The following is a 57,671-nucleotide window of genomic DNA, read 5'->3' on the forward strand; positions in this document are numbered from 1 at the left end:
TACCTCGGAATGAATAGGTTCTAGCTTATAGAGACCTTCTATTATCGCACTTTTCGGCCTGCGAAGGCACAGAAAAAGGCTGTTTTCCAACTCATAAACCCCTTCTTCCAGGCAGGTTTTCCCAGTATCAAAGCAGGCCTTGGGAGGCTCCCGGGTGAAGCAAACCTGCTTCTGCCCGAGAAATAATCTCCCAAGGGTAACTGTTGCTTTGTACTTGCGGTGAAGTACCAGTCTCATCTTAAACCTGCTCTACCCCTACCATCTTGGCAGCATTGTGTGCCCCATTGTTAATGGAGTACTCGCTGCCATTGACCACCTGTACAAATTCCACACTCAGCACAAATGCTCTGTGTGTACCTGGCAATGCAGACTTATCTATCGATAAGTTGATTGCAGCTGCTGGATCAATTACAGGTAGCAGACCTGATACACTGGTCTGCACTGATCTTCCTCCCGTTGCGAAATCCAACCCCACTCCCGTAGCGGTAATTCTCAGGTGGGATGCTCCCCTTGGAAGCGCAACAAAGTCCTTTGGCACAAATGCCGGGATGCTTACTCCCCATGCAGTTGGAGAATCTGTGTAGGTAATCTCCAGAAAGAGAGTACTTCCCAGAGAGCTTGCAGCATTCAGCTCCATGTCCTTCAGCAGACTCCAGTCCCCTGCTCTTACCATTCGTTCACCACGGTTATTGACCAGATCCGACTGCAGGACTTTCATCATCACCTGGGTAATTCTCAGGTTCAATCTTCTGTCTCCAATCTTGGCGATAACCGGTCTTAGGGCATCCCTAAAAAGCTTTGCCGAGGTAGCATTGTCGGCGAACTCCTTCAGATTCTCCCGGGTTCGGGCAAAGCGAGCATCGTTCATGATACGGCTCTTGCTTACTCCTCCTTTTTCACGGGCGAGGTACCCGTCTTTGGTTTTGTAGAAAGAGAGTCTTCCTACTTTTCCGTTTAGTGTAATTACTCCTGCTTGTTTTGCCATATGTATATGGGTTTTAAGTGTAACATGCAGGAAAATTCAGCTTTATCACATTGGTTATCAATTGAATGTGCGGTCTGTTCGCAAGTTTGAGAAGAACTTTCTTAGGTGCGCTTTTTTCGGTTTGTGGTGATAATTCAAACCAAATCCTGTTGCTAAATATTACTATTGAACGAAAAAAAAGAGCGAATGATGATTCGCCCTTACCTAAATGGAAATCAACTTTTACTTAAGATTATAGCGTAAATTCATCCTAACTAAACTAAAAAAGGTCATTACTCCTCTTACTTCACTAACCAGAATTTACTTTCATTGACCAGGTAATAATCCAAATAATGAAGAGCATAAATTCTTAAACTTTACCTAGACAAATAGAATCCGAAAACTCACGGACAAAGCCCTCCTGAGAATAAAAGGCAGCATAAATATAAACAAGTCCAATTTCATATTCGCTCCATGGTAGCTCAAGTAACTGCGTTCCGGCCTTTCTATAATTACCCTCATATAAAGTATGGACTCTCTTTGATCCGGGTGCGTATGCTATGACAAACAACCTATCTTCATCTCTTCCTGATCCTTGCCAAGCATTTGGACGCCAAGAAATTCTTATAGAATCTCCCTCCCGAACTGCAATCCCCTCTTCCAATCCCACCAGCCATCCTTTAGATATTTTTACGCGTTCGGGCCAAAGAACCGGTATTTTTTCCTCAGGGAGGATAGCATTTTTAATAACCCAGCTTAACGTCCGGGTCGTACCTGACTCAAAACTTGTGCCCTTATTATTCATGGTAAAATTCAATGCATGCCTAAGAGGAGTAACGAATTTTTGGCCTATGCTAAAAGCCTTTTGCTGGTAGAGCTGCCTTTCAGTAGAAGGCTTTTTTCTTGGGCCTGGCTTTTGTCTGACAACCGTTTTCCCGTTCAACTGGTAAAAGACCAAATTGCCCATAGAGCCACTTATTCTTCCTAACATGCTACTGTGTATTATTCCCATGATTTTTGATTTTTAAAATGAACACCTCATTACTTGGTTACTATTTTGGAAGATTATAGGATGTAAATTCAGATTTGACTTTACTCACTATTTCCCCTCAACTTTGACCCTATCTGCTTCTACTTCACTAAGACCAAGGCGGAAGCAATGTGGAAGAAGACTGGGAGGAACCCTGACTGAATATTTACTCAGGATTTACTACAGCTATAGTTAAAATTGTATTTCATCTATGTTTACCCTGTCTTTTCTAATACAGATATTCGCTGACATCTTCGGGAGGAATACCTGAGAAATCCGAAAATTCATGCACCGTGACATATTGATGAGGCTTTTTATTATGGTAAACCCTGATTTTCTGAAGTAGCTGCTGTCCGTAGCGCTCACTCCTTCCTGTGATGATCTGAACATCTTTAGGATAGACTATGCATCTTTTCTTTGTCATGATATAATGTTGATAATGGTAGGTGAGGAAATAACTTACTGTTAGGGTTGCTATCTCCCATCCTACCTGTGGAAAAATGTTTTAAGTCCCCTAATCTTATCTTTTAGTTATTCTGATCCCAATACCCCTTGGATTCTGTGGATTTTGTGGATTCTTTGTGAAACACTGTATTCTATGAACTAATAAATGACTTATACTGCGTATTAAATTAGCAGCTTAGTCTCTAAACATTTTGCTTAATTAGATTTGTGAACCCAAAGTCATCCCCACCAAAAAAGCATTGATTTCGTCAATGCTCCCTCTGTGTAAGTGTATATCCCAGAGTTGAGACTTTTCATCCGGTTTTTATGAATTAGGAAGGTAAAAAGCCATGGATTTTTTATACAGAATGCACTTAGTGAACTTCGATCCTAAAGACAAGAGAGAAATTCGTAAAAATTGGAATTGGATTAAAAAGGCTATAAGACTTTCCTCGGATTCCTTATATCAGAAAATAGAGAAAAAGGAGTTCGATACGCTTTGCTACTCAACGCAATCAAAAATTCATAAGTACCTTTTGAGAGGCAGATACCGATCCACCCCATTTGGGTTATGGGCTGGTGTTGGTACCGGTATTTGGGGAGAAAACAACCAAGCAGGTAAACTAGCATATCGGGAAATTGAAAACCATTGCTTTAAGAAATTTGGAGGTAAACCCCTGATCTCTATTAAATACAAAACCGCACCTGGATTAAAGATGTATGCTGAACAGGTACAATTCTGGACTTACTGCAACCAAGAAGAGGGATGGAGGATTAGCTACCTTGATAAAAACCCACTTATACTTATACTTCTGGACTATTTTGAGCAATCAAAACAGCTTGATTTCTCTGCCTTTCAACAATTTTTCAAGTCTAAAAACAAAAATCAAGTAACAGACATCTGGAAAATGCTGCTAGAATCCGGATTTATTATTCCTGAAAATTTCCCTGAATTTAAACCTCATTCCGAAAGCCAAGGAAGAGATATAAGAATAATTTCCGGAATTAAAGTAAATCGCATTGTCCAGAAAAAAATAGAGAATCTGATTTCCGAAATCGGTAATCTTTTTACTCCTGTAGAGAGTGAATTCTTAAGGGATTTCAAGTCTTGGTTTAGCTATACATTCGATGATCGTTTTGTACCTCTTTCGCTTCTAGCTCATAGACAGGATTTCATCAGACACTCCGATAGTGAAGCTATGACATATGAAAGGGATGATTATCGATCTGGTGATATTCTTTCTAGGTTATGGGGGAATGCAGAAGAATTTGACCTAAGTAATTGTTATAAATCTAAAAACACAGATCTGCACAACCTACAAATAGCCTTCAAACTGCTGGGAGAAACAAACCTTTATGTGGAAAATATTGTATGCAATCGCCCTTTTGCCTATTCAGGCCGTTTTAGTTTTGATCCGGAGATCAAAAAATTGGTTGTAAGCAAAGTGGAAGGATTGTCAGAACCAGCCATATATGCTGACATAATTCTATTCGAAACTTTAAAATCAAACCAAATTTGCAGTCATGAAAATGCCTTTCTATATAGCATATATCCCTTTGGAAATGGCGTTCAGGAAAACTATTTGGGAGTGGATGACCTGCTCATAGGAATCAGCGGGAATCGCTTGAAACTCTATAGCCAAAAACTTGACAAGGAAGTTCTACCGGTGGCACAACACCCCCTTAATCCTACCCAAATTTCCCATACGCTTTCCAGGCTATTCTGGGAAATCGGCAATCAGGACCAGCAGCGGTTTATTCCGTACCACAATCCTTCTTTCCTGAACAGCAATTACACCCCAAGATTAACTTGGAAAGGGATTATTCTTCAGGGAAGAAAGTGGATTTTGCACTCAAAAAATTTTGCTGACAAACGTAAACTTTATCAATTTCTTACAGAGTCCAAAATCCCCTGTCCTTTACTCGCAGGCTATCTGGATCGGGAACTGATTCTTAACTGGGATTATCCTCCTGAAATCGATATACTATGGGAAGAACTAAATAAGTTAAAGGAAGTCTCGGTATTTGAATGTCCTTGGAAGGATCTTTCGCCTTTTAAAAATAAATCAGGAGAGCCCCTTTACCCACAATTAATTTTTTCCTGGAAAGGGAAGGATCGTATAGTTCAGAAAGTTAATTCTCTGAATCGCATCAGTGGTATCGATGATAATTGGATTTATTTACGCATCAGTATAAAGCAAGAGGGTGTACTGCCGCTATTGCTCAAGCCATTTCCATCTATACTAAAAAGCTTTAAACAACAACACCATATCCAGAAATGGTACTTTTTATGTTACAACACACCAAAAACTGAAATCAGGCTTCGATTACTGCCCACAAATGAAGCAAATAAACAGGCCTTAACTGCAGAATTAAATTATAGCCTGATGGAAACTGGATGGGTAACTACGGTTGACTCAGTACCATATTATCCTGAGTATGAAAAATACAACCTATCCCAGAAAGGTATTATCACTTCTGAAACAGTTTTTCATCTGGAATCCGAATTGGGACTTCTGGGCAATGAACAAAAGAAAATTCCCCCAATGCTAACTTGGGATTTACCTGCACGCCAAAATTGGGTATGTGGGTCTTACTATCAACTCATTGAAATGACCGGAAGAAAAGAAATGTTTTTTCACTATTTCCAAAGGCTGATTAAGGAAATCCCAGTAGCAGACCGAAAGGAATTAAATAAAGCTGACTATTCTTCTACCGAATATGTGACTACTTACGCTATTGAAATTTTCTTACCGGAGTTCTCAAAAATCTCAACAGAACAAGATGAAGAATTGATGCGTCTTATCCCAAACCATCTTCACATGTGCTGTAATCGAATGTTTATAAGAGATACAAATGAGTATGAACGGAAAGTAATCTATGGTTTGTACAAAAGGTTAGGTAAAGCAATTTACGGTCGGTTAAATAGTTTGTAAGCATTCAAAAGTTGGTCTTTATAAGAATCGCCTAATGGAATAACTATTCCATTATCCAAAATAATCTCTTTGTGTAGAATTTTTTCGAGTTTGGTAATATTGACCAGAAAGGATTTCTGTACTCTCACAAAAGTCAGTTCAGGAAGCATGATCTCTACGGACTGCAGGGTTGAGCGCTGTTTGTATATATTAGGAGGAGCATGAAAAAGCGAATAGTTTTGTTTCTGTTCCACATAATAAAGGCTGGAAAAAGCAACTTTAGTGTAGCCAAAGCTAGCATAGTCCTCCACCAGAAAGTAGTCCTTGGACTTTTCATGAGGAGTTTCTTTTAAGAGGTTTTGTTTTCTGGATACTTTTTCCAGTAGTTTTTTCAGCTTTAAGAAATTCACCGGCTTTACTAAATATCCTGCCACAGATAGATCGATGCCTGGAATTGCAAATTCCTCGTGCGCCGTACATAGGATCACAGGAACTCCCAGTTCTTCCATTTGCTCGGAAATCAGGAGACCATTCAGTTTTTCCATCTGTACATCAGTGATCAAAATATCACATATTTTCTGACTTGCCAATCGAAGTCCATCCAAGGGATTAGTCTCTGCAAATTCAACATGATATCCCGGTATACCGGATATAAAATAATTGAGTCTATCTAGAGCCAGGGATTCATCATCTATTAGGCCAAGTTTGATTTGGTTTTTCATAGGGAATGGTAAGGTTAAGAGAATAAATATTTTGACTCATATTTGTCCTGAGGGAAGCATTTTCAAAATAATAATCCAAGAGATTGCGGACTGTTTCGATGCCAAATTCACTCTTGGCGAGCTTTAATCCTTTGTTGGATTTATTTTGTGTTGAAAAATGAAAAACAGAAATACCATTATGAGCCACCATCATCTTAGCTTCAATTGATACAGGATAGTCAGGATCCTGAAAAACGCCATGTTTGAATACATTTTCGATGAGCGTGATCAAAAGCAACTTTGGCATATAGATGCCATCTAAGTGTAGCAAATCCTTATCGATATTGTCCTGAATACAAATAGTATCCTTAAATCTTAATTTTTGTCCATGGAGGTATGAAAGTATTGCTTCTACTTCGGCGGAAAGGGGATTGAATTTTTCTGTATCAATGTATGCGTAGCGAAGGATGGTGATGAAGTGATTGATATCATCAAAGAGTTCAGGTGAATATTTTAGTGATTTGGCGGAAATATCGCCAATAAGATTAAGTGTGAAATGCGGACTTAGCTGCCCTTTGTTATGGACAATTTTTAGTTTGTCAAAGCTGATTTCGGTTCTTTGTTTTTCCTGAAGTGCCCTAATCAGTGCATAAAAGCCCCACACGGTAAAGGTTATTACTAAAAACACCCATTGTCTCATCAGCTCATACACTGCAAAATCTAACGGCGGATGGGCTTCTACCCCAACAAGGAGGAGCAAAAAATACCTTAGAAAAGATAACAAGCAAACTCCGCATAGAGAGAACACTATACCATTCAGTGGTTTTTTTGAATATAAAAGAGATGGAAAAAGCCAAAAGAAATACAGGCAGGAACTTAAAAAACCAATGACTGCAGTGATGATGGCAAAAAACACACCTGGGGTTGGTAATTTAAAAAGATATGTGGTAAATCCATCAAGTAATGCATAGAAACCCCATAAGCCCACTATTATTAGAATAGGATTTTTTAAAAATGGCTTCATTTTATCGTTGATCCACTTTATCCGGGCGTTAGTCCCAGAAAACTGAATTTCAGGCGGACTGAATATACTTTTCATGTGTATATAATATTTTAATCAGACCTATAAAATCCGGCATGGTCAAACAATACTCTCACATTATGGAGATATCCGTCAGGCTCGATTTTATTAAAATCCAATTTATGATCAAAGAAAAAGAAATGAGTCAGCTTGACTTGCGGGCAGGCCACACTCAGGTAAACAGACCATCATCAAGAGGTCCACAGAAAAATCGTGTCACAGGAAGTATTTTCCGTGAATGCATCACGACAATAACGCGGATCTAATTTTCAGGAAGAATTGTAACAGCAATCGGTACAGGCTTATTGCAAGTAGCCTGGTTTAAAAACATGTCTATTTTATTTCAGCATTTTATGCATTTACCGGATCGTCATTCCGGTGGGACAATCCCAATCTAAGCGGGTTTCATCAAAGATGGAACCCGTTTTTAATTGATTTTATTCCTTAAGATCAGAGAAAACCCCAGATCACTGACGGGGATACCATGAAAGTCAGCAAACTCCTGAAAAGTAATCAGTTGATGCTTCAATTTTCCGTAATGCTCCCTCACTCTTTTCATACAATAATATGCGTACGATCTACTCCTTCCGGTCAAAACCATGATATCCTGAGCATAGATGATTCTTCTTTCTGTAAGTATCATTGAATGTTCAGCAAATAGATAACAATGGCATGGCAAAATCATCGTTGCCAACACCCACCTAAGCACTCCCGGGATAAACTAAAAAAGGCCTTAATAAAACTAAATTAGAAATAATTTCTAATAAAAAAATATTTAGTCAGTTTTTTATTTCTTAATATTCAATTGACCATGCTACCAAGCTTAAAAATAAGCACAAAGCAAAACTTCCTTTGGAAGATGTGTTATGAAGAGGTTAAACAGAGATTTCTCTTACGGCTAATAAACGAACCCCCGTTTGAAGTTTTTACATGAATTAATAAACCCTTAGTTAGGGTTTAATTCCTAACCTATGGATAGTTTTCTCCTTTTTAAAAGTGACATTTTTCGACCCAAAGTCTATAAATATTTGCGATTCGTCCCAGAATCGGAAAAAACGCAAAAAAGCTTATGAATATGTTAAGAAATTATCGGCCATGAAAAGACTAGTCAGCTATACTCCACAATTGGTTCTTGTATTAATTTGGACCTACACGGGATTTGATAAGCTGATCCGATTTGGAGCTAGTAGAAACGCGTTCCATAACCAAACATTCCCTGCGGAGCTGGCAGAAATCCTGGCATTTGCAATTCCGATCACTGAGTTGCTACTCGCCCTGCTCCTGCTCTTTTCGGTAACGCGTTGGTGGGGATATATGGGAAGCATTCTACTGCTTACTGTATTTCTCACTTATGTGGGACTGATCTGGGTGGGGGCTTTCCCGAGGGTTCCCTGTAATTGTGCGGGGATTTTAGAGAGTCTGGGATGGGCGGAGCATTTTATTATTAATGTAGTGTGTATTGGTGTGGCGGTGTGGGGGTTGAAGAATTTAAAATTTGAGAATTAGAAATTTAAAATGAATGGGAGGTTGGAAGTTGGGAAGCAGGGAAGTTGGGAGGGAATTTAGAATTTAAAATGAATGAATTTAAAATTTAAAATTGGGTGAGAAGATGCCCGGTGTTGGGTGTGCCCCCCTACCCCTGAAGGGGAGAATGGTGTTTGGATGTCGAGAAGTTCGAATGATGAATATCGAATGATGAATGATGAAGTTAGGGGCAGTCAGGAGAAAGCTATCAGATGGCGGTGGGCGGTGGGCGGTTGGATAGTGTGAAAACCCCAGAGGGGTGACAACTTTGTAGCGCCGGATTTTAACCCGGTGTTTAAGGATGTAATTGTTAACCAGCGCTGGCCCAAGAGCATCATTCGGAAACGAAGATTAAGTGCCAGCAAGATAGAGATGGATAGTTAGTTGGAGGCAGGAAGTTGGGAAGCAGGGAAGTTGGGAGGGAATTTAGAATTTAAAATGAATGAATTTAAAATTTAAAATTGGGTGAGAAGATGCCCGGTGTTGGGTGTGCCCCCCTACCCCTGAAGGGGAGAATGGTGTTTGGATGTCGAGAAGTTCGAATGATGAATATCGAATGATGAATGATGAAGTTAGGGGCAGTCAGGAGAAAGCTATCAGATGGCGGTGGGCGGTGGGCGGTTGGATAGTGTGAAAACCCCAGAGGGGTGACAACTTTGTAGCGCCGGATTTTAACCCGGTGTTTAAGGATGTAATTGTTAACCAGCGCTGGCCCAAGAGCATCATTCGGAAACGAAGATTAAGTGCCAGCAAGATAGAGATGGATAGTTAGTTGGAGGCAGGAAGTTGGGAAGCAGGGAAGTTGGGAGGGAATTTAGAATTTAAAATGAATGAATTTAAAATTTAAAATTGGGTGAGAAGATGCCCGGTGTTGGGTGTGACCCCCTACCCCTGAAGGGGAGAATAGTGTCATGTAATTGATCTATAGATAAAGCCTGCCGTAGGTAGGCAATATGGATAGCCCAGGGTTTTAAACCTGGGTTTAAATGATATAATCGTTAAACAGCGCTGGCCCGAGAGCATTATTCGGAGACGAAAGCCTGACGCCAGCAAGATGGAAAGGAGAAATTATTTAGTCTACGTTCTCTGAAAATAATTAGAATAAACTTCGGATTGGAAATCCTACGGTAATGGTTCGGGATTACAAATCCCGAACAGCAGGTGTCCAGCTTCTGGACAAGCAGGACAACAGGAGATTGGGAAAGTCACAGTAGACAGTGGCAGTGGGAAGGGCAGTCAGGAGACTGCAGCATTCAAAGCACAAGTCTGAAGACTTGCGCTAAATGGGTCTGTGTGGACACAGACCATGGAGTGAGGACAAAGACCATGGTGCAGAGGTTGTGCCCCCCGACCCCTGAAGGGGAGAATAGTGTCATGTAATTGATCTATAGATAAAGCCTGCCGTAGGTAGGCAATATGGATAGCCCAGGGTTTTAAACCTGGGTTTAAATGATATAATCGTTAAACAGCGCTGGCCCGAGAGCATTATTCGGAGACGAAAGCCTGACGCCAGCAAGATGGAAAGGAGAAATTATTTAGTCTACGTTCTCTGAAAATAATTAGAATAAACTTCGGATTGGAAATCCTACGGTAATGGTTCGGGATTACAAATCCCGAACAGCAGGTGTCCAGCTTCTGGACAAGCAGGACAACAGGAGATTGGGAAAGTCACAGTAGACAGTGGCAGTGGGAAGGGCAGTCAGGAGACTGCAGCATTCAAAGCACAAGTCTGAAGACTTGCGCTAGATGGGGCGAAGAATATGAAATTGTCTGTGAGGACAAAGACCATGGTGGAGACATAGACCATGGTGAAGGCGCGCCTTTAGAACGAAACCTGCGAGGTCTTGAAGACCTCAAAGGTTAAAAAAAGGGGCGGCTGCTGAAGACCGCCCCGCAGCCCGAAACTTTGCAAGAATGGGCTGCAAAAAATAAGAATGGGAATCCATCCCTCGAAGAGGCCAGAGCTCGAGGCTGGTCTGCGCTGATGAATTCCTGAAAGGGAGATGCCGAAAACCCTTTTCAGAGTAGGCAAACAACCAAAAACGGTTTCCCTGTTTTTGATCTGTTAAAAAACAGGCATTGTTATGAATAGTTTAACTAAAAGATTACCGCTGTTTGCCTTTATGCTGGCAGCGTTTGCAGCGTTTGCATTTACTTCTCCAGAAGACGTTCAAACAGATGTCTATGGATTTGACGGAGAACATTGGTATCTGGTAAATCAACCTCCCGGACCGGGCACCTACAACTGTGTAATGGACACTGCGCCTGGATGTCTTTATGAAGAGATAGATGGTGATCCAATTGATCCAAATACCAACCGAAAATTCCAAAACAACGGACTAACTCCGATTGAGAATTAGTAGATCAAACTTCGAACGAGTGAGAGCCTTGAACCTGTGGTCCAAGGCTCTTTTTTGTACTTAGCGGTTTCCCAATTCTATTTCATACGGAGGAAGCTCCAAAGTATATTGATCGGCAGATGACAAACTATATACTGTTCCGTTTATCTCTCTGGTAGCCTCTAAACCAGATTCTAGCTCCTTTAGCCTTTTCATATCATACCATCGAAGTCCCCTGAACACCAACTCTTTTCTCCTCTCCTCCAAGACTAATTCCAATGCCTTTTCTTCCTCCAGCTCAATCCACTCCTCGAAATCGCTATATCGTTTTGCACCCAATGCATTTATATAAGCAAGTCCATTATCAACCTCACCCAGTCGAATGGCCGATTCTGCTGCCACCAAGTAAGCTTCTGCCATACTGATTCCTGTAAACAGGTTAAAGTCTCCTGTATATGAACCTTTAAACAAGGGTAATCCAGACTGATCGAGAGTAAAGAATAGTGACTTTCTCAAGTCAGACTCTCCATACATGCTGTACAAATCAGGATGGATGAAAGTGGCGGCGCTGGCGGTCACAGGGAAACTGCTGGTCATGCTATAGAATAGTGTTTCTGTATTAAATAGGCTGAAAGGATAAGAAGAGGCACTATCCAAGGTACTATAGTCCATTAATTCTCCTTTTTGCTGCACTACATAAGTTGCAGAATTGTAAGCCTCCTGCCATTCCCCTTCATACAGGTAGATTCGCGCGAGAAAGGACTTTGCTACTGACTTATCCGCTCGGGTTTTGTACTGCGCCTGATCCGGCAGCCTGGTAAATGCCTCTTTCAAATCTGCTTTTGCCAATTCCAGTACTTCGTAAACATTCAACATTTCCAGAGTGGCATTGATGTCAGATTTCAAATTGACTGGAATACGTGTTTCGTTCGCAAGTGCAGAATTGGGGGAAGGCAAAAACAACTGAGCCAATTCAAACATGGCTCTAGCCCTTAAAGCTAACGCTTCTCCGATCAGGACACTGTTTCCGGAATCTGAGGTATCATCAATTTTCTCCAGAATATCCAAGCTCACATTCCCGTAAAACACCCTGCCATGAAGACTTTGGTAATCCCCGGACCGTTCATTGGGTTCGAAGACTGACTTCTTCCATAAGTAGGCATTCTGTTCCCAAGGATTCAAGGTTTCCCAGTTTTGGGATGTAGTCACCCAATCATCTGCGAGAATAAAGGATATCAGCGAATTTGCATTCAGAAAACTATATGAGTCCAATAAAGCCCGCACATCATCCACCGTAGCAGGTACTACCAGAGATTTCTGAGGCTTTTCATCCAAATAATCCTGACAGGAATAGCTGATGAGAACACTGATGCAGCATAGTATATTAATACAGTATTTTTTCATGTGTTTATAATTTGATTTTTAAAGGCCATATCCCAGCCCGTATTCTTATTTATTGATCACCTAAAAGTCAATCCTCATCCCAAGCGCAAATGATCGTAAGGGCCGGGAGGTCTGAAAGTCAGGATCAAGTGCATCATCGGAAGCCTTCCACAGGATACCGAGATTGCTGGCGTAGGAGTACAACTCAGCCGAGTGAAAGGGAAGCCTAGGCTTACTTGCACTGCTTAGCGTATATGAAAATCGCACATCATTCAATCGAATATGGTCGCCTTTCTCAACCAAGGCTCCGGAATTCATATAGAAGTTGTTTCTTCTAGTATCAGATGAAGCTGGGAGTGATGGCACCTGAGTCCATTCCTCATCTCCGGGTTGCTGCCACCTGCGGTCGTAATCCCCATGCCCAATGGTTCCACGCAGCAGTGTGTAATAATTGATAGATTCCCGGGAATAGTAGTATCCAAAGCGATAGGAAATATTCACCGATAATGCAAAACCTTTGTACCCAAAATCATTTCTGAATGCCCCAAAACTGGTAGGCCGTGCCGGCCCATGGTATTGCAGGTTTTCTATAGTTGCTTCCCTGGAAATCGCCAGGTAATCATTGCTAGCTTCTCCGTCCACGAATCCTCGGGGATCACCCGTATCAGGATCCAATCCCGCCCATTTGTAACTGTAAATACCATACAGCGGACGACCTGCATACGGATAAGGCATACTGGTATTTGCCATTGCCAAGAAATTGCTAACCGTGGGTAGTTTTTCAAAGTCCGTCACTTTTTCATTTACTCCGCTGTAGAACAAATTACTGGTCCATTGAAAATCATTTCTAAACCATCTGACTGCCAATGAAAGGTCCGCGCCATTGATCCGGCTTGCAGCGAAATTCCCGGTAAAGTTGGTGTTTCCCGTAGCAGCTTCCACCGAATAGTCCCCCAGCAGATCGCGAGAATCCTTGATGTAGTATTCTATGGAACCTGCGAGAAAACCATTTTGGGTTTCCACATCCAATGCAAGATTTGTGGTCTGAATCTTTTCCCAGCTTAATCCTGGATTGGGAGGATTTACTATCCCTGAAGCGGTCAACTGGGGCAAAATATCCCAGGGAAGAAATGTAATGTACCTGGCTGTAACAGCTGATGAAAGACTTTTATCGACATTTCCACTCACTCCATAAGTGGCTCTTAATTTTAGAAAAGGCATCTTTGGAAAGTCCGCAAATTTCTCATCGGATAAAATCCAGCCAGCACCCATTGACCAAAGCGGAACCCCTCTTTTATTGGACTCTACCCCGAATATATTGGCCTGGTCCTTTCTGGCACTTAGGGTAAGAAAATACCTGTGCTTCAAGTCATAGCCCACATTGGCGTAATAGGAAATAAAACGGTCCACTCTCCCACCATGTGAATCTTCTGAGGGAATGCTCGCCTGCTGGCCTGGATTATAAAACAATGGAAAACGACTCACCAAATCCACAGGTAAACTGATGCCAGTATCGTCACGATAGCCATAATATGCAGTTGAGCTGTTCAGTCCCTGAAGATCACGGATCTCCATTCCAGCAATTGCATTGAGAAAGTGTGTGCCTTCCCAGTCCTTTACAAAGCTCAGTTGGGGGCGGAAGGTATGGGAATAGGTATCTGATTGCCCCAGGTTCAACACTTCCCCTTGGGGCAGCGGATAGGTGTAATTTCCATCGTCACCGATCTGGGTATATTTGTTGATTAAATCCCGTGTGGCAAAAAGCGAAAGTGGATCCCGGTCCCTGGTAGTATTAATGTTCTTCCAGTATTGGTAGAATACCCCCAGTTTCAGTTCAGAGGTAATAGAATACTGAATGGAAGGACTCACCCGGATATCATAGGCTTGCGTACGGTGATCCAACTGTCCTATCTCATTTAAGGGCCGGAATTCCCAATCCAGCAAGCCCAACTCAGAGACTGAATTTATAAATCTGGTACTGTAAAACTTGGCAATAGGGAGTGGGTTGTCCTGCTCGTCAGCAAGCCTGTCGTAGGCGTATCCGCCCGGAATTTCAGTACCTACCAAAGAATTCTGATTTGAAATATTCAATGAAATACCCACCTTCAATTTATCCGAAAGAGTTTGCCATTCATCACCCATAGCCAAGGTCCAACGGTTGTTACTGTTACCTACAATGCCTGACCGAATCTGATCGTATCCAAGTGATACCTGGTAAGTATGGGAATCACTTCCTCCTGATAATGAAAGCGAATACTGCTGGCTGATTCCAGACTGCAAGTAATACTCATTTACATCATTTCGGAGATCGGATTGCCTGTAAAGTTCAAGCAGTTGATCTGCCTGCTCCCCTGTGAGCAGCCCGTCGCGTTCTGCAATCAGGGTTTCTACCGTTGGAGAAAGACTGGGTTTATTCGAGTTTCTTTCCAGACTACGGTAGAAGTTGCTGGAAAACAGCTGCTCCTCAATTCCAATAAATTCGGGTATGGACATTTGAGGTACATAATAGAGGTCCCGTGGTTCGGTCAGGGTGACATTGGTATTGAAGCTGACTTTTAAGGGCTGACCTTTTGCTCCTTTCACTGTTGTAATTACGATCACCCCATTTCCTGCCCTCGCTCCCCAGATAGAGGCAGCCGCCGCATCCTTCAACACCGTAATGGAGGCCACATCATTGGGGTTTATATTTTCCAAAGGTCCGTCATAGGGGAAATTATCGACAATAATCAATGGTGAGGTATCAGAAAATATCGTGCTGCGGCCCCGGATGGTAACCGGTTCATTGACAGCCTGTTTCCCTCGGTTAAAAATGAGTCCCGGTGTCACATCTTCCAGGCGGTCCAGCACCGAGGTACTCACCCTTCGCTGGACGAGCTGGCTGTCCAAATATGAAAAAGAACCTGTCGCACGCTCCTTGGGCAAGGATTGATACCCCGTGGAGACAATTTCTACCGTATTGAGCTCTGTCTCGGACGAAGTCAAGCGTATAAGCAAGGGCTCAGATAACGGAAGTGTAATTTCCATTTCCATGGTTTTCATCCCTATGTAGGATACTACCAAGGTATAGTTAACCTCAGCAACCTCAAGCTCAAATTCCCCTTCCTCATTGGTAATCGTCCGGTACTGGGTATCCTGTAAATAGATCAGTGCACCGGGAAGGGAAAGTCCATCCCTGTCGGTCACTGTACCGCGGAGCGTAGCTAGTGTTTGTTGGTAGGCCTGACTTTTTCCTATGGAAATAGCCAAGACCAGTAAAATCATACTAATGTATTTCATGGCTGTGTGTGATGTAAAGTGATAGATTGATTGGCGTATCCAGCTTGTATGCTGTCCAGCATCTCATGAAGCTGCCGGGGTGCCAGGCGATGCAGGCTCTGAAAGCGGACCTTGGAATCCGGACCTACAATCATTTTTTGTGGGATTTCCATGGTTTTCATCCCTATGTAGGATACAACCAAGGTATAGTCAACCCCAGCAACCTCTAGCTCAAATTCCCCTTCCTCATTGGTAATGGTCCGGTACTGTGTATCCCGTAAATAGATCAGTGCCCCGGGAAGGGGAAGTCCATCCCTGTCGGTCACTGTACCGCGGAGCGTAGCTAGTGTTTGTTGGTAGGCCTGACTTTTTCCTATGGAAATAGCCAAGACCAGTAAAATCATACTAATGTATTTCATGGCTGTGTGTGATGTAAAGTGATAGATTGATTGGCGTATCCAGCTTGTATGCTGTCCAGCATCTCATGAAGCTGCCGGGGTGCCAGGCGATGCAGGCTCTGAAAGCGGACCTTGGAATCCGGACCTACAATCATTTTTTGTGGGAATGCCTCTATCCCATAGCGGGAAAGCACCTCACTGTCAGCTACTGCCTTCAGGTTTAAAAACTGATCGGATGTGTATTTGCCAGTGCGAAGGCTATTGCGCCAGCTGTCCTCCCCGGAATCGGCATTTATGGTGACCAGTATAATGTCGGAGGCTTCCGAAAAACCTGACTCCTCAGCTAGCAGCCCTTTCAGGGGAGTCAAAACAGTCTGATAGTCATCGACACAAAATTTGCATCCGGAAATCCAGTAATGGATCAGCAAGGTCTTACCGCTATAATCAATAAGGTCTACTGATTTTCCCTGCTCGTCGTATAGCCCCCCTGAAAGAAAACCGCCCAACTGAACTTCCTTAAGCGAGATCAACTGCTCCTTGATCCAGGATGTCTCAACAAAAGCGATGCTTCTATCGAGTGTTGTGGACAGGTTATCACCAAACTTATTGTAATTGCCTAGCACGTAGTTACCTATCATCGGGTCCTTCAAACGTGCTGGATAAGTATCCACCACCCCGAAAAAGTCCTCCTTTTTCATTTTAGCTTCAACCAGTGCCAGACCTACCGCCCCTTCAATCAATAAGGGATGTGAAGCCCCCAAGCTCTCCATATGTAGATCTGCAGCCCAACCCAGAAGTTCAGCTTGCTTTGCCGGTGATTCCTTTAAATGATCCAATGCGAATTCAGCCCGGTTTACTCCCTGCTTCAACATCGTCCCAACTACTCTGGCTTCCAGAAGCTGGTATTCAGTAGCCGTAAGAACATCCTTAAAACGCTGTACAACCTTCCAAGCTGGATTTTGGGTAACAGGAATACTTAGATATTCCTTGAGGTATTCCCAACCTGTTTCAGCAGGAACCAACACCTTAAGCTTGACATACAGGTCGTCAGGTTTCTGCAAGGCACGTCTATAACGCTCGCCTGAACTGGAATTCTCAAATAATCCTTCGCTTGTACCTGCAAGCAGGAGGGGATCAGAATTAAACTTGGATTCGGCAACTGCCTGATCCAAATAATACTGGGTGCGGTAGAAGTCAGCCTGGGGACCTCCGAAAAGCAGCATTCCTGAGCTCTGATCAAACCGGATCCTTACCCTGTCCAAGCCCTTAAAATTCCAGTTCCGGATCAAATCTACCTTCCCGGCAGATAGGGAAAAGTACCCCTGATCTACTTCTTCTGGAAGATAGCAGGTGAAAACTGTCATATTCCCACTTCCTTCAAAAAAGGTCCCCTTGTGTCCTACCAAGGGAATGGTATGTCCGGGAGAAATGGCGGGCGAGCTGCTAAGCATTTTTTCCCAATACGTCAATACCAGGGTATCGATCCCGCTGGCAGCAGGTATTTCCAGATAGAGCATCCCTTCCAAGCAAGCAGAAGAGCTTGCGCCCTCCTGCCCTGGGATGCCGGAGTAATCAACCAAATCAGTCTCCGGAGGTGAATCAGCAACCTGTGCTGTGGTGGTGCTTGTGGGAAGACATAGGTATCCCAGTAAGCAGATGAGTAGTGTTTTTTTCATGAGCTTTTTGTTTGTATTGCTGGATGTCCGGTGACCGATGACCAATGTTCGAAGACGGAAGTGAGTCCACAGTCGACAGACCACGGTCAACAGCAGTCAGTGGTCAGTGAGCAGTGAGCAGTCGCAGTAGGCAGAAGACCAAAGTGTGTCAGGCTGAGCGAAGTCGAAGCCCATTTTCTCCAATTTCCAATCTCTGACTTTTGCTACTTGATACTTGCTACTTGATTCTTTGTACTTGGTACTTTGTACTTGGTACTCAAATACAGACAAAGCAATCCCACCTCGCTCCCACCGAGCAACCAGCAATAGTTTTAACTAAGAAATAAATGTGTAAGTAGTAACCGATCTGCTCAGGGCTGTGCACCTCCCCTTTCACGGTCATGGCCGGAACCCTTAAATCGGATTCTTGGGCTTCAGGGGATACAGGCGATCTACCGCGGTGATGCCGAGTTCCACTGGTAATAGATAATGTGTAATAGGTAGAGAACTAACTGACCCGCTTACCAACCAAGCATAACCTCCCACCCTGTGAATCCTACAGGCTACTGTCTGCAACAGAAAAGGAAGAAAATCAATCATGCTCGTTTTCATTAGTAATGAAAAATGGTAAAACGAGTCTTTATCACGATAAAAATGGAGCACCATAGCTTGGGCACCTACTTCTACCGTATCACAAGGTTCCGACACCTTAGGGGCAGTATCGATAGGGCCCAAGAGCTATAGTGCATACGAAAGTACGCAAAATAATCCCTTGAGCATTAACCTACCGTCTCCCCCCTTTTCAAATTTGTCGGAATTTGTGATGGAGACTCTTTTGATTAATACCAAGAAAATTCTGAAATGTGTATTTACTAATTCAGAATAATCAAATATATCGATTTTAAGTACAATACAAAACTTTACTGATATAAAATGTACTAGAAATTATTCATCGATTTGCTCACTATGAGCGAATTAGATAAAAAAAGAGCAGATACACTCTCTGATAATGTGGAAATCTTAATGGAGATATCCGACTTAACTATCGAGGGAATAGCAGAATTTGCAGATATCTCAAGAATTACAGTAAATAGAGCTATTCTTAAGATGTCCAATATTTCTCCTGCAATTGTGCTTAAAATAGCAAATGCTTTTAACCTAACATCAAATGAATTAACGAATTCACATTTAACTAGGACAGAACATATTGCTGAATTGAAGAGCTTGTTAATATTCAAACAGAAAAATTTGCAGAACTTCAATATTCTCACATCTGAATCAAAAAAACATAATGCTCACTTATTCGTGAAAAATGAACTTCAAAAGGATGACTTCTACTTGAAGGAACGAAAAATGAAGGAAATAACTGAAAGGCTAAAAAAAAGTGAAAACTTCCAAAAAGAATTTACTAAAGCAGCCTTAGAGCAAAGTGTAAAAAGAATCTTTGCTGAAGAAGAGTTTTTAAAAGTTCCTAGGAAAAGTAAGAATGGAAAGGTATTCTACTATAAAGTTGAGAAATAGATTAGAATTTATCTTTTGATAATAGTGAATGTTAGCTGCTTTTAATAAAGTCAAAATAAGGATGATTTACTGATTGTGTTGATCCATCTTTAGTTTCAATTTTGAGTATCGGATACGGAGAATATCCATTGAAGAATTCAGATAAATCTGAAAGAGTAATTGCCCAAAAGTTGCCCACAAACATATAAAAGGTTGGTGTATTTATCAGAAAAATACCTTGAACGGAATAATCTTTAAGCTCAATTGAATGATCATTACAATTAAAGTGATCCTCTATCCGCAGTAGATTATCCTTCGCCCAGTTTTTCTTTCTCTCCAGTTTAGGTTCATAATCTCGTGTGAAGTTTGAAAAGTCGTTTCTGTAACCAATTCCTTCATATCTGGCTCTATTATACTTTACCTCAGCAACGAACACAGTTTTTAATTTTTTAGAGATTATAAGAAAATCAATTTCACCACACTCTTGAGTATCAATTCTAATATTTTGACCACTCTTTGTCTTAAGAGATTTTAAATTCCGATGATAAATGAGTTCATTATCGGATAAGATTTTTTCGATTTTATCTTCAAGTATGCGATCATGCTCATCGGCTTTTTTGCTCATGAAACGTTGTATGCACTTGTTTGATTTCCAATCAGAAAGCATGGCATTCCAGTGAAGAGCATTCGTGGATAAAACAAGCATGCTCTCAGCAAACTTCTCCTTGCCAATTAATGCTCTTTCCTCGCCATCGATATTGTAAACTAATATAGGTCTGAATAAATATCGGTCGGTTGAGTATGGTTTAAGAATTGCATCAAAAATGCTTAATTTATTAGTTCGTTTTAATGATAATCCATCGTAGAATTGATTTGCCAAAAGAATATCTAACTTAAAAATCGACACAAGATTCAGTGGAAGGACATAAGGTTCTATTGTTTGAAGATCTGGATCTTCTGGGTTATGATGTTTTTTAATTTCAAATATTAAACCAACTGCAGTTTTATAGTCAATTCCAAAACTCTTGCTTACTTGGTCAACAAGTTCTTGTGTCGCTTTGTCATCATAAGTACCTCCAGAATAGTTTTGACCGAGCCTTGGGAAAAGAAAATTATAAGCTGCACCGTAATGTTTTTGCCAATCAATTTCTATTAAGCTTTCTTCATCAAAAGATATCACATGGCAGTTGTTAATCATTTTTTGAAAGGCAATCATATCCGCAAAGCCGTAAATCCAAGTACCTATATAAATTAGATCTTGAATGATATTATTCATTTCGAATAACTCACCTTGTGTTGGGAATTTGCTAGATTCCAAATCAATTTCGCATCCTTGTTCTAAAATTAGCTTTAAAATTCTCCGATAAATTGAAAAGTCATTTTCGGTTATATTCTCACTATTTATCTTAAAACCCTTTAAGGTTTCGTAGTATATTTTGATTGACTCCTCATGAAGCAAAAAAACATATCGGAAAAATATGAACTTGGTTTGCTTCTGAACCAGTGAATTGAATTCAGACGCCAAGAAATCAAAACAGTCTAAAAGTATATTCTCTACAACTTTGTGCTCAGTAAAAGAATTATTACCATACCTCTCAATAATATAACCTGATAAGGTTCCCCAATATTTGGCTCTAGATCCGTATTCATAACTTAATACTGAATGTCCATTGATATACTCTCTTGCCATTACTAGTAGTTTGTTCGTTATCTGATTTTAATTTCTTTCATTTTCTTATTCCCTTTTCCTCCTGATTATCCATTTGAGGAGGCAAGAAAAAATATGATTTGAAATAGCAAGAGTGCAATAAAACCTAGTTGCTGTGTCTAGCTATTCATTATTCATTTAAGTCAATGAGCTCGCAAATATTCTGATAATTTAATCCTGAGTACGATAACCTAGTATTCAGCTTTTTGCTCTTAAATTCAAGTTTTTTAAACCAACTTGGTTCTTCTGAGCTATAATGTTTCCTTTTTGTTGAAGTGTAAAAGCTATTTTCAATGTAAAATTGCATTTTCTCGATTTCTCCTTCTCTAATTCGCTTTCTCACATTTTCGTCTATTTCAAACGCCTCAATAAAGGGAACAGAAATACTGCTAATAAAAAAGTGATTTTCTGGAGTCTTTCCATTAGTCAAGTTCGTTTCGTCAACATAGTTAGCACCTTGGGTCAGAATTGCATAAGAACTTATTTCAGTATCATTTTTTATTTGAGTCATTAACTGATAAACAGTTTTTATTAACTTTTCAGGCTGATATTTTGAGAGGTTAGAATTCAAAGTCCAACCTGATTTTATTATAATGTTGTCGGCACATGTAAGAAATGTTAGATCTTTATTCTGATCGGAAAATTTATCTACAATTGATTTTATAGAATTTAATTTTGCTGAAGGAAATTCACCGTTTTCATTCAGCAAACTTCTTATTCCAACGAAATCAATTAGGACATAAGCAGAGTAAATGCTGCTTCTAAGGTTCCTAAACCACTTCTGGTCTACTACAATATAAGGTCTTTTCTCGGAGGGAAATACTTTGAAAGCTGTCTTGAAGAACTTTGTAGGTAGTGATTTTGAGATTGTATGGAAGCGTGAACTTCTGTCAAGCAGAATGGTAATATTTAAATGTGTTTCGGTAACTGATGAAATACTGCAGGGGATATAATCCATAAGTCCGTTTGGATGTACCCATTTTTCGTAATCGCAATCAGATGCAAGAAATTCAACCCATTGATTTTCTATTTTCTCCAAATTGTCATCACTTACTAAAAAGCTGTCTTTGTATAACGGAACATCTGTTATTTCATAAAATTCGATATGATCAGTGTGTGATTTTAAACTATCTAACATGTTGATCTGTCAGTCATTTATTTGTATTCATCTTTCATTTCTTGAGCTTTCTCACTCGTCATGATATCCAAGCTCTTTGTTTTTATCTCTTAGCAGGCTATACAGCTCAAAGTAATTTCTACTTTCGAAAGCCCATTTGGTAATCAGGTTCATGATCTCCTCCATATCCTGTATATACCCCATTCTGCTGTCGGCATGACGGATTCCTTTTTTATCCAGCTTCTTACCACGGGTCAAGAAGATTTTCTTCTCTTCCCGGATGACTTCTCTCGCAGATTTGTATTTGTCTCCCTCGGGCAAGAATTTCTTTAAGAGCTTCTCAACTCCTTTATAATACACATCGTACTTTTGTTCTGGATCATCAGGGATATGTCCCAAAACAAATTCCTTCAGTTCATTTTGCGATTTTAGGCCACCAAGTTCATCGAGGACCAGTTGTTCCCCGGTTTTGGCATTTGCTTCAGAGAGGATTTCTTCAATCTCTCTTTGCCTTTTTTCTTTTTCTAGCCTCTTTTGCTCCTCTGACTTTTTCTGCTGTTCCTTATCGTTGCTTTCTTCACTCATATTAAACCAGTTCTAAATTATTTTTGATCTCCAATACTATTTCACTTACCGTCTCTTTATTAAATGGCATCGCATTTATCTTGCTTACTGATTCATCCAGTCCCGGGTCATATTTGTGAAATGCCGGCCAATAGGAAGGGTTGTCATAGCAGTAAAAATTGTATATCAAGCAGGGATGGATATCCCATTCTTTCGCATATTTCTGTACCACAAAATGGTTGGAAATGGTGGGAATGATGAATTTATATCTCTCTTCAGGCAAAAAATACCTTCTGGCGAAATCATCTGCCTCTTCTTCATTGTCAAGCCATAAATCAGCTTCGCCTGTCAGATGGAAGGATCGGGTTTTTATCTCCTCCAAGTGGTATAGTGCATGAAACAATTCGTGCATTAGCGAGAACCAAATAGTCCCATACCTTTTAAACAGGTCTGTAATGATAATGCATGGTTTGTTATTCACCACGAAGGTGGCTCCCCTTACTTGAGTTTGAGGAATATGCCTTTGAAAAATCACCGTAACCCCTGCATGGTACAATGCTTTACATACTGTAAAGAAACCATCCCTCTCGTTTCGGGTAAAAGGCTTTATTCGGCTGATTAGCTGTTTTAATCTTTCCCGGTCAAACTCATGAGGATTATTGATATCCTCAAACTGTGCATAGGCAACCTTAATCCAAAACGCTCTTTGCTTTTCACTAGCGGATATCTTTGATTTACTGAAAGCAACCCTAGTAAGGATTTCATCCTTGTATGCAAAGATGTTTTTAAGGCCAAAAAAAGCAACAATCCGTTCCTCGATTTCCGCCATATTCTTTATATCATTAATAAACCCAAGCTTTTTAAGGCCAGCTAAGTCGAAATTCTCAAAAATGAACTTTGCTTTTCTTGTCCTGTTTAATTCTTTGGTTTTTTCAGCCGTATTCTGATTTAGATAGAGCTGAATTGTTTTCTCGACATCAAGATCAAGGAACTCACCGATTTTGAGAAGCTTTATAGTATCGACTTGCTTGGCATCATTGTCCAAAATCGGCTCAATGGATTTTTTGTCCATTTCCAATGCATCGTAAGCCTGGGATTTGGTTATATTCAGCTGTTTGATTCTTTGTTCGAATAATTCTCTTAAAGAAGGTAGTTCTTCACTTCTGAATATATTTTCTAATAATTTATCAATATCGCTTTTCATGAGGTAATTTTACCTTTAATACTTGATTAAAATCAATAGGGTTAAAACAAATATAGGAAAATTTTCCCATAAAAAATTATCAGATAAAATTTTGTCAATCAGAATTCATCGGCGTGTGAGAGCTGTAAATTCAATTGACTTTAAAAAATATCAAGATATCAATTTATCGAATTGTCCGGACTGGCCTTAAAAACCTCATTGCACCTATTATTCAACCTCTCCATATTTATCGCAAAGGTGAAGTATCAATTGATTTTTGGATCTTATCGTTAATAGCTGGTATTCAAGTGTTCATCTGCTTTGAAGGAATGGAAATTATGCTTAGTCATAAAGTAAGGATAGAAAAAAAGCCCTTCTCCAACTTATCAAATTCCCTCTTCCCTTACGTATGCGGCCCAGGCTCTACAGGAGAGTGCCTGGCCCAATATTCAAATCCCAGGTATGAGGTGATTCGGGAGCAACTCTATAAAGAAAGCTAGGGTGATGAAGGTTATAGGTAGTTCAGAAGTAATAACTCAACCCCTAGAATTCTATGAATACTTTCAATAGACTAGACCAGGAAAAAGACGCCCAAAACTTACTGCAATACCAGTAATGATCCTGTTTTCCTTTCCTCGATTCCATAAGGGGGGTTACGAAGAATAACTACAAAAGCATAATTTCCTACTGGAACATACTGGCCGTTGAATTTGCCATCCCATATAAAAACCGGAGCTTCTATGGGTACATTATTGGTAGAGACATGGTGAATAAGTTCCCCCTGCCGGTTTAATATAAACAACTCAGCGTCCGTAATATCTTCACTTATAATAACCCTGAAATTCTTTTGTGGGTTTCCCAGAATCATGGCATTGGGAAAGACCACCTTGAAATCGCAGACATCATGAGTGCTAAAGTTTTCCAGCAGAATACAGCCTTCCGCTGTTGTTACCCTCAACTGATATTTACCAATTTTATATGGTTTAAAGAGTCGCTGATTAGATACCAATTGATCACCAAAATACCACTCATATTCGTCATATTCACCTGGATCTATAGGAGGAATACTGTTGTTTTTTGAACAGACAGGGTAAAGGAGATCTAGATCCGGTGCCGGGTAAGGTTCGGAAACCTCAACTTGGATTAGATTCCTACCAACTTCACAACCTAGTTTGGTATAAGCTACCGCTTCATACGTTCCACTCTTATAGACATGTATATCAAAAAGCTCATTCAACGAGTCTAGTTCTGCACGTGCGCCTGATTCATCATAAAATATCCACTCAGTACGTAAATCAATTTCCGGATTAGTAGTCAAAGATATGAAGACCGCTTCCCTATCGTCACAGCTTTTACTTAACTCCAGGTCCATGGGAACTTGCGTGATGGGAGCTTTAACCTCAAATTCCGAAGGTACAGTAGTACAGAATCCACTTGAAATAGGCTCTACCGAAAGAGAGAATCCCCCTTCAGAAGGAGGGTAAAACTCCATGCTTCTACCTAAAATAGTCCCTTCAGAATCGAACCAGCGTATACTTACTTCACTAGCTCTGATCCCTTCCAATTCTGCCCGGTACCTTATTGGATCAAAGCACTTTTCCTCTATCAACACCGGAGTAAATGAAAACGGAGAAAGTAAGTTTGCTGTGAATTCCACTCTTTTGGGACAAAGAGTGGAATTCCCATCCGAAGGCTCCGCTAACAGGGTATAATTACCCGCTTCAGTTAAAGTAAACCCTTCTCCGGTTTTTAAAGAATGCAGTTCCCCATTAGGAAAAGTTAAAGTAAATAGCAGTTCATCGCTTGTTTCGGGAATAAACAGGTACGATTCACAAATGTTTATGGTTGAAGGAACGCTTACTACTACCTGAGGCTGATCAAGTATAGTAAAAGATTCTATGGGGTAGGTGCAGTTGCCGATTGTAATTTCAAGCAGGTAATTTCCGGCATTCAGATCTATGTCGAATTTTCCATCCACAGGAATTGCTCCAGATGCAACTACTCCCTCTTCTGAGGAGAGTATGCGAAACATTCCATCTTCTATTGGCCCGGCTAGTGCTACACTAAGATTGCCAGGTATTATTTCCTCTATAGCGCAGGTTTCATCTATTTGGCTTAAAACAAGATCTGGCCCAGTTTGAGGAGTACTGGACCAATCCTGTGATTTCAGCTGTACCAGTTTATTGGTGGCGCAGCCATTTTGCAACAGTTGTACCAGGTAAACTCTTGGTTTAAGATTGTCAAATGTAAATACCTCCCCTGCCGCTATATCCTGTTTATAAAAATCCAGTTCTGGAATGGAAATCGATTCTAAATTCGACATTACCAATACCTGCATGCTACCGTTAGGATTATCACATTGCTCAGGTTCATCTAGAAGTCTGATTTCAACCTGGGGAGCTTGTATTATTTCAAATTCAGTTTTTCTTTCTGAAGGGCAATCAGGAAAATCAAGGCTTGGGACACTAAAGCTTACTTCATAAATTCCTGGGCCGGACAGATCAGAAGATAAAAGTTCAAGCTCATAAGCATTTCCCAAGCTGATTTTATTTGATTCTGATTTTTTACGGATAAACCATTCCCCAGACAAGGGAATATCTGTGGTAAATAGAACACTTCCACCTTCACAGATTTTCGCCTTAGATTTAAGAATCTGAAAATCTATAGCAGGACCTACATACGTAGTCCCATTTACCGTGCAGGTCTTACTATTGTTATCATTATTAAGATATAATTCCACCAAATAAATACCCGGAGAATTAACGATTAATACATTGCCTGTTCCTAATACATTTTTATCTATATCCCTCCAGATTATGGAGTAATTCCCTAGGTTGGGCGTAGCTGGGTCCAGTGCAGTTAGAATTACCGGATTGTCACCGCACAGCAAATAATCCGATTGCAATGCAATTTTATCCGGGCCTTTTTGAATGGTAACATTCATACGGCTCTGATAAAAATCAGAATTTGTCCCACGCCGAATTTTTATGGATACGACATAGTCCCCAGCATCATTAAACACCACTTGGATAGTTTCAAATTGCTGTCCTCCGCTATTACTAAAAATTTCCTCTCCAGCTGAATCGGTTACAGTCCATTCATAAACGTCATCAGTACTTCCTCCCGCACTATAAGTACCAATTGTCCTTCCGAGTACCAAGCACAGGTTAGCATCACCGACTAACTCTGGTGTGTTATGCTTGGCATATGTTATGCCTATTGTATTGGCTTTATTGCCCTGGGATGACAATTCTAAAGGTAAGAGTATACCAACCAGTATGAATAGATATAGGGCAGCAATCTTCCCAAAGGGAAATTGTTCTTTTCGTTTCAACTTGAAATGGCGAGGGTGATCTGCAAAGATACCGCCAATCCCCTAAACCATTGTCATTTAGATATATACAGCATTTAACACCCTATATAAACCAAAAAATATAAGATTATTTGCTATTTATATTTTCAAACTAAATTACGTAACAAAGAATCTCATTATACCTAATGATGCCAGTAATTAAAGACTGTTTGTAGAAAGCAACAGATAATCGTTCACTGACGAGAGTTCCCTGTCCACAGCACGTTGAAAGCTTCCAATGTTAGAAATTCATAAAACGGGAACTATGGGATATGCAGCTAAAGAACAAATGGTAGTCTGAAGATTGCATTATCCTAGGTCTAAGTCATGAGACTTAGACCAGAGGGGGATTTAGACCAGATGGGAGCTTTTTCCTCTTGTTCTTTTGGCTTAGCCCAAAACCAAAAGACCAAGACCCCAGCAAAGCAACTCCTGCAAGCCAGCCACCTGGCTCGCTGCTACATCCTTCCGGCGGACCCTCACAAGAAGCCAAGTTTCTAACTAATGACGTTCCTTCCAGTTGGTATTAAATAATGAAACAGCGTGATGCAGAATGACCCAGTGACCACAAAGTGGTCTAACCTTTCTATAGCCCTAGGTAAGGAGGTACGACGCAACCTGGGGTTTTAAGGATGTATTCGTTCACCAGCGCTGGACCAAGATCATTTTTCGGAGACGAAGATTCAGTTCCAGCAAGATGAAAACGGAATTAGCAGGTAGCAGTTGCCAGTCTGAAAACTGCAATACTTTGGATCCAAGTCTCACGACTTGGACCAGATGCAAGCTTAAACCACAGATGGGGTTGAAACAAGAAAAGGGAAGCAGCAGCTTCCCTTTTCTTGTTTTACAGGTTATTGTAAACTTAAAAAATCATATGATCAATGATTAGCGGTTTATACCCTTTAGTAACTTCTCCTCAAAGCTACCCAGTACCGCATCTTTTGCAAGAAAATTTTGAGCGTACTCCCGTGCATTTTGTTTGATTTTTTCAGAGTCCCCATTATCTAGACAAGCAACAATTCCTTGGTATAAGTCTTCTATGGATCCAGGATCTATCAGTACTCCCATATTGTATTGGTGCACCACATCGTATAAGCTGGTACCTTCCACCGCTGTTATCAAAGCGAGTCCGCCCGCAGCCAGAATTCCTGTCAACTTGGAGGGCATGACTAAATCCGAAGCCTCTTTCTTTTGCAAAACCAGATGCACATCGGCAATAGCAAGTAATCTGGAAAGGTCTTCGTAAGGCTGAAGAGGAAAGAAACGAACATTATCCAGTTCCATCTCAGCAGCAGCTTCTTCCAGACGCTTCTTTGCTCCACCTGTTCCTACTATGACAAATTGAAGGTCTTGCTGTCCCTTGAATCTCAATGCCGCATCCAGGATATATTCCAACCCCTGCTTCTCCCCCATATTCCCGGAATAGAGTATCACCTTATCTGTTAGGTTCAATCCGAATTTTTGTCTCAAGGACTCTTCCTTGGAAAGTGGGGTAATAAAATCCGAATCGACCCAGTTAGGAAACAGCCATTGTTTGGATCGAGCGATTCCCTTTGCGGCAATTTTCCGCTCCATACCTAGGCTGATGGTACTGACAACATCACTTTGCTGAAAGTAAAACTTCTCAAAGGCAAACATCAGGTTGATTAGGGATTTATTTTTGATAAGTCCTAAATCATTGACCACATCCACCTGTAGATCCTGCACATGGCTGATCAACTTACTTCCTCTAAGCCACTTCACCAATAGCGGATAGATAGTCAGGTGAAAAGGAGGATTCAGGCAGATCACATAATCGTATTTCTTTTTAAAAATCTCTTTCAGCCAAACTGGAAATATTCCTGCCAGAAAAGAGATTTCATGAAGGATCTTTTTCTTGGCTGAGGGATCCTCGGGAATGTAAAGCGGGCAGCGTTCTACCCTCACGCCACCGATAATTTCAGTTTTCCATGAATATTTGGGATAACCATCTGCCAATTTCCACTGTGGATAATACGGGTGGGCTGTGACCACGGTCAGCTGATGACCTTGCTTAGCCAAATAAGAACACATTTCTCCAGTGTATTTGCCTATACCTGTGAGATCTGGGGAATAATTGATTCCGAAAACTAGTACTCGCATGAATTAAGTTAAAAGCGCAGTTTGGTCAACCTGAGCGAAGTCGAGGGTAAGGAGTTAAAAGTTGAAAGTCGTTAAGCGTTAAAATGTTAAAGGTTAAAAATGTTCAGCGTTAACGTTTTAACATTTCAACAAAATATTTTACTTGAATAAATAAATCAGATTCACCTGTGTACTGGTGGAGAAAAGGTTATTTTGAGTCGGGAAATCGACGTCACGCTGACTCCCCAACTCCTGGGACCAGTAGTAGTTGGAAGCATAGGTAAAAAGCATCCTTCCTGAGAAAATCAGATTCTTCCACTGATGGTCAAATACCGGACCTGCTGTGAAATCCACCCAAGGTTTATAACCATTTTTGGCAAGGTCAGCGGTATCGTAGAAGTCAGCAAATGGCGCTCTTCTTTCAAAGTACATTCCAATTTTATTGAGATTTTCAACTAAAGATAATTCTATCATCTGCACATTTGCTCCCATACCTGCACCTACGCCCATTGCCTGATCCCAATTGGTAAATCCACCTATGGTCCCATTTGTGCCCCAAGGAGTAGTACTATTGGCTCGTACCACCCAATTCACTGATTGGGCTTGCTGAGTCATTTCAGATCGAACCTGGATTAACTTCTCTCCGGGAAGATTGAACACCTTATTCAAGCCAAGAATATAGGCTCTAGAATGAGCCGGGCTTAAGGTCAAATCTCTTAGGTTTAGTGCATGATCCCTTCTTCCAAACTCGCCATAAAACTCCAATCCAGCTTTAGGAATTACCTGTCTAAAGAAAACCGTGATCTGTTGATCTCTTCCCCTATCTGATTCTCCAACTAAATCAGATCCCACTTGCTGCTTACTCACACCCCAGAATACAGGAAAAACATCAATAAATTTCTTAGTACTAACAGAATCGGTGAATGTCTGAACAGTTCGTGTGGCTCCAAAGGAAAAGCCTTTTATCCACTTTGGTTGTATGGAAAAAGTGAGCGCATTGAGATACCTTGGTCTATTTCTAAATTGGTTTACTCGACTATTTAAATCATCTTCTTGAAATGGTTCAAATTTTTTAGATTTTGGAAGACCTGAAATCAATTGAAATTCAAAGCTGCCAAAAAAAGTTTTAGCAGGTCGGTGCGTACCGGCAGTCACATGAAAGAATCCAGGTGCATTATTAGAGAAAGTTAAAGCATTCCATTGCCCTGGTCCCCACCAAAGATTTCGTGTTGATACTCCAGCTTCAAAAGCACCCAGTTTACCAACAACTTTAGATTGACCTAATCCAATTCTAGAATAGCTACCATCGCCAAAAGTTTCAGGCTGATCTCCACGTGCCAAAGCCTGAAAAAAGTAAAAATCAACGTTAGGTCCAGTTAGAGTCTGATAACCTTCATAAAAAGAATTTTGAGCAGCATTAATTTCAGGCTGAATATCAATTTCAAAAAACTTATGGGAAGCGAATACACCACCGGATGCATAAACCTGTAGACCTTTTCCAGGGATCATTCCCTGAGGACTATACCAGTAAGGTCTGGAAGAATTTAGAAAAGTAGATAATCTTATTGGTACTACGCCCAACTTGATGGAAGTTAGATCCTTCTCGAAGGAAGCATTAGGAAACTTTATACCAGGCTGCTGCAGAAAGGAATGGTTTAAAGAATCTGACTTACTTGGAATTAGCTGTCCCCTACGAATAGCTTCTTCATAAACTGGATAGCCTGAAGGTATCGATTGTGCAAACAAATTCCCAAATGAAATAAAAAGAATAAAGAAAAATAAAAGATGTCTCAACATTAACAATAAGTTAGAAATTATTTCCATCGTAAACCTACATTAACTGCAGGATTACCTCTAAAAATACTGTTTTCTGGTATAGATTTGGTAATTATTGAACCTGCCGCAATAACACTATCCATACCAATTACCACATCAGGACCAACAAAAACAGAGGCTCCAACCCAGCAGCCATTATCAAGAGTAATTGGTCCATTTCTATATTTCATAGCAGGATCTCTGTAATCATGGTTTCCACCACAGAGGAAAGCCCGTTGACTAAGACAAACATTGTTGCCAATTGTTAAAAGTTCAAAGTTTAATAGAAAAGCTTCTTCTCCTATCCAAACATTATCTCCTACTACCAATTTCCACGGAAAATGAATATTTACACGTGGTTTAATGACCAATCCAAACCCAATTTTTGCTCCAAATAAACGTAAAATTTGAACTTTTAAAGATGAAGGAAAGGGGAATGCAGAAAGAAAAATAATCCATTTAAAAATATACCAAACAGTCTCTTTAAACTTGCTTGCTCCACGATCAAGACCCAAAGATGATTCAAATAAATCTAATCTAACTTTTGAATTCATTGGATCCCTAATTGCTTAATAAACTGCAATGCAGCTTTTTCAATAGTGAAATATTTCATATAAGTATTCTCAGCAGTACTTCTGTAATTAATTTTTGAGCTATTATTTAATTGCAACCATTGTTCCAAAAGGTTTTTTACACCAATTTTTGTATCTGATTTAACTATTCCTCCCTCACCCTCTACGATTTCTTTCCAAATATTAATTTTATCAGAAATTAAAACCGGAGCACTGCAAGCTAATGCTTCTACTACAGCAATTCCAAAATTCTCTTGATGACTGGGTAAAACAAAGGCTTCGCTCAAATATAAAGCACCCCATTTAGCATTTCCTTGAAGCATACCTGTAAAAATAATATCATCACGATCAGAAACTGAATCTTTCATAGATTGTGCATATTTACTAGATAAAGGACCGGCTATTACGAGTTTAGGAATGGTTTCAAACTTGTTTTCTTTAACAATAGAAGTGTAACTATCAAGAAGTAGATCAATACCTTTCTTTTCATGAATACGACTCAAAAAAATAAAATAAGGAGTATTTTCCTTTAAGCCTGAAATTTCAAGAAACTCATTTTTCATTTCATTAATGTAAGGTGGAGGTTGTTGAATTCCATAACCCACATTAATTTCATTTTTAGGATGGTAATCTTTGAATGATTTACAAGCCAGTTCTTTTTCCCTCTGGCACGTAAACAGAACCCCATCAACTCCGTTTACAACTTTTTTTTCGAATAGATGCCAGAACACAGAATTTCTAAAAGATTTAAATTTTCTATCAGGGGCTTTCTGAAAATAAGGATCAAGCATACCATGAGGCATCACATACAATTCTGGGTAAACTGAATTTCTTTTTTTGAACATGTTCCACGTACGAAATGTACCATAACTAGTATGTAACCATAAGCCATGAATTAGAACAATATCAAATCTTGCTAAATTGGATAATAACCACTCACTTAATTTTGAATTATATGCATAAGGACTAACACTTGCCCCTATTTTATGAATTACAAAATCATCCGTCAAACCATAGTCAATAGAGGACTTATCAAAACAAAGTACTTCATTTTTAATACCTAACTTTTTTAATGCTGGAATACTATTTCTTATTCCTTGACATGGGCCACCATAAGAGGGATTCATAGTGACTATTATTCTAAGTATCATCATTTAATTAAAATCAACATGATTAATAATGATTTCACAAAACCTTTTCCACGAATTGTCATTTATAAACTTTTCAAAATCGATTTTTGACAATTTAGGGAACTTATTAACAATATGATTAATATCCTCATAGGTATCGTAAACAGAACATAAATTGAGCATAGATAGATCTAAAAACGCACCCTTGTTAGGTCCGATAATGGAACCATGAAATGAAATAGTGTCCATTAAAGCTCCTGAACTTGAAACTGAAGATGATAAATAAGGAAATAAAACAAACTTCGACCTATTAATATATATTCGTAACTCTTCAAAGGAAATAATCCTATTTTCAAAAGTAACTTTTTTATCCACAAACCTATTTATAGAATCTTCATAAAAGGGGTCTTTGCACCTACCTACAATTTTTATAGTCCAACTATTGTAAGACAAATTAGAATTATAATATTTTAAAAAATCCAAGACACCTTTGTACGGATCAATTGAACCCCATATCAATAAATCAAAATCTTTATTTGCGGAATCTTCATTATTAATAACAGTAGAATGTTTTATCGGATGATTAATGAATAAAACATTCTCAGGTAAAGATGCTCTTAACTGAGCATAGCTTTTAGCTTCTTTTGAATGTGTAACAATTAAAGATGAGTGTCGAAATAAAAGGTTTTTGACAAAAGATGAAATATAAGTCTCACCAGTATGTGGATGAATATTATGCATTATCCATACTATTTTAACTTTTCTAATTTTAAGAACTAAAAAAGATAATAAAAACAAAATAAATTGAAAATATCCAAATTTTCTATTTCCAATATTTTCCAGCCAATTAAATATGACAACATCAAATTTAAACAAATGCTTGATAAAATCTAAAATTGAAATATGAGCAAATGAATTCTTATTTACAACATCTACTAATGTAGAATCAAATCCATTAATTAGATTTTCAATATAAGGATTGTTTACAATATTCCGACCAGCACTAACCTTGGGGGGGTACACATATAGTTTCATTCAAGCACTAATTAGATTTAATTTGCTTAACTCTTTCTATAACTGAATAGACTATCTCAGCAAATGAAATATTGAACTCCTTACGACTATTAAACCAAAATTGAATATTCTTAATAAATCCTGTTTGATATGAATTTGTTATAGTCCTGATTTTCTTCTTCCTAACGTATTTATTTATTTCCTCTTTCAAAACAGTATTTAAAAAATAGGAATTATCTAAATTAACGTCTAAGTTATCAAGAAAATTTTCAAGCCAAAATTTTTCTTTAAAAAGTGCTTCCATTTTCAATTGACTATTGCCACCAGAAGAAATAGTTTGACTATTTCTTCTATAAAGAAAATTAGGTTTATTAAGATGAGCTATTCCTTTTTCACCAATTGCCCTGTAAACAGATATATCATCTGAAGCCCAGGCTAAAGGTAATTTATAAAAACCATCATTTTCTTTAAGGTTGTCTGTCCTAAACAAAAAATCAGAAATAAATTGTTGCCTCAGAGACTTAATTCGATGCCAAATATTATCTAAAACATTTTCATATTCAGGCCAAGAAGGAGTAAGATCAATAGGCATTGAATCCTCATTTATGATGATTGATCTACAATGATAAACATCCAAGGCTGGATACCGGCTAATTAAATCATTAAAATCCTCTAAGTATGAAGGAGCTAATTTGTCATCATCACCCATCAATACAAAAAAATCTCCAGTAGCATGAACCAGACACTTATTCCAATTGTCGACAACATTTTCAGCGCCACAATTAACTTCATTCCTAAAATATCTAATTCGGGAATCACTAAATGAAAACACTATCTCTTCAACATTTTGAGGAGAACAATCATTAACAATAATTAACTCGAAATCCTTATAACTCTGAGAAAGAATACTACTTATACATTCTATTAAATAAGCCTCTTTGTAAGCAGGAATTCCTATAGAAAATTTCATTTATATTGATAAGTTTTAGACGTACACTCTAATACATATAAAGATATACTAAACATTATAACACTATATGTGACAGATGATGATAATAAATTTGTTAAGATTAAGAAAATAAGATATAATTTAGCATATTTATATTTGATAGGAACATTTTGATTAATAATTCTATAAAATATAAATAAATAAATAAAAAGCCCGAATAACCCAAATCTAATAAAAATCTCAGCATAGCCAACATCACTCAAATAAAATTCATATTCTTCATTAATTCTACTCTCATATTTACCAAAAGAAGATTCTGAATGAGAAACTCCATTACCAAATAAAATCCCAAGAGGATTGTTATCGTATTCAGTAAAAAAAAATCTATATTCTTGAATTCTAGTATTCTCTTCTCCACTATTTTGATCATTAGCTTGCTGCTCTGAAAGAGTAATTAATTTGCCAAATACAGAATCAGAATCTACATTAAAATTAAACCCAACTAACAGAAAGACTAAAGATAAAACTATACCTATCCATAAATATCTTGTATTAAATAATATATAAATAATAGCAACTGAAAACGAAAAGAAAATATACTGTCTAATTACATGAAGAAAAATCACAATAAACAAAAGACTAAATATATATAACCACTTGATTTTTCTAGTTTCAACATACCTACTTACAGCAAGAAAAAAACTAAGATGTACAATACCACTTCCCGGAATAGACAATCTAAAAATCCCACGTGAATCAGTCAATTTATCCTCATCCAAACCAAAAACTAACTCAGGTGCCTTAAATAAACCATAAAGCCAAAAGCATATATAGATTATACAAAAAAACCATATTAAATTTTCAACAAACTTAATGTTAGGTGAGAATTTTAATAATAAGAAAAAATAGATAATTGCTAAGTAGGGTGCAGTACTTCTAAATCCTAATAATAGACCTTGACCCCAAAATAAAAAAGATATTATAATAGTAACAATCATTAATATTATTAAATCTAAGATTAAGTTTCCATATAGATACTCCTTTTTGAGAAATAAAGGGAAAACAACCAACAAAGAAATGATAACGAAACCAAAATAAATAGCTTTTGCTACCTGAATATTAAACCCAACGTAATAATACAGTGAAAATGAGAAAACAGGAAAAATAATTAGAAACAGATGACTAATATTGTTTACCTTAAAAATAGAACTTCTTGGAATCATAAAAATAAATCTAATTTAAATCGACTAAAAAAAATATTTGATCCGTTATACAGCATACTAAAATTAAAAATTTGATTATTTATTAATAATATTGCCAATCTCAGCTTTAATAACTTTATCATCAAGTATTTTAAACATAAACAAGAATACTAAGAAGCCGAACAACCAAGCAAATTCTTTAACTAATAAAGCAAGATAAATATCACTAAAATCAAAATCTATCGAGAAAACAATAAGAGTCATAAATATACCAACAGACACAGGTTTGATGAAGGAAGTAAATACTCTTATTGAGCTGATATCCAAAACTTTATTGTTGAAATAAAAATAATAAAAAGACATTTGAATCACAATGTAGACACCATATCCAATGATGGCTGAACCAACCTCATAGTACGGAATTAAGATAACATTAATCAATAATGATAGCACGCATGCAATAGCTGAACTAACAACCAACATCTTGGTTTTTCCACTCGCCAAAATCAATGTGGCTACAGGAGTATTATGTAAATAAAACAATATGGTCATAACCCAAATCACTAACCATGGATACAAATCCGCATACTCTTTGCCTACATATATTAATAAAATCTCTCTACCACCTACTACAAATGGAAAGCATAAGATAGAACATGCAACGGAAGTAAATAAAGTAGTCTTATATGCAAATTTAGAAATAGAATTTTTATCATTATCCAAAAGCAATTTTGATGTCATTGGCAGTAATATGTTAATAAACATACCACCAATTGATATAATAAAAATTGTTATAGTTTCCATAATTCTAAATTCAGCTAAAACATCACTTGCATTGCTAGAATAAATACCTAGTAAGATAGGTCTTAATTTGGTAGCTGACATTTGAAAAATACCCATGGCAATAATAGCCAGACTATACTTAAAAATAACATTAAAGTTATGCCAGTCTCCTCTTGGCATAAACCCAAAAATAAGTCCTGATTTTTTACATTCTAAGTAGTATGGAAAAATCATAAAACAATTAGCTACACAAAATAAGAAAAAATATAATTCTAAATTTAAATCAAACTTTAAGGTAATAATTATAATTAATAAATTAAGAAAAGACCTTAGAATGTTTATTTTTTGTATAAACTTTATATTATGATTAGCTATAATTAATTGATTAAACACACTAGTAGACCAATTAATTACTGTAAATCCTGCTAGAATGAGAAATAAATTTTTTAATGCTAAAGCCTGCTGAATATCTATAGAAAAAATAGTCATTCCATAGAATGAAACCCAGATAAGTACAACAGTATTTAAAATACCAATAATAGCATAAAATGAAATGCTAGTTCTAGCAGCAGAGTCTAAAAGATTAAACTTTTTTTGAGAAATCCACTCTGAAAAAAATTTAATTGCTCCTGTATTCACTCCCATATCTAACAACTGCAAATAGGCATTTACAGATATGGCTAGAGAAATTAGACCGAAATTTGATTTTCCAAAAAAGTCTAAGAGTAAAGGTACAGATATAAACTTAACTAATGCGTCAAACAACTTGGCACTAGTACTCCAAGCAAAAGAACTAATTACGTATTTACTACTCATCTACTAATGGAAATTCTGAGGATTTACTTTTGATCTGTACGAATAATATTTTTCAAATAATCAACCTGATTGAGTAATTCATCTTTAGAAAAATTCCACCATTGAGTTTGTTCAAGAGAAGATACTATTTTTGTGTTGAATCGACTTCCAATAACCTTCGCAGGGTTACCAGCTACAATCTGATAAGGATCAACATCTTTTGTTACTACACTACCAGCTCCCACAATTGCTCCATTTCCAATATTTTTCACACCTGGTAAAATTATAGCCAACTCTCCAATCCACACATCGTGACCAACAATAAGACTAGGTCGATCTAACATATCTTTTTTAACAAAACCAGCAATAGGGTTATAAAGGAACGGGTGCGAGGTGAAATTTTCTTTTGGATGATTTGCCCTAAAAATTCTAATTTCAGGAGCGATGGAACAGTAGTTTCCAAATGTTACCCCACTAGGTATATTTTTTTTAGAAAAACATCCACCATATGATCCATATCCAATTGTAACGTTCCTTTCCTTACTATAAATAGTTCTAATAGTATTAGAATACATATAACCACCTTCCCTTGACAGTATAAATTTGGTTAAAGTATTTCTAAATAATTTCGGTAAAACAAAATACAAATTTACTAGAATATTGCTCGACATTTCTAAAATTATTATTAGACCTATTTACTTTTATAAATAAAATTATCAACAATTAATCAACAAGACACAAGATATAATTTATCGGAAAAATAAAGACGATTATTTTAATATACCGAATTAGCATTTTACAAATTCACTCAGAGAAAATAGTAATTATAAAAGCGAATGAAATTAATATAACAGTCCCCATAAAAGACAAATCATGAAATTATAACATTCATATATAAACAATACAACTTCATTTTGCGACAATTTAAGAGTATTCCAAAGATCCAGTCAAATTTAACTTAGAAATTATCAAATGGATAAGGACCTAGCAGGGGAAAGACGCCTAATTTCTTAGTGCTTAAGAAACTCCCTAAAATATAACACAGGTAGCACCCTTTAGAAGGATCTAATATGGAAACAAATTATGAAGTATTGTATTTTATATATGAGAAAAACCTTAAAAATTACTAAGTAGTATTAATTAATATGTTTAATTGAAATGTATTTATAACTAAATTAAATAAAAGTAATATTAAAATAGTTTAAGTACTTTAAACATAAATTATAGACTAAATCCTCCTATAAGTTCCAGCAAATTCTCTAAGCGCTACCAAAAAAGGGACTTTTCTTAAGTTGATTGCTATTCCTAGATTTTTAAAATTCAGCTTTTTCCTCTTTGAAATTAAAAATGCAGAGATTCTTGCTCCAATCTTCAATCTTCTATTATATTGATAAGGTTGCATCAATTGAATCTTATTTATAGAAAGAGGTTCTAATACAATTTTAATATCTTTTTCAGCATTCTTAAGAACTAAATCACCTTGCGATGAACGAGAAATAATCAAACTATGACCATCCTTTTCAGTAAAGTCAGGATATCCATCCTTTGTCTCCCAAGCATCCCCAACAGCTATGTCTGCTTGAATTCCAATACCATCAGGGCAAAGTTTACATCTTAGGTTCAAGTGTTTATTTAGCACTGTACCCCATGATTCATTATATGTTTTTCTGTAGACTGTACTTGTATTATCTCGAAAAGAAAAATAACCTGGCCAACCATTGCCCCTATAAACCAAATCTTTAATAGGCCTTTTTGCATTGAAAGCATCGACTATATCTGAAGTTCCTTGAAAAGACGGCATACCTGCACACATAATCGAAACAGTCAATTTAAATCTATCTTTATATATTGGAAATTCCTCAAGAAAATTCTTTAATGCAGATATATCGCATGGTTTTCCAACAAACATGTAATTCTGCGAATCTTTATCTAGGATATCGAAGATCTCGTTAAATATGTGAGCAGGAGCATACCGAGATGAAGCACATTCTAATACTTCTTCACGTGTAGTAGATATTCTAAGTGTATTTCTTTCATAATCTGCACTATCACCCCCTACCTGCATTACTCCATCCACCACTCCACTATCTAAAGCATAAATCGCTAACCCACTTATAATTCCACCAGAAGAACCTTTTGTCCTAATTTCAGTATCTAAAGAAAAACCTGACCACAAGCTCTCAATGTGCCCCCATATACTTTCATTGGGGCCAAAATTAATGTCATTAATTACATTTATTCCAGGACAAATTCTTTCGATAATTGCCTCTTTTTCAGGTAAAATTTTTTTCACATTAGGATGAATAAAGCCATCACTTCTTAGCTCCATCTCTACTGCATCCTTACCACATATACTTTGGCATAACCCGCATCCTAAACAAACTCCTAATTTATCAATATTTACAATTTTGGATGATTTCTCTAGCATAAGTTTATTTTTATGTGATAATTCAAAATGATACCAGTAGCGATAGTCATTTTTTTTCAAAGAAAATTATAACCCTATTAAGGTTGGATGACCGAAAATGCCCATATAGCTATAGCGAAGAAAAGCTGACCTAAAACTTAAAGTTAACCTTATTCTTAACTGCTTTTTGATCTTTACTCTCAAAAAAGTGAAAGTAAATGTTATTTTATTAATGATTCGTAAAGTATCTCCTTTAGACGATTTAACCTTGGCTTAATAATTTCCTTTTCACTTTTTGCAATATCCTCCGCTAGAGTAGCTCTATTTTCATAACCGTGTATAATTTCGCGTAATACATCCTCCTCACTAGAGTTTACACAATCACCCATCCACTTATACTGTAATGTATCTTTAAAGAGTCCATTAAATTTCCTACTATAGGCCATTGGTACTACTGGAACGCCTGAAGAAAATGCCGCTATGCAGGAATGCATCCTACCTCCTGTGAAAAAATCTAATCCGCTAATATAGCTCTTGGCCTCAATAGGGTTTACAAATTTTGATGGAACTACTACATTGGGATACAACTCTTTTATCTCTAATGAAACTGCATAGTCGTCTTCAACAGACATATTTGCAGGAACTACATGAGGAATTAAATGTACTTTTACTCCATTTAATTTACTAAAGTATTCAATAGTTTTAGTAACCAAAACCTTATAATCAGTCATCATCTTAAATTGATTATTCTTGGTATACCCACCATTCCATAAAAGTCCAGAAACATTTATACCAATATTAATATTCTTACCATCAAATTCCTTTCGCTCAAAAGGCATATAAAATGCAACATCTATTGACTCCAATATTTTGCTTTCAGGAAGGTGCTTTTTACTATAATTATAACTCTGTAGATCCCTTCCAATCACCTTATGAACTTTACCCATTGCATTGAATGCTAACTTTTCATTTTTTGGGCTACTAAAAGGACCAATTGTTTGAGGTAACATTACTTGTTTTATTCCTAAACGGCTAAAAAGCATTTTAGAATTTAAAATTCTTTTAAAACGTACATCACCATATATGTCAGAAAAACTGTCTCCCTCCGCAATATCGAAAACACAATCAAAAGAAAACATACGAATAGTTCCAAATCTAATAGGTTTTAGCAACATCTTAATCCAAGACTTAGGATTACCATAATCTAAACCAACTATATTATGAAATTCAATCCTTTTAGAATTAATTGAGACAAAATCCTCACCTTCTTTAGAACTACCCCAAAAAGATATCTTTCCTTTAAGATCATGCTCATCTAAAGTATCATGTATTAAAGAAAGAGCTGAATATGCTAATGCTCCAACTCCTAAATTACCGCTGTAAGGGTTGGCCCACACAATTGCTATATTTATTTCACTATTTGGTTTCATAGACAATGAGTTGATAAAATTTACCTCTTATTTATTTGATATATATATTCTAATGATATTGATGAGAAGCACGATTGGTAATTACACTTTACTATAAAATAATCTATTCACCTTAAAACAGTAAATATCTAAAAGCAAAGATCAAAATATCTCTCTCGACAATATTAAATGCTTTTTTTCATCTACAGTTCATTGCTTGAAAACGAGGGTAATTGCCAATCTTTTTCCGAAACAATAAGAGAATCTTTGGGCAATTTCCAATCAATAGACAAATCTTTGTCATTAAAAATAATTCCAGCCTCGGATGCCTTATTGTAAAAGTTATCGCACTTATAGAAAAATTCTGCTGTATCACTCAACACCACAAAACCATGTGCAAAGCCCCTTGGGACAAATAGCTGTTTCTTATTTTTATCACTTAATTCCACAGCTACATACTCCCCGTAGGTCCCAGATTCTTTTCTCATATCCACTGCCACATCAAGCACAGCCCCTGAAACTACCCTAACTAATTTAGCCTGGGCCCATTCACCAGTTTGGTAATGAAGGCCTCTTAATACTCCCTTGCTCGAAAAGGACTGATTATCCTGAACAAAAATAGTTTGGGTTTCAGTAAGCTTATTAAAAAGTTCTTCATTGTAACTTTCAAAAAAGTATCCTCGCTCATCTTCGAAAACCTTGGGTTCAAGGATAAAGCAACCCTTTAGGCGTGTTTCTTTGGTAATCATTTTTTGGTATCTAAAAGTGATAAAAGATTTTTTCCATATCCGCTTTTTAAAAGTGGCTGACAAAGAGCTTTGAATTGCTCTTGGTCTATATATCCCATCTCATAAGCAACACCTTCTATAGCTCCTATTTTCAACCCTTGGCGCTCTTCAATGACCTCTACAAATTGTGATGCTTGCATAAGAGAGGCAAATGTTCCTGTATCCAACCAAGCTGTACCTCTATTTAAAATACTTACTCCTAGCTTACCTCGTAGAAGATACTCCTTATTCACATCTGTAATTTCAAGTTCCCCCCTTTTGCTAGGCTTAATATTTTTTGCAATTTTAATTACTTCATTGTCGTAAAAATAAATACCGGGAACAGCATAATTGGATTTTGGTTCAAGAGGTTTCTCTTCAATAGAAACTGCCCGACCCTCTTTATCAAATTCCACTACCCCGTAGCGCTCCGGATCATGCACATGATAGGCATAAATTATTCCTCCATTAGGATCATTATTAGCCTGAAGAAGCTTACCGAGACCTGTACCATAAAAAATATTATCTCCCAGAATTAGTGCCACTTTATCATTTCCTACAAACTGCTCACCTATAATAAATGCCTCAGCTAAACCATTTGGATGCTCTTGAACTGCATACTCAAACCTGCATCCTAGTTTAACACCATCTCCTAACAAATCCATAAATAAAGGAAGGTCTTTAGGTGTTGAAATAATAAGTATTTCTCGAATACCTGCCAGCATCAATACAGAAAGTGGATAGTAAATCATCGGTTTATCATAGACAGGCATTAGCTGCTTGCTTATTGATAGCGTAAGCGGATGCAGCCTTGTTCCGGAACCTCCTGCTAGTATAATTCCTTTCATTTATACTTACTTTTAATTTTGGCTAAACAATTTTTCAGACTATCCTTATACGGTGGTATATTAATAGAATACGTTAACTTAATTTTCGATTTATCCAATAAGGAATAATTTGGCCTTTTAGCAGGCGTAGGATATTGATTTGAAGTTACTCCATTAATAGTGCAATCAGAGTCCATTAGCTCTTTAATATCCACAGCAAATTGATACCATGAGATTTCACCTTTATTAGAATAATGATATATACCTGAGACCCAATCCTTAGATGAAACAATACTCATGATGGCAGTTGCCAAATCTAAGGCGTAGGTGGGTGAGCCGATTTGATCGTTCACAACATTTAATTCACTACGCTCATTCATCAATTTGATCATCGTTTTAACGAAATTCTTCCCGTATGATGAATAAACCCAAGCTGTGCGGATAATTACACAATCTGGACAATTTTCCATACATCTCAACTCCCCATCCCTCTTGGTGGCACCGTATACGTTTATGGGATTGGTGGGTTCTGCCTCTGTAAGAGGTAAGCGTGAGGTACCGTCAAACACATAATCCGTTGATATGTGGATTAAGCGAGTAGAATTCTCAGCACACCATTTTGCTATAACTTCAACAGCTTTGTGATTAATTTCATCCGCCAGTTCAACCTCAACTTCTGCAGAATCTACCGCAGTATATGCTGCACAATTAATAATAAAAGATGGTTGTAAGGTGTTCAGATTAGTAGTGATAGCTGATCGATCTGTAAAAGAAAAATCGCTTTGATCTACAAAATCAAATTCCAAATCAGGATAATCTGATGCTAAATCCCTTAGCTCACTCCCCAACTGCCCGTTGGATCCTGTAACCAATATTCTTTTTGCCTGAGAATTATTCATCTATATATTGCGTTGTATAATAATCCTGATAAGCTCCAGAAGTAACATTATTAAGCCATTCGGTATTATTCAAGTACCAATCAATAGTCAAATCTAAGCCTTGCTCGAAAGTTACCGATGGCTCCCATCCCAATTCTTCGTTAATTTTAGATGCATCAATGGCATAACGTAAATCATGTCCCGGACGATCTTTAACATATGTTATTAACTTTTCAGAAGTACCAGGGACATTCTTAAGTTTTACATCAATGAGCTTACAAAGTAACTTGACCAGATCAATGTTTTTCCATTCATTAAATCCTCCTATATTATAGGTTTCTCCATTAGAACCTTCATGAAAAACTTTATCAATTGCTAAGGCATGATCAATGACATAGAGCCAGTCTCTTGTATAATTCCCATCTCCATATACCGGTAAAGACTTAGAATTTAAAACATTATTAATAAATAATGGGATTAACTTTTCAGGGAAGTGATTTGGCCCATAGTTATTTGAACAATTGGAAATAACTATAGGAATTCCATATGTTTCATGAAAGGCACGTACAAAATGGTCTGAGCTTGCTTTAGAAGCTGAATATGGGGAATTCGGGGCATAAGAAGTTTTTTCAGTGAATAATCCTTCACTACCTAAAGAGCCATACACTTCATCTGTACTAACATGATAGAATCTTTTGCCTTCATAATTATCTTTCCAAATTTCTTTAGCAGAATTGAGCAAGTTCATGGTTCCAATTACATTAGTTTTGACAAATGCAATTGGATCTGTAATAGAGCGATCCACATGAGATTCAGCAGCCAGATGTATTACTCCATCAAACTCATACTTTCTGAATATTTTCTGCAAATATTCATTATCCACTATATCTCCTTTAAGAAAAGTATAATTAGACTCTTTTTCTATATCTGAAATATTTTCAAGGTTACCTGCATAAGTTAATGCATCTAGATTATAGATATGATAAGAAGGATAATTCTGTACTAACCTCCTAACTACATGCGAACCTATAAATCCCGCTCCTCCAGTCACTAGAATTCTTTTCATAATATCTTCTTATTCTGATTGTCTATAAACCTCATGTCCACCTTCTGCCAAATGCAAATCCTTTTGCATAAGCCTGATATCAGAGATCATCATATCTTCTACCAAACCAGCTAAATCGTATTCGGGCTTCCAGCCTAATTGGGTTTTGGATTTGGTAGGGTCGCCGAGGAGCAAGTCGACTTCGGTTGGGCGGAAGTAGGTTGGATCGACTTTAACAAGAATAGTACCTATGAGTTTTGAGCCTTCGTACTTATCGACTCCCGTCGATAAGGTGCTCAGGCTGACACCAGTTGCTACTTTATACTTATCGTTATCAATAGAGTCCAATATTCCTACTTCATTGACACCTTCTCCCTCCCAGCGGATTTTGAATCCTACATGTTCAAAGGACATTTGGACGAAATCACGCACCTTGGTAGTCACACCTGTAGCTATTACAAAATCCTCTGGTTTCTCTTGTTGAAGAATTAACCACATGGCGCGTACATAATCTTTCGCATGTCCCCAATCTCGAAGTGCTTCCATATTACCTAGATAAAGGCAATCCTGCAACCCCATTGCTATCGCTGCGGTGGCCATGGTTATTTTTCTGGTCACAAAGGTCTCTCCTCTTCGTGGAGATTCATGGTTAAAGAGTATTCCATTGCAGGCGAACATATTATAGGCTTCTCTGTAGTTCTTGGTAATCCAGAAACCATAGATTTTTGCCGCTCCATAAGGTGAACGGGGATAGAAAGGAGAGTTCTCGTCATAAAATCCAGCAGCATTTTTATTCTCCGGCATACCTCCATACAACTCAGAAGTAGAAGCTTGGTAAATCCTTGTTTTTTTTTCCAGACCTAAAATTCGAACTGCTTCCAATATTCTTAATGTGCCTAGCCCATCCACATTAGCTACATACTCTGGGGAATCGAAGGAAACTTTCACATGGGACATAGCGCCGAGGTTGTAAATCTCATCTGGTTGTACCTCTTGGATGATTCGAATGATATTCATGGAATCTGTCAAGTCACCGTAATGCAATTTGAAATTCACCTGATTCTCATGCTGATCCTGATATAGGTGATCTATTCTTTGGGTATTAAAGGAGGAGGCTCTACGTTTGATCCCATGGACCATATATCCCTTTTCTAAAAGTAGTTCAGCAAGGTAAGAGCCGTCTTGTCCGGTGATGCCGGTGATAAGTGCTGTTTTCATGTTGTATTGTTAAATGTTAATTGTTAATCGTTAACTGTTAAGCGATATCGTCTTAACTTTTAACATCCTAACTTTTAACTATAATTTCACTTCTTTAAAGTTCTCCTGATTCTCCAGGAACCATTCGTAGGTTCTCTTGATTCCTTCTTCCAATCCTACCTTGGCCTTCCAGCCTGCATCAGTCATTTTGGATACATCCATCAACTTTCTTGGAGTACCATCAGGCTTGTTGGAGTCCCAGATGATTTCTCCGGTATGGCCTACGGTTCTTTGGATCAACTCCGCTAATTCTTTTATAGTCAAATCCACTCCAGTTCCTACGTTATAGAGGTTGTCCTGAAACTTATTTTCCAAGGCAAAAACTACTGCGTCTGCTAGGTCTTCTACGAAAAGGAATTCGCGCATAGGTGTTCCACTTCCCCACAGTGTTACTGATAAGTGCTCCTTATCTGCTTCGACTTCGCTCAGCATAGACAATTGTGGTTGTTTCGCCTCATGAAATTTTCTGATCATAGCAGGAAGCACATGGGAAGTAGTTAAATCAAAATTATCATGGGTTCCATATAAGTTGGTAGGCATTAGGGAAATGTAATCCTTGCCAAATTGCTTTCGGATTGCTTCGCAGGCTTTTACTCCTGTAATTTTAGCAATAGCATACCACTCGTTAGTTGGCTCCAAAGGACCAGTCAATAAATACTCCTCCTTTAAAGGTTGAGGGGCTAATTTAGGGTAGATGCAGGAAGAACCTAAAAAGATAAACTTTGCTACATCAGCTTTTAAAGATGAATCAATCAGGTTATTTTGAATTTGCATATTTTCCATCAAGAACTGATAGGGATAGTTGTTATTAGCTAATATCCCACCTACTCGTGCTGCAGCATCGATCACCACTTCCGGTTTTTCGCATTCAAAGAAATCAGCTACTTCAGGTTGACTTCTAAGATCCAATTCCTTTGAGGTTTTGCCAATAAGGTGTGTATACCCTTTAGCTTCCAAAGCTCTCCATATTGCTGAGCCTACCATGCCGCGGTGGCCAGCGATGTATATCTTTGTGGTTTTGTTCACTCTATTGATTTAAATAATAATTAGGTTAAGGACAAATTGTTAAGCGTTAAAATGTTAAAGGTTAAAATGTGGATTGGGTTAACATTTAACTTTTAACACCAAGAAGGAAAGCATGGTCTAAGGGTTAAAATGTTAATTGATAAAGCTTCACAACTTCTATCTATCATTTGTATCCTTTCCCTCCACTATTTTTAAGAACTTGTATTAATGCTTGAATTTTGAATTTTAAAATATCGGTTAATCTTAAAATCTCGCTTTGCTCAGAGTCATCAACAAAACCAGCATCCAGAGCTCTGAATGATTGGGATCTTACCTCTCCATTCGAACCCTTTGCGATGTATAAAAAATTAATAAATTCTTTATTTCCATCTCTTTCAAATCCTTCAGCAATGTTATCCATGATGGATCCTGCAGCTGAATTAAATTGTCCACAGAAGCGAAAATCTCTTGAGAATTGTTCCTTTCGAGTTAATAACCGAACCTGTAAACAAAGCTCACGAGCCAATTTCCAGATCTCCAACTCTTCAAAAGATTTTACACTTGACACGGTTAACCTTTAACTAATTAACATTTAACTTTAAGAAACTAACTCCGGCTTCTCCTTCTCCAATCTCTCAAAAACCTTCTTCACATCTTGGGCATTGTCTTTTTTGAGTACGAGAATGGCGTCGGATGTTTGTATAAGCAGGGTGTTTTTTAGGCCTAAAAACTCTGTATGGAGATTCGTTCCTATAACCATATTTCCTTTGGAATCGACAGGATGACCTTGTTTTTTGAAGTGATCGTAAATGGATTCAAAAGAGCCCATGTCGGACCAGGCAAAGGTTGAAGGCACAACCTTAATTTTATCTGTCTTCTCCATCACCGCATAATCGACGGATATGGAAGGGATATTCATAGAAAGATCAAAATCAAGTTTACCTTCCTCAGCTTTTTCAAAAGCAGTTTTTGATGTTGCATACACCTCTGGTTCAAAGGACTTCAACTCATCCAGATAAACTCCAGCCTGAAAGCAAAACATACCGGAGTTCCAAAAGAAATTTCCGCTTTTGAGAAATGCCTCTGCAGTTTCCTGGTTTGGTTTTTCGCGAAAACCTTTTACCTCTTCACCTTCTGCCTCTATATATCCAAAACCAGTTTCAGGTCTAGTAGGTTTTAATCCAAAAGTAACAATATAGCCTTCTTGGGCAAGTTGGATAGCTCTCTCCACTGCGGTGTTATAGGCAAGCTTAGAGGTAATCAAGTGATCTGAGGGGGTAACAAACAGAATGTCTTCTGGCTTTGCAGCAAAGGCAGCAAATGCAATTGCAGCAGCTGTGTTGCGTGGGCAGGCCTCAATGATTTCCACGAATCCTTCCGTTCCGGCAGAGTTTAAGTCTTTCCGGGAAAGCTCAAAATTGTCACAGTTTCCTACCACCATTGTCTGATCGCAAAATTCCGCATTTCTTTTAACTGTACTTTGAAACAGCGTTTCTCCATCAAAAATGGGCAAGTATTGCTTAGGCTGGGATTTACGGGAGAGTGGCCAAAGTCTAGAGCCTACTCCTCCGGAAAGGATGACGTTAATTGTTTTCAATGAAAAATTGGTTTTTGGTTGGAAGCTTAAGGGTTAAAGGTTAAAATGTTGAAGGTTAAAAGTTAAAGGTTAAAAGGATATTCGTTAACTCTTAACTACTTAACTTTTAACAAATGATCTGTATTAGTGTATGGTTTGAGATCTCACCTCCACAACTACGGATCGAGAGAACTATATCGAGGATTAACTTCCGATTCCGAAAGATTCGAACCCTAAAGTCTTCAGATATTTTCTATCATATATATTTCTACCGTCGAAGATCACCTTGTTTTTCAATAGCTTTCCTACTACATCCCAGCTTGGAATTCTGAATTCGGACCATTCGGTAACCAACAGCAAAGCGTCTGCATCTACCAAGGCATCGTAGGCGTCTTTGCAATAGGTCACCTTATCGAAGATGTAATGTTCTCTGGCCTCCTCCATGGCTATAGGATCGTAGGCTTTCACCGTAGCTCCCGCAGCTCTCAATTCATCGATAATCACTCCAGCAGGAGCTTCACGCATATCGTCGGTGTTTGGTTTGAAGCTCAATCCCCACATCGCAAAAGTCATCCCTGTCAAGTCCTCACCGAAGTGAGCTTTTACTTTCTTAGATAGCACATATTTCTGATCATCATTCACATCCTCCACAGCCTGAAGAACTCTCAGGTCATAACCATATTGCTTAGCTGTTTTAATGATTGCTTTTACGTCTTTTGGGAAACATGACCCCCCGTATCCTACTCCTGGGTAGATAAACTTATTCCCTATTCTTGGATCAGAGCCGATTCCCTTTCTTACCATGTTGGCATCCGCTCCTACCAATTCACATAAGTTGGCCACGTCATTCATGAATGAGATCTTGGTAGCAAGCATGGCGTTCGCAGCATACTTGGTCATCTCTGCAGATGGAATATCCATATAGATGATTCGCTCCCCACTGAGTTGGAATGGCTTATACAGACGCTTCATGATCTCCTCAGCACGTTCGTCATCCACACCGATCACAATTCTGTCCGGCTTTAGGAAATCCTCCACTGCTGCTCCCTCTTTCAGGAATTCAGGGTTTGATGCTACCGCAAACGGTAAGTCAGAACCGCGCTTGTCCAAAGCTCCTTTGATTGCTCCACGCACTTTCTCGCCCGTAGTAACGGGCACTGTACTCTTGGTTGCCACCACAATGTAATCAGTCATTTTTGTACCGATTTCATCTGCCACAGCCAGTACATATTTCAGATCCGCGGATCCATCTTCACCTGGAGGTGTTCCTACCGCTATGAAAGCGACTGATGCGCCCTGTATGGCTTCACCCAAATCAGTGCTAAATTTCAGTCTACCACTTTTGAAATTTCTGACAACAACCTCTTCCAGACCTGGCTCATAAATAGGCATAATACCTTTTTTGAGGTTATCAATTTTTTTCTGATCGATGTCAACACAAGTTACTTCGATTCCTACGTCAGCAAAACATGCTCCGGACACCAGACCTACATAGCCTGTACCTACTACCGCGATTTTCATTGTCGATAAATATGTTAGATTTAAAAAAGGTTTAGACACTGTCTGGACGCAGCTTCGCCCCTTCAGCCCCATTCTGTAGTCAAAAAAGCAAGGTAATATTCTTCCCTGAAAATAGGTAGCTACCTATTTTCACCGGATAATATATCTTAACTTATAAGATTGCAGATGGACTTAGCTGGTACTAGCTGCTTGGTGAAAAACTGAAACGGATCAAAACCAGGTTTTTTGGGTAGAAAGGCATAAAAAGTGCCTATGTATTGCTTATGAGGCTTATTCACCCGTTTCATGCTGTAAAGATAAGAAAGTGAGTAATTTTTGTACTCATTTTTTACCCTTATTTTCTAATTAAATTTTATAGTCTCATACTTGGATTTTCTGATTGTAAGCATTTCTGAGATGTGAGAAATTATGTATTTCCTGATTATAAGCTTGATGTCTGTAATAGGAATTTATTTTTTCATTCTGTCCTGCTGATGCTAATCGGCAGACAAATTCCCCCGCCAGATAGCAGGCAGGGATTACCAAAGTTGACTATACTCTACGAGGAACAGGGTCTATTGCTGCAGAGTCAGCTATTGGTCTTTAGTTGATTAGTTCATACTAGAATTATTAGGTTCAACATATTTTAACAAGTGACAAACCTCTGTAATCGAACAAAAAAGACGCTTGGATACTGGTTTAGGAATTTGCATGAGAGTCTGACTAAAGCTAGTGAATCTGCTTTTGTGCACTGGAAGTATTTTTAGCTAGTATGATTTTCTGTAATATATCACTCATATGATTAGGCGCTACTATTAACCACAATTGAGAGTCTACCATTCCCTCCAAGAGGCCCCACTGTCCATCAGACATAACTTTTATCAGGCGCTGATTGCTTGGAGCCGTAGCTTCGAAATTCCTGAGAAATTTTGCAGAGAGCTTATCAAAAGATTGGCCATAATCGTAGGTGCGTTGGTAAACCGCCATCATTTGGTCGGCACAATAGAAAATATACCTGCTACATCGAGGATTTTCGACCCGCTTGATAGAACGGATTACTTTATACCTTAACCCATCTAGCTGAAAGGAAGCTATTACCAAAGCCGGTAAATGCTGATCTATATCCAGTTCATGGTGAGCAAAATCCAGATAATCCTTATCCATATCTAAATTTAAGCATCCTAGGGACTGAGATAAGAATTGGAGCTCACGGAGCATGGCAATAGGATCAAAGGGCACAGGCTTTCCGTAAAATTTAAACTTCACATTTATTCCTGAAATCTTAAGGGATCTGGAATGGTAACCTGTTGCCAACTTACTCAGATAGTTCAAAATGTCCATGGTCAAATTGTAGCCAAACAATGGTTTAAATTTAAAAGAATATGCAAAAGAGGTTTCTGCATTGACTAGATTATTGGGTTATGCTGGGCTTATCCACTTTTCTACTATAAATTGAAATTAGTGATATAAGTGAGAGGGAGTACTTTGTAAATCCCATTCTATCTTGATTTTGTAGAGAATTGTAAATAAAAGGAAGAGAGGGGAGCAAGGGTTAATGGTTAATGGTTAAAGGTTAATGGTTTATAGGTTAATGATTAATGGTTAATGGTTAATGGTTAAAGGTTAAAGGTCATTTCCTTCTCAAAGCTCTTTTCCACCATGGCAATTGTACTTCTTCGTGGTATCCATAGGAATTATTGCCATAGCCGTAACCATATCCGTAACCATAACCATAGCCATAACCCTTGTCTATGTGTACATCATTAAGAATAGCATAAATTTTGGATACCCCTCCTTTTTCCACCAGGTTATTTAGGATCTGGGAATTGGCTTTCATGGAATATCCTTGTCGGAAAACAAAGAAGCTTATATCCGCATAAGGAAACAGCTCTTTTGTTTCTGAAACCAATCCAACAGGAGGACAGTCAAAAATCACTACATCATAGACCTGCTTGACTTCCTTAATAATCTGGGCAAATTTACCCTGAAGCAATAATTCTGCGGGATTGGGTGGAATAGGCCCAGAGAGGATTACATCCATGTCTTTGTGGCCAGTAGGTTTCACCACCTCCTGCCAGGGAATATCAGAACTTAAGCAAGTACTCATTCCTTTGTCATTTTCCAAACCAAAATCCTCAGCAATCTTTGGTTTACGAAGGTCAAGGCCAATCAAGAGCGTACGCTTTCCCATAAGCGCGTAAACTGAGGCTAGGTTGATAGAAACGAAAGTTTTGCCTTCTCCAGAAATAGAGGATGTAAGAAGAATGGCCAGGTTGTTTCTGACCGGACTCAGATAAGACATATCTGCTCTCATGGATCTAAATGATTCTGTAACAGAAGAACGGGGGTTATTTAAAACAGGAATCTTATCTTCGGATACACTACGCCCAATCATACCAATAAGGGGTACTTTGATGTCTTTTTCCAATTCTTTTGGATCATCAATTTTAGTATTGAGAAAATCCTTGACAGTGATAAATCCTATAGGAATAATAAAGCCAAGTATCATCCCAATGAGCAAATTCAGCGACTTCTTGGGTGCCACCGGTAATTGCCCCGCTTTTGCAAAGTCCAGTACGTTGTTTTTGGGCATATTGGAAGCTTTTGTGATTTCTGCTTCTGCCTTTTTTTCCAGTAGATACACATAGATATTTTCATTGATGGAGAACTGCCGCTGTATTCCCAGTAGATTACGCTCGGTTTCGGGAAGGGAATTTACGTCGATATCCAACATCCGAACCTGATCATCCAGGTCTTTGATAAGGTTTTGTGTATTGATTACGGCAGAATTTACATTTTCCTGTAGCTGTTTTTTTATATTCTGGATCTTAGTGGAATTCTCCCTAACTGCGGGACTTTTATCTGTAAAATTAGAGGAAAGTGTATTTTGATCAGCCTGAAGCTCACTATACGCCTGAACCAGTGAATTGAGTAAGGGATCAGTGACTCCCATCACAGCAGGAGCAACCATATCCCCTGTCTGGTTAGTATTGAGGTAGTCCCGCAAAACCTCGTAGTAGTTTAACTTAATCTCCGTCAATCCCCTTTCTACTTCCAGTTCTTGTATTCTTTGAAAAATGACAGACCCCTCTTCCGAAAGATTAAAGATTTTATTTTTGGTTCTGTATTCCTGAAGTCTGTTTTCAGAAAACCTAAGAGAATCCGATATACCGGAAAGCTGTCCATTAATAAATTTAACTGTATTTTCAGAGGCCTTATTCTTTTCCTTCAGTTCCTTGGCAAGGTACATCTCCATCAGTTTGTTGATGTATTCCTCTCCCAGCCTTCTCACCGGTGTCTCCAAACTTAGCGAAAGAATGGAAGCCTCTTTATTGAGGGGTGATACTGAGAGTTCCTCCCGATATCTGAGAGCTAATGTAGGAGTATCTACGAAATTAAAGAGAAGTACATCACCAGGTAAAGCTGATATCTGATTGACTACAAAAGAGAAGCCATCCCCTGCTATCTCCTCACCGAAAGAATATTTCTCTCTTTCTAATAAAGCAGGTTGCTCACGCTTGACTTTATAATAAGAATCTGCGGGATTGTGGATCATAAAATCATCATTCTGCACTGTCAGCTCAAAGGAATCCCTATCAATCACCTCAAGTCTAAATCTTCCACCAACCAACTGAAGTTTGTTCCAGTCCACTGACACCATTACGGGGAGACTGCCATAGATTTGAGATGTGGAAAAAAAATCTTCTATGAAATACTGCACATTAAGATCCATACCTGAGATGGCTGCTTCTGCTAGGGAAAAGGATTTGAGAATTCCAATTTCGTTCTCGATGTTGCTTTTGCCTTGCAGCATCCCCAGGCCGGAAGATTCAAAAAGATCCATTCCAAGTGTAGGTTCTTCATCTTTCACTAAAATACTGGATTCTACTTTGTAAATATTAGTAGAATACCGGTTGAATAGAAAAGCGGAGGAAAATCCTCCCAGGATAAACAAGAGTATAACAGGCCAGTACTGCAGGTAGTTAAAAAGAAGCACCTTGAGATCTAATTCACCATCTTTTTGCAAAGTAAAATCATTCTGCGCGATGGAAGGATTGGACGGGATATGGGAATACATGCGGAATTAATTGATTAAATTGAGAATAAGCGCAACAGCAGAAATTCCAGAAAATAACAAAGCCAAAGTCTGGGCAGTATTCTCTCCGGTTCCTGACTCCCTTACCTTCATAGGCTCTACATACAATTGGTCATTGGGCTGTATGAAATAAAAGGGAGAGGCAACAATCTGCCTATCCAGTAAATCGATCCGATGAAGTCGTGTTCCCTCTGGGTATTGTCTAATCAGCAATACCTCACTCCTCTTAGCTACAGTGGTAAGATCCCCTGCATTGGCAATAGCCTCAAAGATGGTCATCCGGTCCTGAAGTACTACGTACTTGCCTGGTTTCCTAAATTCTCCTAAAGCAGAATACCGCACCCCTCCTAATTTAACTTTGACATATAGCTCGGATTTAACATACTCCCGTAGTTTCTTCTCAATATCCATTCTAGCTTCTTCCAGGGATTTATCACGAACATAGATTTCTCCTACAATAGGAAGGCGGATATTGCCCTTCTCATCCACTGAATATCCAGTCATATAATAGATATCACCCCCGCTTTGTGCCGAAACATTTCCCATTTGGGAGTTCATCTGAGGAGGCATATTATTAAAGCCAAACTGCGTCATATCCTCCACGGTCTGGATATTTACATCAATGATATCGTTGTACTGGAGTTTATATTCTGGAATTTTATAAGTGATTAGTTCATCGTCTGATATTGGATTTTTATCCTCCAGATTCTGCAGATAAATGATTTTCTCATTCGAGATGCAGCCAAAGACAAGAAAAGAGAGCATAAAATACAAAAGGCATTTACTAATATTCATCATAAAGGATCTGGCATAGCCAATCAAAAGTTAAGAATAGTACATCAGGCTATGGGTTTAATGTGGGGTGGGTCACCTTGGTACTAGAGCAAAACGAATACAATGCTCCTAAAAACTGTTAGAACAGGGAGTCTAGTAAAACCCCATGATAACGCTACTGAGAAATAAATTGTAAATTCAAGGATTGCTAGGTGTTTAAGAGTTAAGGGCTAAAGGTTAAAGGTTATTGTCAGTTATTATTTGTTTGTATATACAAATAGAAATTCATCATCCTGAGATCTTAAAAATTGGTTTGTGCATTTATTTGCAAATAAATTATTCGAGATTTTAAAGCCACTATTATTTAGCAGTAAATAAGAAATTCCCATCACATAGTTCAGGGAATTAATAGCGTTTAAAGAACGACGATTGAGCAACTAGTCGAAGGTTAGTAAATAATATCAATAATAGCCTGCCAATTTTTTATTAGCCAAATCTGAATTGTATCACCATTCTCTATAAGGCAGGTCTCCCCCATATGGTTCTGCACCAGAATTCTCTCTTGAGAACGTGGAAGGCGGAGCTCAGAGAGATAAGCCAAATGTTGTACACACCTTTCATAGGATAGCGCATCGTTACTAAACCTAAAATGTTCGAAAAGAAGATTTCCATCTCTTAGGTAATTCACCTGTTCGAAGGGAGTGAATACCGTCTGCCCAATAAACATATGTGAATCATATTTTATTTCTCTCTGAGAGAAGCTGGCAATGCACTGGATTTTGGCATTTGAAGTAAAGAAATAATCCTTAAACCTGGGAATAACATCAAGGGGAAATGGCTTTAATAAACGTTCCTTAATTCTCAGACTATAAAAAGAGGTAATAAAATCCTCCACCACTAAGAAGGGGCTAAATCTACATATTTCACCAGCATGGATAAATTCCACCTCTATACCCTCTATGTTTTCCACAGCAGAAAAAGGGCGTACGAATACATTATTTTCCATGACTCAATATTATGAATTAGTTAACAAGAACCGAATAAATGCATTAGATTGTAAATGAATTGCTAAATATATAAGAGATCTCATTTCTGAATTAATTAATCAAGCGGAGAGAGCAATTAAAAAAGCAGAGGCTTATATCAAATAGCAGCCTCGAATGATTCACCCAACATGAAATATGTGAAACTGATAATAAAGATGCATAAAAAGATAATGCTATTGGGTAGTTCAATTAAAAACTGTGTTTTCTAAATTTTATGTCAAAATATAGCTCAATTTAATACAAGCCAACTAACAAATAATTAAAGTAGCGTAAATTAAACAAATCCATGCTTGACAAATATCTCTAGGAGCAAATCATATTCTAGGGGCTTAACCATAAAATCCTTAATTCTAGGTGAATTTATAGCTCTATTTCTATCTTCCGGGTCAATGGAACTAGTCCTTATTATAACATCATACGAAGATTTTATTTCATCACTTAATTTATCGAACTCAGCCAAAAACCCCCAGCCATCCAAAACAGGCATATGAAGATCCAACAAGATAAGACGTGGGAATGAGCTTGGTGGATCCAATGGGCGTGATCTAAGAAAGTCTAATCCCTCCTTTCCATTTTTAAAGAAGCGAATTGGCTTAAGAAACCTCATTTTTCTTAAAATTTTGCTTTCCACAAACTTAATAGCGTCATCGTCATCAATGATTAAGATTTCAGACAGTTTAAACTCCATATTAGTTAAAATCAATAGAAAAATATTAACGCCCAAGGGGCAAAACAATTACAATTTTAAATCTAAAGGCATTGATAACATGCCAATAATATAACTAACTAATTCTAAAAAGATTAATAGAAATGATCAGCAAATACCTATTCTAGATAATAAAGCCAAATATTCAAATGAGGAGCAGAATCACCATAATCTTTTATTTCAGTCAACGCTTGCTCCAGCTGTACATATCTATCCAAAGCGACCAAAAATTTATTTTGGTTAGATGAGGGTGGGAGCACAAATACCTCTTGGGTGAAATTACCTCTAAGGTAATTGGCCCATGCATAAGCAGCTTCCAAATCCGAAAAACCATTCGTAACCAGATAATAAAACGGAGATACTTCTGTATCCCCAATTGAAGACTTTGTCAAATGTAAAGAATCTTTCAACGAGGGGATCACAGAATTATCTAATGAATCCACGGAAGAGATGGTAGACTTGGTTTCCAGCAATGTCACCTTAGACCCAGTATGTACTACAGCCTGCATCTCGATATCAAAATCCGGGTATTTATATGGTTGATAGTGAAATTCCCCTTTAAAAAACACAACTTCCGTCCTACTATTTTCGGTTAATTGCTTTTTTGTGCAATTCAGCGTGCATCGTACTAAAGGATAGGAGTCGCCATATGAAACGGAATAGATTCTATTAGGGTCTAATCCCTTATTGATTAGATAGGAAACAATTAGTTTGGCTTTTTTTTCAGAGATACGTTGATTATAATAGTGTCCATGCTTAGAATCAGCATGATTTTTTAAATCAACCCGAACATCAGGATTTTGATGAAGAAGTTGGATTAGGTTGTCAAGTGAGCGGTAATCAGATTCTGTTAAGGTTTTTCCATTCTCAGTAGCCCCGAGCCTAGCCAAAACTAAGTTTTCATT

At 38.1% G+C, this 57,671-nt stretch carries 48 protein-coding genes (2 of these 48 cut by a window edge); 5 read left to right on the top strand and 43 right to left on the bottom strand.

Annotated features, from left to right (window positions below):
• The 4 genes from AACZ87_RS05990 to AACZ87_RS06005 form a co-directional block, all read right to left on the bottom strand.
• Nucleotides 1-237, bottom strand: partial view of a hypothetical protein gene (locus AACZ87_RS05990; protein WP_339865786.1) — the 5' end (the start) only. 258 nt of this gene lie to the left of the window's left edge; the window shows 237 of its 495 coding nt (coding positions 1-237); its start codon is at nt 235-237; its stop codon lies off the left edge, out of view.
• Nucleotide 238: 1 nt separating this feature from the next.
• Nucleotides 239-985: a hypothetical protein gene (locus AACZ87_RS05995; protein WP_339865787.1), complete on the bottom strand. Its 747-nt coding sequence runs from the start codon at nt 983-985 to the stop codon at nt 239-241.
• A gap of 349 nt (nt 986-1,334) precedes the next feature.
• The gene (locus tag AACZ87_RS06000; RefSeq protein ID WP_339865788.1) at nt 1,335-1,976 is read right to left on the bottom strand and encodes a DUF6266 family protein; all 642 of its coding nucleotides are present in this window, start codon (nt 1,974-1,976) and stop codon (nt 1,335-1,337) included.
• A 247-nt stretch (nt 1,977-2,223) separates the two neighbouring features.
• Nucleotides 2,224-2,418, bottom strand: coding sequence for a hypothetical protein (locus tag AACZ87_RS06005; RefSeq protein ID WP_339865789.1), 195 nt, complete (start codon nt 2,416-2,418; stop codon nt 2,224-2,226).
• Nucleotides 2,419-2,788: 370 nt separating this feature from the next.
• On the opposite strand from AACZ87_RS06005, the gene AACZ87_RS06010 reads away from it, so the two are divergent.
• Complete coding sequence (locus tag AACZ87_RS06010; protein WP_339865790.1) at nt 2,789-5,374, top strand: thiopeptide-type bacteriocin biosynthesis protein; 2,586 nt, start codon at nt 2,789-2,791, stop codon at nt 5,372-5,374.
• Here AACZ87_RS06010 and AACZ87_RS06015 read toward each other — a convergent pair.
• The 3 genes from AACZ87_RS06015 to AACZ87_RS06025 form a co-directional block, all read right to left on the bottom strand.
• A complete protein-coding gene (locus AACZ87_RS06015; RefSeq protein WP_339865791.1) occupies nt 5,350-6,075 on the bottom strand; it encodes a LytTR family DNA-binding domain-containing protein in 726 nt (241 codons plus the stop codon). The two genes, AACZ87_RS06010 and AACZ87_RS06015, sit on opposite strands and share 25 nt — an antisense overlap.
• On the bottom strand, nt 6,041-7,153 hold the full coding sequence (locus tag AACZ87_RS06020; RefSeq protein WP_339865792.1) for a histidine kinase: 1,113 nt from the start codon (nt 7,151-7,153) through the stop codon (nt 6,041-6,043). The genes AACZ87_RS06015 and AACZ87_RS06020 overlap by 35 nt, the downstream gene beginning before the upstream one ends.
• Before the next feature lie 409 nt (nt 7,154-7,562).
• A complete protein-coding gene (locus AACZ87_RS06025) occupies nt 7,563-7,778 on the bottom strand; it encodes a hypothetical protein (RefSeq protein ID WP_339865793.1) in 216 nt (71 codons plus the stop codon).
• A gap of 452 nt (nt 7,779-8,230) precedes the next feature.
• Here AACZ87_RS06025 and AACZ87_RS06030 point away from each other — a divergent pair, with 452 nt between their 5' ends.
• From AACZ87_RS06030 to AACZ87_RS06040, 3 genes are all read left to right on the top strand, one after another.
• The gene (locus AACZ87_RS06030) at nt 8,231-8,641 is read left to right on the top strand and encodes a MauE/DoxX family redox-associated membrane protein (protein ID WP_339865794.1); all 411 of its coding nucleotides are present in this window, start codon (nt 8,231-8,233) and stop codon (nt 8,639-8,641) included.
• 1,642 nt (nt 8,642-10,283) lie between these two features.
• Nucleotides 10,284-10,523: a hypothetical protein gene (locus tag AACZ87_RS06035; RefSeq protein WP_339865795.1), complete on the top strand. Its 240-nt coding sequence runs from the start codon at nt 10,284-10,286 to the stop codon at nt 10,521-10,523.
• 220 nt (nt 10,524-10,743) lie between these two features.
• On the top strand, nt 10,744-11,019 hold the full coding sequence (locus AACZ87_RS06040; protein ID WP_339865796.1) for a hypothetical protein: 276 nt from the start codon (nt 10,744-10,746) through the stop codon (nt 11,017-11,019).
• 60 nt (nt 11,020-11,079) lie between these two features.
• Here AACZ87_RS06040 and AACZ87_RS06045 read toward each other — a convergent pair whose 3' ends face one another.
• The 5 genes from AACZ87_RS06045 to AACZ87_RS06065 all read right to left on the bottom strand — a co-directional run bounded on the left by AACZ87_RS06045 (nt 11,080) and on the right by AACZ87_RS06065 (nt 18,016).
• Entirely contained in the window at nt 11,080-12,402 is a 1,323-nt protein-coding gene (locus AACZ87_RS06045; RefSeq protein WP_339865797.1) for a RagB/SusD family nutrient uptake outer membrane protein, read from the bottom strand.
• A gap of 60 nt (nt 12,403-12,462) precedes the next feature.
• Complete coding sequence (locus tag AACZ87_RS06050) at nt 12,463-15,657, bottom strand: SusC/RagA family TonB-linked outer membrane protein (protein WP_339865798.1); 3,195 nt, start codon at nt 15,655-15,657, stop codon at nt 12,463-12,465.
• Nucleotides 15,654-16,055, bottom strand: a complete 402-nt coding sequence (locus AACZ87_RS06055; RefSeq protein WP_339865799.1) for a carboxypeptidase-like regulatory domain-containing protein — start codon at nt 16,053-16,055, stop codon at nt 15,654-15,656. The genes AACZ87_RS06050 and AACZ87_RS06055 overlap by 4 nt, the downstream gene beginning before the upstream one ends.
• Nucleotides 16,052-17,710 carry a hypothetical protein gene (locus tag AACZ87_RS06060; protein WP_339865800.1) on the bottom strand — a complete coding sequence of 553 codons (1,659 nt, stop codon included), beginning with the start codon at nt 17,708-17,710 and terminating at the stop codon, nt 16,052-16,054. Before AACZ87_RS06060 ends, AACZ87_RS06055 begins: the two co-directional genes overlap by 4 nt.
• 96 nt (nt 17,711-17,806) lie before the next feature.
• Entirely contained in the window at nt 17,807-18,016 is a 210-nt protein-coding gene (locus tag AACZ87_RS06065) for a hypothetical protein (RefSeq protein ID WP_339865801.1), read from the bottom strand.
• 639 nt (nt 18,017-18,655) lie between these two features.
• Between AACZ87_RS06065 and AACZ87_RS06070 the strand changes: the two genes are divergently transcribed.
• Nucleotides 18,656-19,210, top strand: coding sequence for a hypothetical protein (locus AACZ87_RS06070; RefSeq protein ID WP_339865802.1), 555 nt, complete (start codon nt 18,656-18,658; stop codon nt 19,208-19,210).
• 31 nt (nt 19,211-19,241) lie between these two features.
• On the opposite strand, the gene AACZ87_RS06075 is transcribed toward AACZ87_RS06070, so the two are convergent.
• From AACZ87_RS06075 to AACZ87_RS06225, 31 genes are all read right to left on the bottom strand, one after another.
• Nucleotides 19,242-20,879, bottom strand: a complete 1,638-nt coding sequence (locus tag AACZ87_RS06075) for a hypothetical protein (protein ID WP_339865803.1) — start codon at nt 20,877-20,879, stop codon at nt 19,242-19,244.
• Between the two features lie 148 nt (nt 20,880-21,027).
• A complete protein-coding gene (locus AACZ87_RS06080; protein ID WP_339865804.1) occupies nt 21,028-22,035 on the bottom strand; it encodes a hypothetical protein in 1,008 nt (335 codons plus the stop codon).
• Between the two features lie 51 nt (nt 22,036-22,086).
• On the bottom strand, nt 22,087-22,599 hold the full coding sequence (locus tag AACZ87_RS06085; RefSeq protein WP_339865805.1) for a hypothetical protein: 513 nt from the start codon (nt 22,597-22,599) through the stop codon (nt 22,087-22,089).
• A gap of 1 nt (nt 22,600) precedes the next feature.
• Nucleotides 22,601-23,782 (bottom strand): ImmA/IrrE family metallo-endopeptidase, encoded by a 1,182-nt coding sequence (locus AACZ87_RS06090; protein ID WP_339865806.1) that lies wholly within the window; start codon nt 23,780-23,782, stop codon nt 22,601-22,603.
• A 577-nt stretch (nt 23,783-24,359) separates the two neighbouring features.
• A complete protein-coding gene (locus tag AACZ87_RS06095) occupies nt 24,360-27,011 on the bottom strand; it encodes a hypothetical protein (protein WP_339865807.1) in 2,652 nt (883 codons plus the stop codon).
• Between the two features lie 987 nt (nt 27,012-27,998).
• On the bottom strand, nt 27,999-29,234 hold the full coding sequence (locus AACZ87_RS06100) for a WcaI family glycosyltransferase (protein WP_339865808.1): 1,236 nt from the start codon (nt 29,232-29,234) through the stop codon (nt 27,999-28,001).
• Between the two features lie 138 nt (nt 29,235-29,372).
• Nucleotides 29,373-31,010, bottom strand: a complete 1,638-nt coding sequence (locus AACZ87_RS06105) for a capsule assembly Wzi family protein (protein ID WP_339865809.1) — start codon at nt 31,008-31,010, stop codon at nt 29,373-29,375.
• Nucleotides 31,011-31,027: 17 nt separating this feature from the next.
• Nucleotides 31,028-31,582, bottom strand: coding sequence for a WcaF family extracellular polysaccharide biosynthesis acetyltransferase (locus AACZ87_RS06110; protein WP_339865810.1), 555 nt, complete (start codon nt 31,580-31,582; stop codon nt 31,028-31,030).
• Nucleotides 31,579-32,727, bottom strand: coding sequence for a glycosyltransferase (locus AACZ87_RS06115; RefSeq protein ID WP_339865811.1), 1,149 nt, complete (start codon nt 32,725-32,727; stop codon nt 31,579-31,581). The genes AACZ87_RS06110 and AACZ87_RS06115 overlap by 4 nt, the downstream gene beginning before the upstream one ends.
• A gap of 27 nt (nt 32,728-32,754) precedes the next feature.
• Nucleotides 32,755-33,765, bottom strand: coding sequence for a hypothetical protein (locus tag AACZ87_RS06120; protein WP_339865812.1), 1,011 nt, complete (start codon nt 33,763-33,765; stop codon nt 32,755-32,757).
• A gap of 7 nt (nt 33,766-33,772) precedes the next feature.
• A complete protein-coding gene (locus tag AACZ87_RS06125) occupies nt 33,773-34,714 on the bottom strand; it encodes a glycosyltransferase (RefSeq protein ID WP_339865813.1) in 942 nt (313 codons plus the stop codon).
• A complete protein-coding gene (locus tag AACZ87_RS06130) occupies nt 34,711-35,916 on the bottom strand; it encodes a hypothetical protein (RefSeq protein WP_339865814.1) in 1,206 nt (401 codons plus the stop codon). Before AACZ87_RS06130 ends, AACZ87_RS06125 begins: the two co-directional genes overlap by 4 nt.
• A gap of 75 nt (nt 35,917-35,991) precedes the next feature.
• Nucleotides 35,992-37,494, bottom strand: coding sequence for a polysaccharide biosynthesis C-terminal domain-containing protein (locus tag AACZ87_RS06135; RefSeq protein ID WP_339865815.1), 1,503 nt, complete (start codon nt 37,492-37,494; stop codon nt 35,992-35,994).
• Between the two features lie 23 nt (nt 37,495-37,517).
• A complete protein-coding gene (locus AACZ87_RS06140) occupies nt 37,518-38,144 on the bottom strand; it encodes a CatB-related O-acetyltransferase (protein ID WP_339865816.1) in 627 nt (208 codons plus the stop codon).
• A gap of 557 nt (nt 38,145-38,701) precedes the next feature.
• Nucleotides 38,702-39,901 carry a Coenzyme F420 hydrogenase/dehydrogenase, beta subunit C-terminal domain gene (locus AACZ87_RS06145; RefSeq protein ID WP_339865817.1) on the bottom strand — a complete coding sequence of 400 codons (1,200 nt, stop codon included), beginning with the start codon at nt 39,899-39,901 and terminating at the stop codon, nt 38,702-38,704.
• Nucleotides 39,902-40,101: 200 nt separating this feature from the next.
• On the bottom strand, nt 40,102-41,310 hold the full coding sequence (locus tag AACZ87_RS06150; RefSeq protein ID WP_339865818.1) for a polysaccharide pyruvyl transferase family protein: 1,209 nt from the start codon (nt 41,308-41,310) through the stop codon (nt 40,102-40,104).
• 182 nt (nt 41,311-41,492) lie between these two features.
• Nucleotides 41,493-42,038 carry a dTDP-4-dehydrorhamnose 3,5-epimerase gene (rfbC, locus tag AACZ87_RS06155; RefSeq protein ID WP_339865819.1) on the bottom strand — a complete coding sequence of 182 codons (546 nt, stop codon included), beginning with the start codon at nt 42,036-42,038 and terminating at the stop codon, nt 41,493-41,495.
• Nucleotides 42,035-42,904, bottom strand: a complete 870-nt coding sequence (rfbA, locus tag AACZ87_RS06160; protein WP_339865820.1) for a glucose-1-phosphate thymidylyltransferase RfbA — start codon at nt 42,902-42,904, stop codon at nt 42,035-42,037. The genes rfbC and rfbA overlap by 4 nt, the downstream gene beginning before the upstream one ends.
• Nucleotides 42,901-43,782: a dTDP-4-dehydrorhamnose reductase gene (rfbD, locus tag AACZ87_RS06165; protein WP_339865821.1), complete on the bottom strand. Its 882-nt coding sequence runs from the start codon at nt 43,780-43,782 to the stop codon at nt 42,901-42,903. The genes rfbA and rfbD overlap by 4 nt, the downstream gene beginning before the upstream one ends.
• Nucleotides 43,775-44,827 (bottom strand): dTDP-glucose 4,6-dehydratase, encoded by a 1,053-nt coding sequence (rfbB, locus tag AACZ87_RS06170; protein WP_339865822.1) that lies wholly within the window; start codon nt 44,825-44,827, stop codon nt 43,775-43,777. The genes rfbD and rfbB overlap by 8 nt, the downstream gene beginning before the upstream one ends.
• Nucleotides 44,828-44,836: 9 nt before the next feature.
• Entirely contained in the window at nt 44,837-46,024 is a 1,188-nt protein-coding gene (gene gmd, locus AACZ87_RS06175) for a GDP-mannose 4,6-dehydratase (protein WP_339865823.1), read from the bottom strand.
• 78 nt (nt 46,025-46,102) lie between these two features.
• Nucleotides 46,103-47,089, bottom strand: coding sequence for a GDP-L-fucose synthase (locus tag AACZ87_RS06180; protein ID WP_339865824.1), 987 nt, complete (start codon nt 47,087-47,089; stop codon nt 46,103-46,105).
• Between the two features lie 163 nt (nt 47,090-47,252).
• On the bottom strand, nt 47,253-47,609 hold the full coding sequence (locus AACZ87_RS06185) for a four helix bundle protein (RefSeq protein WP_339865825.1): 357 nt from the start codon (nt 47,607-47,609) through the stop codon (nt 47,253-47,255).
• A gap of 57 nt (nt 47,610-47,666) precedes the next feature.
• The gene (locus tag AACZ87_RS06190) at nt 47,667-48,665 is read right to left on the bottom strand and encodes a sugar phosphate nucleotidyltransferase (RefSeq protein ID WP_339865826.1); all 999 of its coding nucleotides are present in this window, start codon (nt 48,663-48,665) and stop codon (nt 47,667-47,669) included.
• 183 nt (nt 48,666-48,848) lie between these two features.
• Nucleotides 48,849-50,165, bottom strand: a complete 1,317-nt coding sequence (locus AACZ87_RS06195) for a UDP-glucose/GDP-mannose dehydrogenase family protein (protein ID WP_339865827.1) — start codon at nt 50,163-50,165, stop codon at nt 48,849-48,851.
• A 708-nt stretch (nt 50,166-50,873) separates the two neighbouring features.
• Nucleotides 50,874-51,485, bottom strand: a complete 612-nt coding sequence (locus AACZ87_RS06200; RefSeq protein WP_339865828.1) for a hypothetical protein — start codon at nt 51,483-51,485, stop codon at nt 50,874-50,876.
• 289 nt (nt 51,486-51,774) lie between these two features.
• Nucleotides 51,775-54,222 carry a polysaccharide biosynthesis tyrosine autokinase gene (locus tag AACZ87_RS06205; RefSeq protein WP_339865829.1) on the bottom strand — a complete coding sequence of 816 codons (2,448 nt, stop codon included), beginning with the start codon at nt 54,220-54,222 and terminating at the stop codon, nt 51,775-51,777.
• Between the two features lie 6 nt (nt 54,223-54,228).
• Nucleotides 54,229-55,005, bottom strand: a complete 777-nt coding sequence (locus AACZ87_RS06210; protein ID WP_339865830.1) for a polysaccharide biosynthesis/export family protein — start codon at nt 55,003-55,005, stop codon at nt 54,229-54,231.
• Nucleotides 55,006-55,462: 457 nt separating this feature from the next.
• A complete protein-coding gene (locus AACZ87_RS06215; RefSeq protein ID WP_339865831.1) occupies nt 55,463-56,020 on the bottom strand; it encodes a hypothetical protein in 558 nt (185 codons plus the stop codon).
• A gap of 314 nt (nt 56,021-56,334) precedes the next feature.
• A complete protein-coding gene (locus AACZ87_RS06220) occupies nt 56,335-56,784 on the bottom strand; it encodes a response regulator (protein WP_339865832.1) in 450 nt (149 codons plus the stop codon).
• Nucleotides 56,785-56,885: 101 nt separating this feature from the next.
• Nucleotides 56,886-57,671: the 3' portion of an OmpA family protein gene (locus AACZ87_RS06225; RefSeq protein ID WP_339865833.1), read on the bottom strand. It continues 255 nt past the right edge of the window; the window shows 786 of its 1,041 coding nt (coding positions 256-1,041); the start codon falls outside the window, past its right edge — the gene reads right to left on this strand; its stop codon occupies nt 56,886-56,888.

Origin of the sequence: uncultured Algoriphagus sp. (assembly GCF_963974365.1) — a bacterium.
Lineage (GTDB): Bacteria > Bacteroidota > Bacteroidia > Cytophagales > Cyclobacteriaceae > Algoriphagus.

Excerpts from the sequence above, each read along its gene's own strand:
- AACZ87_RS05995 (WP_339865787.1), bottom strand. The coding sequence starts at position 985 with ATGGCAAAACAAGCAGGAGTAATTACACTAAACGGAAAAGTAGGAAGA.
- AACZ87_RS06000 (WP_339865788.1), bottom strand. The coding sequence starts at position 1,976 with ATGGGAATAATACACAGTAGCATGTTAGGAAGAATAAGTGGCTCTATG.
- AACZ87_RS06005 (WP_339865789.1), bottom strand. The coding sequence starts at position 2,418 with ATGACAAAGAAAAGATGCATAGTCTATCCTAAAGATGTTCAGATCATC.
- AACZ87_RS06010 (WP_339865790.1), top strand. The coding sequence starts at position 2,789 with ATGGATTTTTTATACAGAATGCACTTAGTGAACTTCGATCCTAAAGAC.
- AACZ87_RS06015 (WP_339865791.1), bottom strand. The coding sequence starts at position 6,075 with ATGAAAAACCAAATCAAACTTGGCCTAATAGATGATGAATCCCTGGCT.
- AACZ87_RS06020 (WP_339865792.1), bottom strand. The coding sequence starts at position 7,153 with ATGAAAAGTATATTCAGTCCGCCTGAAATTCAGTTTTCTGGGACTAAC.
- AACZ87_RS06025 (WP_339865793.1), bottom strand. The coding sequence starts at position 7,778 with ATGATACTTACAGAAAGAAGAATCATCTATGCTCAGGATATCATGGTT.
- AACZ87_RS06030 (WP_339865794.1), top strand. The coding sequence starts at position 8,231 with ATGAAAAGACTAGTCAGCTATACTCCACAATTGGTTCTTGTATTAATT.
- AACZ87_RS06040 (WP_339865796.1), top strand. The coding sequence starts at position 10,744 with ATGAATAGTTTAACTAAAAGATTACCGCTGTTTGCCTTTATGCTGGCA.
- AACZ87_RS06045 (WP_339865797.1), bottom strand. The coding sequence starts at position 12,402 with ATGAAAAAATACTGTATTAATATACTATGCTGCATCAGTGTTCTCATC.
- AACZ87_RS06050 (WP_339865798.1), bottom strand. The coding sequence starts at position 15,657 with ATGAAATACATTAGTATGATTTTACTGGTCTTGGCTATTTCCATAGGA.
- AACZ87_RS06055 (WP_339865799.1), bottom strand. The coding sequence starts at position 16,055 with ATGAAATACATTAGTATGATTTTACTGGTCTTGGCTATTTCCATAGGA.
- AACZ87_RS06060 (WP_339865800.1), bottom strand. The coding sequence starts at position 17,710 with ATGAAAAAAACACTACTCATCTGCTTACTGGGATACCTATGTCTTCCC.
- AACZ87_RS06070 (WP_339865802.1), top strand. The coding sequence starts at position 18,656 with ATGAGCGAATTAGATAAAAAAAGAGCAGATACACTCTCTGATAATGTG.
- AACZ87_RS06075 (WP_339865803.1), bottom strand. The coding sequence starts at position 20,879 with ATGGCAAGAGAGTATATCAATGGACATTCAGTATTAAGTTATGAATAC.
- AACZ87_RS06080 (WP_339865804.1), bottom strand. The coding sequence starts at position 22,035 with ATGTTAGATAGTTTAAAATCACACACTGATCATATCGAATTTTATGAA.
- AACZ87_RS06085 (WP_339865805.1), bottom strand. The coding sequence starts at position 22,599 with ATGAGTGAAGAAAGCAACGATAAGGAACAGCAGAAAAAGTCAGAGGAG.
- AACZ87_RS06090 (WP_339865806.1), bottom strand. The coding sequence starts at position 23,782 with ATGAAAAGCGATATTGATAAATTATTAGAAAATATATTCAGAAGTGAA.
- AACZ87_RS06100 (WP_339865808.1), bottom strand. The coding sequence starts at position 29,234 with ATGCGAGTACTAGTTTTCGGAATCAATTATTCCCCAGATCTCACAGGT.
- AACZ87_RS06105 (WP_339865809.1), bottom strand. The coding sequence starts at position 31,010 with ATGTTGAGACATCTTTTATTTTTCTTTATTCTTTTTATTTCATTTGGG.
- AACZ87_RS06110 (WP_339865810.1), bottom strand. The coding sequence starts at position 31,582 with ATGAATTCAAAAGTTAGATTAGATTTATTTGAATCATCTTTGGGTCTT.
- AACZ87_RS06115 (WP_339865811.1), bottom strand. The coding sequence starts at position 32,727 with ATGAATCCCTCTTATGGTGGCCCATGTCAAGGAATAAGAAATAGTATT.
- AACZ87_RS06120 (WP_339865812.1), bottom strand. The coding sequence starts at position 33,765 with ATGAAACTATATGTGTACCCCCCCAAGGTTAGTGCTGGTCGGAATATT.
- AACZ87_RS06125 (WP_339865813.1), bottom strand. The coding sequence starts at position 34,714 with ATGAAATTTTCTATAGGAATTCCTGCTTACAAAGAGGCTTATTTAATA.
- AACZ87_RS06130 (WP_339865814.1), bottom strand. The coding sequence starts at position 35,916 with ATGATTCCAAGAAGTTCTATTTTTAAGGTAAACAATATTAGTCATCTG.
- AACZ87_RS06135 (WP_339865815.1), bottom strand. The coding sequence starts at position 37,494 with ATGAGTAGTAAATACGTAATTAGTTCTTTTGCTTGGAGTACTAGTGCC.
- AACZ87_RS06140 (WP_339865816.1), bottom strand. The coding sequence starts at position 38,144 with ATGTCGAGCAATATTCTAGTAAATTTGTATTTTGTTTTACCGAAATTA.
- AACZ87_RS06145 (WP_339865817.1), bottom strand. The coding sequence starts at position 39,901 with ATGCTAGAGAAATCATCCAAAATTGTAAATATTGATAAATTAGGAGTT.
- AACZ87_RS06150 (WP_339865818.1), bottom strand. The coding sequence starts at position 41,310 with ATGAAACCAAATAGTGAAATAAATATAGCAATTGTGTGGGCCAACCCT.
- rfbC (WP_339865819.1), bottom strand. The coding sequence starts at position 42,038 with ATGATTACCAAAGAAACACGCCTAAAGGGTTGCTTTATCCTTGAACCC.
- rfbA (WP_339865820.1), bottom strand. The coding sequence starts at position 42,904 with ATGAAAGGAATTATACTAGCAGGAGGTTCCGGAACAAGGCTGCATCCG.
- rfbD (WP_339865821.1), bottom strand. The coding sequence starts at position 43,782 with ATGAATAATTCTCAGGCAAAAAGAATATTGGTTACAGGATCCAACGGG.
- rfbB (WP_339865822.1), bottom strand. The coding sequence starts at position 44,827 with ATGAAAAGAATTCTAGTGACTGGAGGAGCGGGATTTATAGGTTCGCAT.
- gmd (WP_339865823.1), bottom strand. The coding sequence starts at position 46,024 with ATGAAAACAGCACTTATCACCGGCATCACCGGACAAGACGGCTCTTAC.
- AACZ87_RS06195 (WP_339865827.1), bottom strand. The coding sequence starts at position 50,165 with ATGAAAATCGCGGTAGTAGGTACAGGCTATGTAGGTCTGGTGTCCGGA.
- AACZ87_RS06200 (WP_339865828.1), bottom strand. The coding sequence starts at position 51,485 with ATGGACATTTTGAACTATCTGAGTAAGTTGGCAACAGGTTACCATTCC.
- AACZ87_RS06205 (WP_339865829.1), bottom strand. The coding sequence starts at position 54,222 with ATGTATTCCCATATCCCGTCCAATCCTTCCATCGCGCAGAATGATTTT.
- AACZ87_RS06210 (WP_339865830.1), bottom strand. The coding sequence starts at position 55,005 with ATGCTCTCTTTTCTTGTCTTTGGCTGCATCTCGAATGAGAAAATCATT.
- AACZ87_RS06215 (WP_339865831.1), bottom strand. The coding sequence starts at position 56,020 with ATGGAAAATAATGTATTCGTACGCCCTTTTTCTGCTGTGGAAAACATA.